This window comes from Aquimarina mytili, assembly GCF_016735115.1.
Taxonomy (GTDB): domain Bacteria; phylum Bacteroidota; class Bacteroidia; order Flavobacteriales; family Flavobacteriaceae; genus Aquimarina; species Aquimarina mytili.
In genome coordinates this window covers 403,701-461,371 of record NZ_JAERQJ010000002.1, presented here as the reverse complement: position 1 = coordinate 461,371, position 57,671 = coordinate 403,701, and the positions used below count along the sequence as shown (strand labels likewise).

55 protein-coding genes (2 of these 55 cut by a window edge) are annotated in these 57,671 nt (G+C 33.7%); 32 read left to right on the top strand and 23 right to left on the bottom strand.

Annotation, left to right across the window (positions count from 1 at the left end; genetic code table 11):
- The 4 genes from JJQ60_RS06915 to murA all read left to right on the top strand — a co-directional run.
- Nucleotides 1–240, top strand: the 3' end of a protein-coding gene (locus JJQ60_RS06915; RefSeq protein WP_201918045.1) for a nucleotidyltransferase family protein. The gene continues 405 nt to the left of window position 1, outside the view; the window shows 240 of its 645 coding nt (coding positions 406–645); its start codon lies off the left edge, out of view; it ends in the stop codon at nucleotides 238–240.
- An 87-nt stretch (nucleotides 241–327) separates the two neighbouring features.
- Entirely contained in the window at nucleotides 328–612 is a 285-nt protein-coding gene (locus JJQ60_RS06910; protein WP_201918043.1) for a DUF493 family protein, read from the top strand.
- Between the two features lie 144 nt (nucleotides 613–756).
- The gene (locus JJQ60_RS06905) at nucleotides 757–1,398 is read left to right on the top strand and encodes a DUF4290 domain-containing protein (protein WP_201918041.1); all 642 of its coding nucleotides are present in this window, start codon (nucleotides 757–759) and stop codon (nucleotides 1,396–1,398) included.
- A 45-nt stretch (nucleotides 1,399–1,443) separates the two neighbouring features.
- On the top strand, nucleotides 1,444–2,760 hold the full coding sequence (gene murA, locus JJQ60_RS06900; RefSeq protein WP_201918039.1) for a UDP-N-acetylglucosamine 1-carboxyvinyltransferase: 1,317 nt from the start codon (nucleotides 1,444–1,446) through the stop codon (nucleotides 2,758–2,760).
- Nucleotides 2,761–2,825: 65 nt separating this feature from the next.
- Here the strand turns inward: murA and JJQ60_RS06895 are convergent, their stop codons facing one another.
- Nucleotides 2,826–4,733 (bottom strand): sensor histidine kinase, encoded by a 1,908-nt coding sequence (locus tag JJQ60_RS06895; RefSeq protein ID WP_201918037.1) that lies wholly within the window; start codon nucleotides 4,731–4,733, stop codon nucleotides 2,826–2,828.
- A 261-nt stretch (nucleotides 4,734–4,994) separates the two neighbouring features.
- Here JJQ60_RS06895 and JJQ60_RS06890 point away from each other — a divergent pair, with 261 nt between their 5' ends.
- The 14 genes from JJQ60_RS06890 (at nucleotide 4,995) to JJQ60_RS06825 (ending at nucleotide 16,953) form a co-directional block, all read left to right on the top strand.
- Entirely contained in the window at nucleotides 4,995–5,570 is a 576-nt protein-coding gene (locus tag JJQ60_RS06890) for a Crp/Fnr family transcriptional regulator (protein WP_201918035.1), read from the top strand.
- A gap of 195 nt (nucleotides 5,571–5,765) precedes the next feature.
- Entirely contained in the window at nucleotides 5,766–7,580 is a 1,815-nt protein-coding gene (locus tag JJQ60_RS06885; protein ID WP_201918033.1) for an acyl-CoA dehydrogenase, read from the top strand.
- A 28-nt stretch (nucleotides 7,581–7,608) separates the two neighbouring features.
- On the top strand, nucleotides 7,609–8,385 hold the full coding sequence (locus tag JJQ60_RS06880; protein WP_201918031.1) for an SDR family NAD(P)-dependent oxidoreductase: 777 nt from the start codon (nucleotides 7,609–7,611) through the stop codon (nucleotides 8,383–8,385).
- A gap of 56 nt (nucleotides 8,386–8,441) precedes the next feature.
- Entirely contained in the window at nucleotides 8,442–9,665 is a 1,224-nt protein-coding gene (locus JJQ60_RS06875; protein ID WP_201918029.1) for an acyl-CoA dehydrogenase family protein, read from the top strand.
- A gap of 56 nt (nucleotides 9,666–9,721) precedes the next feature.
- On the top strand, nucleotides 9,722–10,774 hold the full coding sequence (locus JJQ60_RS06870) for a phosphotransferase family protein (protein WP_201918028.1): 1,053 nt from the start codon (nucleotides 9,722–9,724) through the stop codon (nucleotides 10,772–10,774).
- A 66-nt stretch (nucleotides 10,775–10,840) separates the two neighbouring features.
- On the top strand, nucleotides 10,841–11,476 hold the full coding sequence (locus tag JJQ60_RS06865) for a transglutaminase-like domain-containing protein (RefSeq protein WP_201918026.1): 636 nt from the start codon (nucleotides 10,841–10,843) through the stop codon (nucleotides 11,474–11,476).
- Between the two features lie 27 nt (nucleotides 11,477–11,503).
- Nucleotides 11,504–11,890, top strand: a complete 387-nt coding sequence (locus JJQ60_RS06860) for a hypothetical protein (protein WP_201918024.1) — start codon at nucleotides 11,504–11,506, stop codon at nucleotides 11,888–11,890.
- A gap of 11 nt (nucleotides 11,891–11,901) precedes the next feature.
- Nucleotides 11,902–12,657, top strand: coding sequence for an SDR family NAD(P)-dependent oxidoreductase (locus JJQ60_RS06855; protein ID WP_201918022.1), 756 nt, complete (start codon nucleotides 11,902–11,904; stop codon nucleotides 12,655–12,657).
- Nucleotides 12,658–12,698: 41 nt separating this feature from the next.
- Nucleotides 12,699–13,703: an NADP-dependent oxidoreductase gene (locus JJQ60_RS06850; RefSeq protein ID WP_201918020.1), complete on the top strand. Its 1,005-nt coding sequence runs from the start codon at nucleotides 12,699–12,701 to the stop codon at nucleotides 13,701–13,703.
- Between the two features lie 25 nt (nucleotides 13,704–13,728).
- On the top strand, nucleotides 13,729–14,706 hold the full coding sequence (locus JJQ60_RS06845; protein ID WP_201918019.1) for an NADPH:quinone oxidoreductase family protein: 978 nt from the start codon (nucleotides 13,729–13,731) through the stop codon (nucleotides 14,704–14,706).
- Between the two features lie 20 nt (nucleotides 14,707–14,726).
- The gene (fabG, locus tag JJQ60_RS06840; RefSeq protein WP_201918017.1) at nucleotides 14,727–15,464 is read left to right on the top strand and encodes a 3-oxoacyl-ACP reductase FabG; all 738 of its coding nucleotides are present in this window, start codon (nucleotides 14,727–14,729) and stop codon (nucleotides 15,462–15,464) included.
- Between the two features lie 8 nt (nucleotides 15,465–15,472).
- Nucleotides 15,473–15,940 carry a MaoC family dehydratase gene (locus JJQ60_RS06835; protein WP_201918015.1) on the top strand — a complete coding sequence of 156 codons (468 nt, stop codon included), beginning with the start codon at nucleotides 15,473–15,475 and terminating at the stop codon, nucleotides 15,938–15,940.
- 99 nt (nucleotides 15,941–16,039) lie between these two features.
- Complete coding sequence (locus JJQ60_RS06830) at nucleotides 16,040–16,351, top strand: hypothetical protein (protein WP_201918013.1); 312 nt, start codon at nucleotides 16,040–16,042, stop codon at nucleotides 16,349–16,351.
- A 125-nt stretch (nucleotides 16,352–16,476) separates the two neighbouring features.
- Nucleotides 16,477–16,953: a ferritin gene (locus tag JJQ60_RS06825; RefSeq protein ID WP_236669057.1), complete on the top strand. Its 477-nt coding sequence runs from the start codon at nucleotides 16,477–16,479 to the stop codon at nucleotides 16,951–16,953.
- 25 nt (nucleotides 16,954–16,978) lie between these two features.
- Here the strand turns inward: JJQ60_RS06825 and JJQ60_RS06820 are convergent, their stop codons facing one another.
- From JJQ60_RS06820 to hutH, 5 genes are all read right to left on the bottom strand, one after another.
- Nucleotides 16,979–17,461, bottom strand: coding sequence for a hypothetical protein (locus JJQ60_RS06820; protein WP_201918009.1), 483 nt, complete (start codon nucleotides 17,459–17,461; stop codon nucleotides 16,979–16,981).
- A 689-nt stretch (nucleotides 17,462–18,150) separates the two neighbouring features.
- The gene (gene hutG, locus JJQ60_RS06815) at nucleotides 18,151–19,104 is read right to left on the bottom strand and encodes a formimidoylglutamase (protein ID WP_201918007.1); all 954 of its coding nucleotides are present in this window, start codon (nucleotides 19,102–19,104) and stop codon (nucleotides 18,151–18,153) included.
- A gap of 18 nt (nucleotides 19,105–19,122) precedes the next feature.
- A complete protein-coding gene (locus JJQ60_RS06810) occupies nucleotides 19,123–21,129 on the bottom strand; it encodes a urocanate hydratase (protein ID WP_201918005.1) in 2,007 nt (668 codons plus the stop codon).
- Nucleotides 21,130–21,135: 6 nt separating this feature from the next.
- Entirely contained in the window at nucleotides 21,136–22,389 is a 1,254-nt protein-coding gene (gene hutI, locus JJQ60_RS06805; protein WP_201918003.1) for an imidazolonepropionase, read from the bottom strand.
- Nucleotides 22,390–22,427: 38 nt separating this feature from the next.
- The gene (gene hutH, locus JJQ60_RS06800; protein WP_201918001.1) at nucleotides 22,428–23,999 is read right to left on the bottom strand and encodes a histidine ammonia-lyase; all 1,572 of its coding nucleotides are present in this window, start codon (nucleotides 23,997–23,999) and stop codon (nucleotides 22,428–22,430) included.
- 92 nt (nucleotides 24,000–24,091) lie between these two features.
- Between hutH and JJQ60_RS06795 the strand changes: the two genes are divergently transcribed.
- Nucleotides 24,092–24,976, top strand: coding sequence for a LysR family transcriptional regulator (locus JJQ60_RS06795; protein ID WP_201917999.1), 885 nt, complete (start codon nucleotides 24,092–24,094; stop codon nucleotides 24,974–24,976).
- 220 nt (nucleotides 24,977–25,196) lie between these two features.
- Nucleotides 25,197–25,826: a porin family protein gene (locus JJQ60_RS06790; protein WP_201917997.1), complete on the top strand. Its 630-nt coding sequence runs from the start codon at nucleotides 25,197–25,199 to the stop codon at nucleotides 25,824–25,826.
- A 27-nt stretch (nucleotides 25,827–25,853) separates the two neighbouring features.
- On the opposite strand, the gene JJQ60_RS06785 is transcribed toward JJQ60_RS06790, so the two are convergent.
- From JJQ60_RS06785 to JJQ60_RS06760, 6 genes are all read right to left on the bottom strand, one after another.
- Nucleotides 25,854–26,219: a SnoaL-like domain-containing protein gene (locus JJQ60_RS06785; protein ID WP_201917995.1), complete on the bottom strand. Its 366-nt coding sequence runs from the start codon at nucleotides 26,217–26,219 to the stop codon at nucleotides 25,854–25,856.
- A gap of 95 nt (nucleotides 26,220–26,314) precedes the next feature.
- Nucleotides 26,315–27,622 (bottom strand): cryptochrome/photolyase family protein, encoded by a 1,308-nt coding sequence (locus tag JJQ60_RS06780; protein ID WP_201917994.1) that lies wholly within the window; start codon nucleotides 27,620–27,622, stop codon nucleotides 26,315–26,317.
- 2 nt (nucleotides 27,623–27,624) lie between these two features.
- Entirely contained in the window at nucleotides 27,625–28,323 is a 699-nt protein-coding gene (locus JJQ60_RS06775; protein ID WP_201917992.1) for an SDR family NAD(P)-dependent oxidoreductase, read from the bottom strand.
- Nucleotides 28,324–28,333: 10 nt separating this feature from the next.
- On the bottom strand, nucleotides 28,334–28,828 hold the full coding sequence (locus JJQ60_RS06770) for an SRPBCC family protein (protein ID WP_201917990.1): 495 nt from the start codon (nucleotides 28,826–28,828) through the stop codon (nucleotides 28,334–28,336).
- A gap of 87 nt (nucleotides 28,829–28,915) precedes the next feature.
- Complete coding sequence (locus JJQ60_RS06765; RefSeq protein ID WP_201917989.1) at nucleotides 28,916–29,272, bottom strand: hypothetical protein; 357 nt, start codon at nucleotides 29,270–29,272, stop codon at nucleotides 28,916–28,918.
- Nucleotides 29,273–29,357: 85 nt separating this feature from the next.
- Nucleotides 29,358–30,017, bottom strand: a complete 660-nt coding sequence (locus JJQ60_RS06760) for an MIP/aquaporin family protein (RefSeq protein WP_201917987.1) — start codon at nucleotides 30,015–30,017, stop codon at nucleotides 29,358–29,360.
- A gap of 117 nt (nucleotides 30,018–30,134) precedes the next feature.
- Between JJQ60_RS06760 and JJQ60_RS06755 the strand changes: the two genes are divergently transcribed.
- On the top strand, nucleotides 30,135–30,977 hold the full coding sequence (locus tag JJQ60_RS06755; RefSeq protein ID WP_201917986.1) for a DUF2911 domain-containing protein: 843 nt from the start codon (nucleotides 30,135–30,137) through the stop codon (nucleotides 30,975–30,977).
- Between the two features lie 74 nt (nucleotides 30,978–31,051).
- Here the strand turns inward: JJQ60_RS06755 and JJQ60_RS06750 are convergent, their stop codons facing one another.
- The 5 genes from JJQ60_RS06750 to JJQ60_RS06730 all read right to left on the bottom strand — a co-directional run bounded on the left by JJQ60_RS06750 (nucleotide 31,052) and on the right by JJQ60_RS06730 (nucleotide 39,599).
- Complete coding sequence (locus tag JJQ60_RS06750; RefSeq protein WP_201917984.1) at nucleotides 31,052–31,840, bottom strand: tetratricopeptide repeat protein; 789 nt, start codon at nucleotides 31,838–31,840, stop codon at nucleotides 31,052–31,054.
- A gap of 132 nt (nucleotides 31,841–31,972) precedes the next feature.
- Entirely contained in the window at nucleotides 31,973–32,956 is a 984-nt protein-coding gene (locus JJQ60_RS06745) for a Gfo/Idh/MocA family protein (RefSeq protein ID WP_201917983.1), read from the bottom strand.
- Nucleotides 32,956–34,635: a sodium:solute symporter gene (locus tag JJQ60_RS06740; RefSeq protein WP_201917982.1), complete on the bottom strand. Its 1,680-nt coding sequence runs from the start codon at nucleotides 34,633–34,635 to the stop codon at nucleotides 32,956–32,958. Before JJQ60_RS06740 ends, JJQ60_RS06745 begins: the two co-directional genes overlap by 1 nt.
- A 177-nt stretch (nucleotides 34,636–34,812) precedes the next feature.
- Nucleotides 34,813–37,311, bottom strand: coding sequence for a PIG-L family deacetylase (locus JJQ60_RS06735; protein ID WP_201917981.1), 2,499 nt, complete (start codon nucleotides 37,309–37,311; stop codon nucleotides 34,813–34,815).
- A 113-nt stretch (nucleotides 37,312–37,424) separates the two neighbouring features.
- Complete coding sequence (locus tag JJQ60_RS06730) at nucleotides 37,425–39,599, bottom strand: endonuclease MutS2 (RefSeq protein WP_201917980.1); 2,175 nt, start codon at nucleotides 39,597–39,599, stop codon at nucleotides 37,425–37,427.
- An 88-nt stretch (nucleotides 39,600–39,687) separates the two neighbouring features.
- Here JJQ60_RS06730 and JJQ60_RS06725 point away from each other — a divergent pair, with 88 nt between their 5' ends.
- Nucleotides 39,688–40,353, top strand: a complete 666-nt coding sequence (locus tag JJQ60_RS06725) for a uracil-DNA glycosylase (RefSeq protein ID WP_201917979.1) — start codon at nucleotides 39,688–39,690, stop codon at nucleotides 40,351–40,353.
- A 5-nt stretch (nucleotides 40,354–40,358) separates the two neighbouring features.
- On the opposite strand, the gene JJQ60_RS06720 is transcribed toward JJQ60_RS06725, so the two are convergent.
- The 6 genes from JJQ60_RS06720 to JJQ60_RS06695 form a co-directional block, all read right to left on the bottom strand.
- Nucleotides 40,359–40,532 (bottom strand): hypothetical protein, encoded by a 174-nt coding sequence (locus tag JJQ60_RS06720; protein ID WP_201917978.1) that lies wholly within the window; start codon nucleotides 40,530–40,532, stop codon nucleotides 40,359–40,361.
- A gap of 307 nt (nucleotides 40,533–40,839) precedes the next feature.
- A complete protein-coding gene (locus JJQ60_RS06715) occupies nucleotides 40,840–41,691 on the bottom strand; it encodes a substrate-binding domain-containing protein (RefSeq protein ID WP_201917977.1) in 852 nt (283 codons plus the stop codon).
- Between the two features lie 384 nt (nucleotides 41,692–42,075).
- Complete coding sequence (locus tag JJQ60_RS06710; RefSeq protein WP_201917975.1) at nucleotides 42,076–42,954, bottom strand: nucleoside phosphorylase; 879 nt, start codon at nucleotides 42,952–42,954, stop codon at nucleotides 42,076–42,078.
- A 1-nt stretch (nucleotide 42,955) separates the two neighbouring features.
- Nucleotides 42,956–43,894 (bottom strand): DUF1835 domain-containing protein, encoded by a 939-nt coding sequence (locus JJQ60_RS06705; RefSeq protein ID WP_201917973.1) that lies wholly within the window; start codon nucleotides 43,892–43,894, stop codon nucleotides 42,956–42,958.
- 14 nt (nucleotides 43,895–43,908) lie between these two features.
- Nucleotides 43,909–44,238, bottom strand: a complete 330-nt coding sequence (locus JJQ60_RS06700; protein WP_201917971.1) for a translation initiation factor — start codon at nucleotides 44,236–44,238, stop codon at nucleotides 43,909–43,911.
- 9 nt (nucleotides 44,239–44,247) lie between these two features.
- Entirely contained in the window at nucleotides 44,248–45,198 is a 951-nt protein-coding gene (locus JJQ60_RS06695) for an isopenicillin N synthase family dioxygenase (RefSeq protein WP_201917969.1), read from the bottom strand.
- A gap of 254 nt (nucleotides 45,199–45,452) precedes the next feature.
- Between JJQ60_RS06695 and JJQ60_RS06690 the strand changes: the two genes are divergently transcribed.
- The 10 genes from JJQ60_RS06690 to JJQ60_RS06645 form a co-directional block, all read left to right on the top strand.
- Entirely contained in the window at nucleotides 45,453–47,459 is a 2,007-nt protein-coding gene (locus JJQ60_RS06690; protein WP_201917967.1) for an alpha-ketoacid dehydrogenase subunit alpha/beta, read from the top strand.
- A 254-nt stretch (nucleotides 47,460–47,713) separates the two neighbouring features.
- The gene (locus JJQ60_RS06685; protein WP_201917966.1) at nucleotides 47,714–48,712 is read left to right on the top strand and encodes an SDR family oxidoreductase; all 999 of its coding nucleotides are present in this window, start codon (nucleotides 47,714–47,716) and stop codon (nucleotides 48,710–48,712) included.
- A 34-nt stretch (nucleotides 48,713–48,746) separates the two neighbouring features.
- Complete coding sequence (locus JJQ60_RS06680; protein WP_201917949.1) at nucleotides 48,747–50,027, top strand: nucleotide sugar dehydrogenase; 1,281 nt, start codon at nucleotides 48,747–48,749, stop codon at nucleotides 50,025–50,027.
- Nucleotides 50,028–50,069: 42 nt separating this feature from the next.
- Nucleotides 50,070–51,590: a lipopolysaccharide biosynthesis protein gene (locus tag JJQ60_RS06675; protein WP_201917945.1), complete on the top strand. Its 1,521-nt coding sequence runs from the start codon at nucleotides 50,070–50,072 to the stop codon at nucleotides 51,588–51,590.
- Between the two features lie 11 nt (nucleotides 51,591–51,601).
- Nucleotides 51,602–52,873 carry a hypothetical protein gene (locus tag JJQ60_RS06670; RefSeq protein ID WP_201917943.1) on the top strand — a complete coding sequence of 424 codons (1,272 nt, stop codon included), beginning with the start codon at nucleotides 51,602–51,604 and terminating at the stop codon, nucleotides 52,871–52,873.
- Nucleotides 52,874–52,884: 11 nt separating this feature from the next.
- Nucleotides 52,885–53,850 carry a polysaccharide pyruvyl transferase family protein gene (locus JJQ60_RS06665; RefSeq protein ID WP_201917941.1) on the top strand — a complete coding sequence of 322 codons (966 nt, stop codon included), beginning with the start codon at nucleotides 52,885–52,887 and terminating at the stop codon, nucleotides 53,848–53,850.
- Between the two features lie 40 nt (nucleotides 53,851–53,890).
- Nucleotides 53,891–54,853, top strand: coding sequence for a class I SAM-dependent methyltransferase (locus tag JJQ60_RS06660; RefSeq protein ID WP_201917939.1), 963 nt, complete (start codon nucleotides 53,891–53,893; stop codon nucleotides 54,851–54,853).
- An 11-nt stretch (nucleotides 54,854–54,864) separates the two neighbouring features.
- On the top strand, nucleotides 54,865–55,974 hold the full coding sequence (locus JJQ60_RS06655; RefSeq protein ID WP_201917938.1) for a glycosyltransferase family 4 protein: 1,110 nt from the start codon (nucleotides 54,865–54,867) through the stop codon (nucleotides 55,972–55,974).
- Nucleotides 55,975–55,976: 2 nt separating this feature from the next.
- Nucleotides 55,977–56,954 carry a glycosyltransferase family 2 protein gene (locus JJQ60_RS06650; RefSeq protein WP_201917937.1) on the top strand — a complete coding sequence of 326 codons (978 nt, stop codon included), beginning with the start codon at nucleotides 55,977–55,979 and terminating at the stop codon, nucleotides 56,952–56,954.
- A 53-nt stretch (nucleotides 56,955–57,007) separates the two neighbouring features.
- Nucleotides 57,008–57,671 carry the 5' portion of a glycosyltransferase family 4 protein gene (locus JJQ60_RS06645; protein WP_201917935.1) on the top strand. Its footprint extends 449 nt past the window's final position, so the window shows 664 of its 1,113 coding nt (coding positions 1–664); it begins with the start codon at nucleotides 57,008–57,010; its stop codon lies off the right edge, out of view.

The window sequence follows — 57,671 nt, the reverse complement described above, 5'->3', positions numbered from 1 at the left end:
TTTGAAACTAATTCTAAGTATATTGTAGCTACAGATTTAAAGGATAAACTAGGAGCGCCAGCAATTTTTCCGAAATATTATTTTGATGAATTATCTTATCTAAAATCTGATTATGGTGCGCGATATATTATTAAAAAGTATAAAAAAGAAACCAAGTCTGTTTCTGCTTTTCATAAAGGCATAGACATTGATACCAAAAAAGAATATAATACTTTAGTTCAAGGTAAGCTTTCTTCTTAAAAAAGATTCATGAACAGTTTATGATTTAGCAATGGTTTTATAAATCAGAACACGTATATTTGGCTTGAAATTTGCTTATTAAAGAATATGAATGATCCTGAAGAGTTTTATAAAAAATTAAAAGCGCAATTGTCTGATACTGCACTTTGGCCAACTGCATATTTGTATAAATTTATAGTGCCTACAGATGCTTCTAAAATTAAACAGATTGAAGCTATATTTGATAATCTTGGAGCGGTGATCAGTACCAAAAAATCGAAAAACGGGAAGTACACCAGCGTTTCTATAAATGTACGTATGAAAAATCCTGACGAAGTAATTCTTAAATATAAAGAGGTTGCTGCAAAAGTAGAGGGAGTAATATCGCTATAGAAATACCTGTTTTAATACCATAGTTACTAATAAAATTTACGAAGCACAATAGCTTACTTATTTTATTTTAGTATTTTGCAAAACGAATTATTTTTATGGTTTTTATCATAAGAGATACTTCACTTTTTTATTTATAAATAATTTATGGAAATTAATAATTTAGAATATAACACTGAGCGTGAAAAGCTCATCATACCTGAGTATGGCCGTCATTTGCAAAAAATGATAAACCATGCTGTAGCTATTGAAGATCGTAATGAGCGTAATAAGGTTGCAAAATCTATTATAGCAGTAATGGGAAATCTACAACCACATTTACGTGATGTACCAGAGTTTCAGCATAAATTATGGGATCAATTGTTTATTATAAGTGATTTTAAACTTGATGTAGATACACCTTTTCAGGTTTTAACCAAAGAAAAACTTCAGGAGCGTCCAGATCCATTAGATTACCCTCAAAATTTTCCTAAGTATCGTTTTTATGGGAATAATATTAAGAGAATGATCGATGTTGCCAATAGTTGGGAAGATGGAGAATTAAAAACCGCCTTGACTTTTACTATTGCAAATCATATGAAAAAATGTTATCTAAACTGGAATAAAGATACCGTTGAAGATAGCGTAATTTTTGATCATCTTTTTGAATTAAGTGATGGTAAAATCAATCTAAAAGGAAGCAGTGAAGACCTTACAGATTCGTCTAATTTAATGCGAGGGAAGAAGAAGAAACATTCTGGTAGTACGAGCAAAAAGAATTATCGCAACCGTGGTAAAAAACGCTACTAAATCTATACCAAACTACTATTATTAACCACTAATGATTAAAACTAAATGGGTACTTTTCAAATAGAAGGAGGGCACCAGCTCAAAGGGGAAATTATTCCGCAGGGCGCCAAAAATGAAGCATTACAAATTCTTTGCGCAGTATTATTAACTCCAGAAAAAGTAACAATTTCAAATATTCCTGATATTCGAGATGTCAATAAATTAATTGAGATTCTTAGAAACTTGGGCGTAAAAATTCAGAAGCTCGAAAAAGGAAAATATTCTTTTAAGAGTGATGAATTAAACTTAAAATATCTCGAGAGCGAACAGTTTAAGAAGGAGGGAAGTGGATTAAGAGGATCCATTATGATTGTGGGACCTTTACTTGCAAGATTTGGAAAAGGATATATACCGCGACCAGGAGGTGATAAAATTGGTAGAAGGCGTTTGGATACACATTTTGAAGGTTTTATTAATCTTGGCGCAAAATTTCGATATAACAAAGAAGAACGATTTTATGGTGTAGAAGCGCCAGAAGGACTCACAGGGACCTACATGTTACTTGATGAAGCTTCTGTTACAGGTACAGCTAATATTGTTATGGCTGCAGTACTAGCTAAAGGAGCCACTACTATATATAATGCGGCTTGCGAACCTTATTTGCAGCAGCTTTGTAAGATGCTTAATTCGATGGGAGCAAAAATCTCTGGAGTAGGCTCTAACTTATTGACAATAGAAGGAGTAAAAGCGTTGGGTGGTTGTGAACATAGAGTTTTGCCAGATATGATTGAGATTGGATCATGGATCGGATTGGCGGCAATGACCAAAAGTGAAATTACTATCAAAAATGTTAGTTGGGAAAACCTAGGGATTATACCTAATACTTTTCGAAAACTAGGAATTACATTAGAGCGCGTAGGAGATGATATTTATATCCCGGCTCATAAAGATGGATATGAGATAGAAAGTTATATCGATGGATCATTTATGACAATTGCAGATGCTCCTTGGCCAGGATTTACACCTGATCTTTTAAGTATAGTACTAGTTATAGCTACACAAGCCAGAGGTGAGGTAATGGTGCATCAAAAAATGTTTGAGAGTCGTTTGTTTTTTGTGGATAAACTAATTGATATGGGCGCAAAAATTATTTTATGCGATCCCCATAGAGCGACTATTATTGGTCATGATTTTCAATCTACATTAAAAGCAACTACGATGGTATCTCCTGATATTAGGGCTGGAATTTCTTTATTAATAGCCGCTTTAAGTGCTAAAGGAACATCTACGATACATAATATTGAGCAAATAGATCGTGGTTACGAAAATATTGATGAGCGTTTGCGTGCTATTGGAGCTAAAATTATAAGAATTGAGGCATAATTTTTAATTGAATTATATATGGAAAGGAAATCAATTTGATTTCCTTTTTTTTGTTTAAATATGTGTCATGTATTCGAAATTTTATATTTCAATTTTTTTGAGGTTACATAAGGGATAGTAAAATAAAATGTGGATCCTTTATTTTTTTTACTTTCTACCCAAATATCACCTTGTAACATTTCTACATAAGCTTTTGCTATTGATAGTCCTATACCAGCACCTTCTAAAGCATATCGATCACCAATATCGGCTTGGACAAAACGTTCAAAAATAGCTTTTTGACGTTTTTTTTCAATTCCCATTCCGGTATCTTTGATATAAAATTCTAAGAGATTATTCTTGAGATAGTACCCAAATTCAATAGATCCTTCTTCAGTATATTTAATGGCATTTTTAACCAAATTAGTGAGTATTGCATTAAATTTTTCTTTATCGGTATTAATTATAGCTTTTTCTTTCTTTAGATCATTATGTAATTCCAGAGTTATTCCTTTTTTATCAGTTTCTGGTTTAAAGAAATTGTACAAATATTCGGTTTGTTCATTAACGTCAACTTCACTTATAAAAACTTTTACTTGATCGGCCTCAATTTTAGAGATGTCAATTATATCTTTAATAATATTAAGCATACGGGCCCCGCTTTCTTTAATAAGGTCTAAATATAGTTGTTGTTCATCGCCACTGAGTTTAGGTTCTTTTAATAGCTCAGCTAAGCCTAATATTCCATTCATTGGGGTGCGAATTTCATGGCTCATGTTTGCAAGAAAAGCAGATTTAAGCCGATCGCTTTCTTCAGCTTTTTCTTTTAACTTATTAAGCTCCTGTTCATAAAGTTTAATATCTGTAATATCCGTTATAGTACCAACATAACCAATAACTTGCTTTTTGTCATTATACTCAGGGATAGCTTGCCCCAAAACCCAGGTAATAGAACCATCTGGTTTTAAGAACCTGTATTCGGCATCAGAATCGTTTCTTTTTTCTGCATCTTCGTACCATCCTTGCTTTAATTTTTTTCTGTCATCAGGATGAACAGCATTTAACCAACCATCATTTAAAGCTTCTTCTTGCGATAATCCCGATATTGAACACCATTTAGGATTTACAAAGGTAGTTTTGCCATCTGCACGAGTCATAAAAATACCAACCGGCACCAGATTTGTAAGTGTGTGATATCTACTTTCTGTAAGTTGTATAGCTTTTTCGGCTACTTCAAATTTTTGTTTATACGTAAGTGAATGATATATATCCTTGAAACTTAGATAATTGGTTTGGTATGTTTCTTTTTCAAGAAATTTAAGATAAATAGTAAAGATAAGACTATAAAATATGGCAATACAAACTTTAGAAACTAACCCTGAGTAGAGCACTCGTTGTATATCTTCAAAATACCAAAAAGCACCAAGAGAAAAACTAATGGCATCAAAACTTAAAACCAATATCATGGTAATTAAAATTCTTAAAAATAAATTGGTAATGTGTTTTGAAATAAACTCAAAGATGAATATGATTAATATCGAATCAATAAAAAGAATAGCGGTCCCGACAAAAAGAACAGTTACATTGGTATAAAAGAACTCGGTCGATATATCAAAAGGATTGTAACTATAAGCACCTTCAATATTTAAACGAAAAGAAAGTAATAAAAAGCATAAAATAATATTTGCGGCAACTACAGCATAGATTAATTTTCGGGCCGTAATAGCATCTTCCTTAATGTAAATTAAGAGTACAGCAAAAAGTGTTGCTGAAAACAGAATTGATGAACCAGGAGAAACAACAAGATATTCTGATATTTCAAAATAAAGTGTACTCGCAAGAAAAACTTGTATAAATTGGAATAGCCCTAATGAGGTAAATAGCAAACCAAGCCCCATAATTGTTCGTAAACGAAATAACAGCAGTATTAATGAAGCGACTATTAATCCTTGAAATAGGAAAACTGATATTTGGTAAAAGTTAATTGTGTCCATAAAAATCCAATCTTATATTGGATAGGTTGATTTTTATACTTTGGTTATGACATAAACCTATAGTTTTGCCAATGCGGTAGCTTAAAGCTACGAACAAAAGTTAAATATATACGATTGTAATGCCATAATTTTTACTAGTTTGTAGAAATACGAACCTATTCTTTGAGGAATACGTTGTTAGCAACAATGATTTAAGACTAAGGATTTACCTTTGTTAATAGTAAAATATTTTGTTCTTTCGTTTAAAATACGATTCATATTTTGGAAGATTTAAAGAAAACGATACGATCCTTTACCCATGTTTCTGATTCGGATATGGAATATGGTCTTAAGTTTTATAAAAAGAAAACTTTAAAAAAAGGAACATACCTTCTAAAGCCTGGAGAATATATACGTGATTTTTATTTTATGAAACAAGGTTGTGTTTCATATTATACAATAGAGAATGGAACGACTCAGGTTATGGAGTTTTTTACAGAAGGCTATTTTTTTACCGACCTATATCCATATATACAAGAGATTCAATCCGAATCTTATTTAGAAGCATTAGAGGATTCTACTGTTTATAGTATTTCTAAAAAAGATGTTGAAAAAGTATTTGATCATTCACATCAACTAGAGCGTTTTGGGCGATTATCCATGCAAAGAACATTTGTTATAAATTTTCAACGGATTAATCAGCTTAGAAATTTGTCCAATCAAGAGCGTTATCTGCAATTACTTGAAAAACGCCCGTCATTGTTTCAAAGAGTACCACAATATTTAATAGCTTCTTATCTTGGATTAACTCCTGTTGGTCTTTCAAAAATAAGAAAGAGGTTAAGCGAGGGTGGCTAATGAAGTCGTCTTTTATTACGTGCAATAATAAAGGCCAAGAATCAGATTTTTAATGTATTATATAAAGTGTATTCTCTAATAAAAGTTAAGAGAAATTTAAAATATGATATTTATTAAACTAGTTTAATAAGAATCTGTCAAATATTCACGAAATTTATTGTATGATTAATACCCAACTTTTTAAAACGTTATACAATGGCTAAGGAATATATAGATTTTGAGACTTTAAAGTATCTTTTATATGATGTACACCAATTAGAAGAAATATTACAGCAAGATCGTTTTACCGATCATGATGCAGCATCTTTAGACATGTTTTTAGATTCTGTTAAAGAATTCTCAGACAGAGAACTTTTTCCATATGTTAAAGAAATGGATGAGAAACCGGCATATTACAAAGATGGTGCTGTAGTTGTACATGAACAAGTAGGAGTAATAATGAAGAAAGGTGGAGAGATGGGATTGATCTCTGGTACTTTTGATTATGATGCAGGTGGTTTACAAATGCCCATGATGGCATATACAGCTTCTGCGTTTATTCAAGATGCTGCAAATAATCATTTGCCTGGTTATGTAGGGCTTACTCTTGGTGCAGCCGAATTGATCGTACATTTTGGGAGTAAAGAACTTAACGATACCTATGTGCCTAACATGATTTCTGGCGATTGGGGAGGAACAATGTGTCTTACCGAACCGCAGGCAGGTAGTTCCTTATCAGATGTTGTTACAAAAGCAGTACCCACAAATAATGGGCATTATAAAATTTCAGGTCAGAAAATATTCATTTCTGGTGGGGATCATCAGTATGCTGATAACTTTGTGCATCTGGTATTAGCTAGAATTGAAGGTGCTCCTGCAGGTACGAAAGGGATTTCATTATTTGTTGTACCTAAAAAACGACCCGATGGTAACGGAGGATTAGTCCCAAATGATGTAACTACAGTTGCTGATTTTCAAAAATTAGGTCAAAGAGGATATTGTACCACTCACCTTGGGTTTGGTGATGCTGGAGATTGCCAGGGATGGTTAGTTGGTGAAGCACATCAAGGATTAAAATATATGTTCTTAATGATGAATGGAGCTCGTATCGCTGTTGGGCGAGGTGCTGCAGCAATTGCTACGGCTGCATATCATGCTTCATTGCAATATGCAAAAGAGCGTCCACAAGGACGTAAACTAACAAGTTCTGGAAAGAAAGACCTTGAAACGGGTCAAACTTTGATCATTAATCATCCAGATGTACGTAGAATGTTGTTACAACAAAAAGTAGTATCAGAAGGATCATTAAGTTTAGTGCTTTTAGCATCAAAGTATTATGATCTTAAAGAAACGCTTCAAGACCCGTCCGAAAAAGAAAAATATGCTTTGCTACTAGAACTCATAATTCCAATGGTAAAAACATATCCATCAGAAATGGGTGCACAAGCAGTTTCTAATGGGTTACAAGTCTTAGGTGGATATGGGTTCTGTACAGACTTTATTTTACAACAATACCATAGAGATATTCGTATTTTTCCAATTTATGAAGGGACAACTGGGATACAATCTCAAGATCTACTGGGGAGGAAATTGCTAATGGAAAATGGTAAAGCTTTAGAGCTCTTAACTGCAGAAGTGATGCAAACTATTCAAGAAGCTTCAAAGTATGATGATCTTAGAGTATATGCAGGAAAACTTGGAGAAAAACTGAAATTAACTCAAAAAGTGATAAGCTTCTTAGTTGGTTTTGCTCAAAAAGGAGATTATGAGCGATTTTTATCGGATGCAACACCGTTTATGGAATTCTTCGGTAATATTACCATGGCTTGGGTATGGTTGGATATTGCTATTCATGCTAAAGGAGCCTTGATTACAGGAGAGAAAACACATTCAGAAGATTTCTATGAAAGTAAAATTCATGCCATGAAGTTCTTTTTTAAGTATGAATTACCAAAAACTATTGGTCTTGCAGAAATTCTAATGGATGAAGAAGTGCTTACAATAGCCGGAGAAAAAGAGCTTTTTATTTAATTACAATTATAAAATCACTAACCAATACATGAATAGTATTAAACAATCCTTTAATCTAGAAGGAAAAGTAGCCATTGTAACGGGCTCAAGTAAAGGAATCGGAAAAGCCATTGCACAAGGTTTGGCAGAACATGGGGCCAAAGTTGTAATCAGCAGTCGAAGTCAGGAAGCAGTTGATGAGGTTGTTACAGAATTTAAAAAAGAGGGGTTGGAAGCTGCCGGTATTGCTTGCCACATTGGAAAAGCAGAACAACGAGAAAATCTTATTCAAAAAACAATTGAACATTATGGAGGTGTCGATATATTAGTAAATAATGCGGCAATCAATCCAATTTATGGACCTATAGAAGATGCAGAAGAAGGTGTTTTTGATAAGATTATGGATGTCAATGTTAAGGCACCATGGATGTTGTCAAATTTAGCATTGCCTTCAATGAAGCAAAGAGGCGGAGGCAGTATTATCAATATCGCTTCAGTAGAAGCACTGCATCCGGGAGCTGGGTTAGGACTATATAGTACTAGTAAAGCTGCATTACTAATGCTTACTAAAAATCAAGCAAAAGAATGGGGCAAATATGGCATTCGTGCAAATGTATTGTGTCCTGGGTTGATTAAAACCAAATTTAGTGCTGCGCTTTGGCAAAACGAACAATTACTTAATAAAATCGAAAAAACATTGCCTAGTGCCAGAATGGGAATGCCTGAAGAAATGGGAGGAATAGTATGTCTTTTAGCTTCTGATGCAGGGGCTTATATGACCGGGGGTGTGTATAATGCCGATGGAGGATATATGATTGCCGGTTAAATTTACTTTTTATGTATTTCGCTATTGCGGAAATTCTTTGATTAATACTTGCTAACATGAATTTCAATTACTCAGAAAAAACGATTTCACTTCGTAAAAAACTTACTGCTTTTTTTGAAGAAAATATTCTTCCTATTGAAGAAGAGGTGAGCGCTTTTAATTATAATCCTGATAATCGTTGGAAACGATGGCCAGGAATGGAAGATTTAAAAATAAAGGCAAAAGATGCCGGATTATGGAATCTTTTTCTACCTCAAAATTATGGAGAATTAAGTCCCGGATTAACCAATTTAGAATATGCGCCGTTAGCAGAAATAATGGGGCGTGTATTGTGGTCTTCAGAGGTGTTTAATTGTAATGCTCCAGATACTGGTAATATGGAAGTATTGGCCAAATATGGCTCTCCAGATCAGCAAAAGATGTGGCTAACCCCGCTCATGAACGGTGATATTCGTTCGGCTTTTTTAATGACTGAACCTCAGGTAGCTTCTTCAGATGCTACAAATATAGAAACCTCTATCACCAGGGATGGTGATGATTATATCATTAATGGGCGCAAATGGTGGTCTTCTGGTGGTATGGATCCACATTGTAAGATCGCTATTGTGATGGGGAAAACGGATCCTAATGCTCCAAGGCATCAACAGCAAAGTATGATTTTGGTACCTATGGATACACCTGGAGTAAAGATTATAAGACCATTATCTGTCTTTGGTTTTTATGACTCTCCAGAAGGTCATGCTGAAATTGTATTAGAAAATGTTCGTGTTCCAAAAGAAAACCTAATTTTAGGTGAAGGTCGAGGCTTTGAAATTGCGCAAGGGCGTTTAGGTCCTGGGCGTATTCATCATTGTATGCGATTAATTGGTATGGCTCAACGATCACTAGAATTGATGTCGCAAAGAGCTTCAGAACGTATCGCTTTTGGCAAAACATTTAAAGATTTTAGTAGTATACGTCAAGAAATAGCCCAATCCCGATGTGAAATCGAACAAGCTAGATTGTTAACACTTTCTGCAGCTGATAAAATGGACAAAGAAGGGAATAAAACTTCAAAAGATTTAATAGCAATGATCAAAATTGTTGCCCCTAATATGGCTTTGAATGTGATTGATAGAGCCATGCAGATTCATGGAGGAAAAGGAGTAGGGCCAGATACACCACTGGCACACTTTTTTGTTGCTGCACGGATGCTTCGTTTGGCCGATGGACCTGATGAGGTGCATATGTATCAACTAGGAAAAAGTGTAATTAATACATACGCTAAAAATAAAATATAGATACGACTTAATTGTTGATTTAAACGTATCATAGATTTTCTAATCAATATAATACAATGCAAAACGTACGTAAAGGCGAAGAACTAAACGAAAAAACGCTAAAAGCCTTTCTTCAAAAAGAGGGACTTATTAATACTAATGAAAGTGATTGGCAAGTTACCCAGTATACCCATGGATACTCTAACCTAACATATTTATTACAAATAGAAGATAAGGAATATGTATTACGTCGACCACCTTTTGGAGCCATAAAAAGAGGTCATGATATGGGACGTGAGTTTAAGGTTCAGTCGGGAATATATAAGACTTTTCCTAAGGTGCCTAAAATGCATGCGTTTACTGAGGATGAAAGTGTTTTAGGTTGCCAGTTTTATATCATGGAAAAGGTGGATGGGATCATTCTTAATGTACATGAAGCTAAAAAAAGAAACATTCCTGCAAATGATTTTAAAACTATTGCCAACTCATGGTTGGATACTTTTGTAGAACTTCATAATATAGATTATAAAGTAGCCGGATTAGCAGATTTAGGAAAACCCGAAGGATATGTCCAAAGGCAAGTGCTTAATTGGGGAAAACAATATTTAAAAGCTGCTACAGAAGATGTTCCGGCAGCTGAAAAAGTAATGCGATGGATGGAGGAGAATCAACCCAAAGAATATAGGTATAGCTTGGTTCATAATGATTTTAAATATGATAATGTTGTATTTAAAGATGATAGTTGGAAAGAGGTTATTGCTGTGTTGGATTGGGAAATGGCAACACTTGGTGACCCCTTGATGGATTTAGGTACTTCTCTTGGGTACTGGACTATGGCGAGCGATCACCCCTTTGTGCAACAAGGGATTCCTTCACCTACAATAATGGATGGTAATCCAAGTAGAAGTGAGATCGTTGAATTATACACTCAAAAAAGTGGAAAAGAAGTAAAGCATCTGGTATTCTATTATGCCTTTGGTTTATTTAAAATAGCTGTAATTGCGCAACAAATTTATTATAGGTATAGTAAAGGACTTACAACAGACCCTCGATTTGCACAACTAAATAAAGCAGCAGAGCTACTTTGCAATTTAGCGTTGCAAGCGATTCAAAAAAATAAAATAGATTGATATAGATTGAGAAGCTTATGAGATATACTTGTAGAGCTTTTTTAGAATTACATTAAAATTAATAAGATGGATTATTTAGCCGCTACAGAGTATTTTGATTATGATACGGATGAGATTCAGAAAATTGTAAAAGAATATAAGACCGACAAGCTTACCAATAAAGAAAAAGCGAAGCAATTATATCTTAAAATCAGAGATGAATGGAAATATGACCCCTATACCATAAGTCTTTTAAAAGAAGCTTACAAAGCAAGTTATGTTGCAAAAAAATCGACAGGTCACTGTGTTGATAAATCAATTCTTTTAATTGCTTGTTTACGAGCTGTGGGTATACCTGCTAGAATTCATTTAGCTAAGGTCAAAAACCATATTGCCGTAGAAAGATTAATAGAAAAATTTGGAACTAATGAGCTCACTCCACATGGGATGATTAATGTGTATTTAGAAGGAAAATGGCTTAAAGCATCACCTGCTTTTAACGAGTCTTTATGTAAAATGTGTAATGTAGCGCCTTTAGAATTTGATGGAGAAAATGATTCTATTCTACATGAATTTAATAATGAAGGAAACGCTTTTATGGAATATTTGGAAGATTACGGGCATTTTGAAGATGTTCCTGTTGATTTTATGCTGAATAATATGAAAGAACATTACCCTGAAATAATTAGTATGTCAAAAGGCTCAAATGTTGTGAAATTATAAGAACGAATTAATATAATAAAATTACACATGAATCATAAGTATATAGGAGTTACCCCAGAGCAATTTCATGAGTTCACGAATTTGCCCGAAAAAGGCCCTTTTCAAATGCTGAACCTTCTTAAATTTAAGAAGAAGGTTGAAAAAACAGGGACTAGTGGGGCAGAAGCCTATGCGTTGTACATGCAAGCGGTAGCTCCATTTTTTCAAGAATCGAAAGCTAAAATTATTTATCAAGGAAAACCTGTGTTTGGTCTTATAGGTCCAAGCGATGGTTTAGAATGGGATAAAATACTCATCGTTGAATATGCCACTAAAGAAGATTTCCTAAAAATGATTACAGCAAAAGGATATCCATCAGATATGAGAAGTCAGGCATTAGAAGATTCAAGATTAATACTATGTAAAGCCAAGTAAAACTTAAATATATGCAAGTAAAAGATAAAATAGTGATAGTAACCGGTGCTGGCTCAGGGATTGGAGCCGCTACCGCTAAGCATTTTGCAAAACATCAGGCAAAAGTTGTGGTATCTGATATCAAAAAAGAGAAAGCACAAAAAATTGTAGATGATATTAAAGCGAATGGCGGCGAAAGTGTTGTAATTACAGCTAACGTTGCTAAGTTTGATGAGGTTGAGCAGCTAATTATTAAAACAGTTGAACAATTTGGGCGATTAGATGTTATTGTTAATAATGCTGGAATCGGGCCAAAAAACATGGCTAAAACAGGAGAGTATACTTTAGAAGATTGGGATAGTGTTATCGCAGTAAATCAAACTGGAGTTTTCTATTGTATGAAACTGGCACTGCAGCAAATGATGAAACAAGGAGGAGGAAACATAGTGAATATTGCATCATTAGCAGGTTTAAAAGCATCATTAAACAACCTGTCTTATAGTGCAAGCAAGTTTGCTGTGGTTGGTATGACGAAGTCTGCTGCTTTAGAATACGCCACTAAAAATATTCGAATTAATGCAGTTTGTCCGGGGTATACAGAATCTGCTTTGCTAGATAAACTCTTATCTGTAAGGCCAGATATGGATCAAATGTTGAAAAGCGTGATTCCAATGAAACGCTATGGTCTAGCTGAAGAAATTGCTGAGGCAGTGGTATGGCTTGCTTCTGAAAATACCAAGTTTATAACTGGGCAAACCATAACACTAGATGGTGGAACATCATTATAAGAAACATAAAAAATAGACTAATACATTAAAACAGTATACCAATGAACAAGCAACTAATATTTAAGAAACGACCTCTTGGTCTTCCTGAGCAAGATACATGGGAGCTACAATCTAATCCAATTCCAGAACCTGGTGAAGGAGAAGTTCTTATTCAGCAACATTATATATCATTAGATCCCGCAATGAGAGGTTGGATGAATGAAGGTAAATCATATATAGAACCTGTGCAGATTGATGATGTTATGCGAGCTGGATCGGTAGGAAAAGTAATTAAATCAAATAATCATCCAAAATTTAAAGAAGGAGACTATTTAACAGGCTGGGGAGGCGTTCAACAGTATAGTGTAACCAATGGTGATAACTGGTATAAGGTAGATCCAAACTTAGCTCCTTTACCTATGTATATAGGAACATTAGGAATGCCTGGAATGACTGCGTATTTTGGTATCCTGGAGGTAGGAAAAATAAAAGAAGGAGATACAGTTCTCGTATCAGGTGCAGCCGGAGCAGTAGGAAGTGTTGTTGGGCAAATCGCTAAAATCAAAGGGTGTCGTGTCGTGGGCATTGCAGGTGGCGAAAAAAAATGCAAATACTTGATAGATGAACTGGGTTATGATGGGGCAATAGATTATAAGGCAGAAAATATTCATGCAGGACTTAAAAGAGAATGCCCTAAAGGCATTGATGTGTATTTTGACAACGTAGGAGGAGAGATTCTTGATGCTGCCTTGGCTAGATTAAGAATGCATGCCCGTATTGTGGTGTGTGGTGCGATTTCTCAGTATAATAATAAAGTTGCCATAAAGGGCCCTAGTAATTATTTGTCGTTATTAGTGAACAGGGCTACAATGCAAGGAATGGTAGTAATGGATTATGCTAAGGATTACGGAAAAGCCGCCATGGAAATGGGAGGCTGGATGGCCCAAGGAAAATTAAAAAGTAAAGAAGATATTTATGATGGTATAGAAAACTTTCATGAAACATTTTTACGATTGTTTTCAGGAGAAAAAATGGGGAAGTTAGTATTAAAAGTTATTGAAGAATAAAAAACATAAAACTTACTAGCACAAGATGAAAGCAATAGTTTGTAAAAAATTTGGTCCACCTTCCGATTTAATACTTGAAGAGTTAGATAGTCTCAGGCCTAAGGCTAAAGAAGTTGTGGTGTCAGTAAAAGCCTGTGGGGTAAATTTTCCAGATACATTGATTATTCAAGGATTGTATCAGTTTAAACCAGATTTACCCTTTACACCAGGAAGTGATATTGCTGGAGTAGTTAAAGAAGTTGGAACAGAAATTTCTCATCTTAAACCAGGGGATGAGGTTTTTGGATTTGTCATGCATGGGGGATATGCCGAAGAGGTCATTGTGCCTGGTAATGCATGTTTTAAAAAACCACCCATGATGAATTTTCCTGTTGCTGCTTCCTTTATGATGGCATACGGGACATCTTACCACGCATTAAAAGACAGAGGTAAACTAAAAGAAGGAGAAACCCTGCTGGTCCTGGGAGCTTCAGGAGGGGTTGGTTTAGCAGCTGTTGAGTTAGGAAAACTTATGGGAGCAAAAGTTATTGCTGCAGCTTCAACAAATGAAAAACTAGAATTATGTAAAGCTTTTGGTGCTGATGAAATTATTAATTATACCGAAGAAGATTTAAAATCAAGAATCAAAGAACTAACCAATGGTAAAGGAGTAGATATGGTCTATGATCCTGTTGGTGGTGCTTACTCTGAAGCCGCTATTCGAGGTATGGCCTGGGAAGGTCGCTATTTGGTTGTTGGTTTTGCAACCGGTGAGATCCCTAAAATTCCTCTTAACCTGGCTTTACTTAAGGGTTGTGCTATTGTAGGCGTATTTTGGGGGAGTTTTGCCATGAAAACCCCTAAAAAGAACATGGAAAATACAATGGAGCTGATGCAGTGGTATGGTGCAGGTAAACTAAAACCCCATATTCATAAAATTTACCCTTTAAAAGATGCATCACTTGCTCTTCAGGAAATGATACAACGTAAGGTTAGAGGGAAAGTTGTTATAGAATGTTCTTAATACTAATTCATACATAAAAAATGAGATTAAAAGATAAAGTTGCTATTGTTACTGGTGGAGCCAGAGGAATAGGAAAAGCAGTTTCAGAGTTATTTGCCGAAGAAGGGGCGACCGTGATCATTTGGGATCTCTTGGATGATGGTGATAATACGGCTAAAAATATTGTAAAAACTGGAAATAGTGCAGAGTTTACCAAAATTTCTGTCACTAATAAAGAAGCTATTGAGGTTGAAGCAGAAAGAATTCATAAGAAATATGGTAAGATTGATATTTTGATTAATAATGCAGGTATTACAAAAGATCGAACGTTACATAAAATGAGTGAATCAGAATGGGATGCCGTAATTGATGTAAATCTTAAAGGCGTGTTTTTGTGCACTCAAATAGTTTCAAAATATATGAAAGAAGCTGGTTACGGACGTATTGTTTCTGCGGCATCTAATGTTGGATTACGCGGGAATTTTGGTCAAACCAATTATGCGGCAACAAAAGCAGGTGTGATTGCAATGTCAAAAACCTGGACTATGGAGCTAGGTAAATACGGCATTACTGCTAACGCATTGGCTCCTGGCTTTACTCTTACCGAAATGACTGATCAAATTCCGAAGGAACATCTAGCTGGGATTGAAAAACAAATACCGTTGCAAAAAGCTGCTTTACCAAAAGATATTGCTTATGGATATTTGTATTTAGCTTCAGACGAGGCTTCATATGTATCAGGGATTTGTTTAACTATAGATGGAGGTATCTCAAGATAAATAACATTATGAATCAACTTGTTTATAAAGATTTTGAAGCATTTAGAAAATTGGAAGGTGAGCAATTGCCTGTTGGAGACTGGATAATGATAACTCAAGACATGATCAATACTTTTGCAGACGTAACACAGGATTTTCAGTGGGTTCATGTAGATGTAGAACGTGCGAGGAAGGAATCTCCTTTTAAAAAAACTATTGCACACGGCTTTTTGTCAATTTCGTTGCTTTCAAAAATGCTAATGGATCTCATAACTGTTGAAAGTGCGGTTATGGGATTTAATTATGGACTTAATAAAGTGCGTTTTCCACACCCGGTTATGGTGGATAGTCGTTTACGGCTGCACAGTAGCGTTACCAAGATAGAAGAGTATGCAGACAATGGTTTGAAAATCACGTGGGATTGTACTCTTGAAATTGAAGGTATTGAAAAACCGGCTTGTGTGGCAGAGTTTGTATCCTTGATGTTTGAAGGGTAGTTTTTTTAATGAATGCTTCTCTTAGTGTAAGTGTTAATCAAAAAAATCGACTTAATATTTGGATTAAATCTAAATAAGAATTAGTTTCGTGCCCGGAATATGAATTTACTTTTTGCTTCAAAATATTACGCTTCTTATCAATCTACTGAAGATAGGTGTTTTTACCTTGATTTTGGCCATAAAATGGTAAAGCTTTCTTTTTGCCAACTCCTTAGTTTACGCTATAAGGCAAAACAATTATCATCGCATGACAACCTAGAATATATGCTAAATCATGCTGATGTAACGTTATTGACTTTCTGTGATAAAGAGCATGTGGTTTTGTTAGATACACTTCAGGTTTTAGATTTTGCAGAATTGATTCAGGGTACTTTTGCTATGATGGAATTAAATAGCGTCCTAGCTATTTAATTTGCTTAGATTTAGACTTACTATAAATTAAAATACTACCTTTTTTAACGCTTTCTTTTCCTTAATTTTATAGTTAGAATTAAAAAACTCACGCTATGGAAAATATTGCAAGACAAAAAATTAGTATGAATTTGGAGGTTATGGATATGCTTAACCAACAAATAGCTAAAGAACAGCACTCTTCATCAGTATATTTGGCAATGGCTTCATGGTGTGATCAAAAGGGACTACCGAGAAGCGCTTCTTTTTTTTACAAGCAATCTTTAGAAGAAAGAGAGCATATGATGAAGATTTTCAAATTTATCAATGATTGTGGTGGTGCAGCTTATTCTCCGGATGTTACTAAAATACCTCATGAGTACGCATCACTTACAGAAGTCTTTGAATTGGCACTACAACAAGAAATTTCAGTAACACAGTCAATTTATAAAATTGTTGCAAAGTGTAGAAAAGTTAATGATTTTGGAGTCGAGAATTTCCTTCAATGGTTTGTCGAAGAGCAAATGGAAGAAGAACAGAGTATACGAGATATCTTGGATATGATTGAGCTTATGGGTGACGCTCCTCTTAAATTAATAGATGAACGTATACCAAATGAATAAATTATTCTTTGGTTTTCTTTTTGATTTATATTTTGGATAATAGAGCTTCTAACTCTATGTTATAATCGTATTGTAAATCTTCATGAAACAGAGGTAGCTTCTTTTTGATAACTGCAAGTTCCCTTCGGGCTATAGTTTGCAATACAGCATTTCTTTTTATATACGGCTGAAAATCGATCAACTTTTGGCAAAAATAGAGAAGTAGCTCAATTTCGGTTTCCTTGTTTTTTGAGTATCGTATATATTTCTTGATTGTACGAAGTATTTTACGCACACTTTTTTTAATATAATGATAGGATTTGGTATTGATGATATCAAATTCTTCATCAACTTCACTTTTAACGCTCGTTATATAGCCATCTTCATCAGAGGATTCAAATAACAAGTATGAGAGTAACTCTTTATTTTCTTTTTTAAATCGGGATAGCCTTAGGCATAACTCTACAAGTTCTTGATGAGAATGGTCCGATAGTTCTGTTTTAATTTCTATTACTGAGGCAGATTTCATAGGTGCAATTTAGGTAAAAGATTGAATTGATCATTATTGCTAATTTTTGGTATTAGCCATATACATTTTAATTGAATTAGATTCAGTGGTTGATGATCGACAATATTTTGATAATAACCGTTTTAGTTTCTTTTTGTTTGATTGTTAGTGTTTTATGTTGCTGTGAATGTAGTTCTACTTTACTGCTTCATGACTCTTTTTTGAGTTATCAACATAGTTATTAACAATTAAAGTAGGTTTTGGATTACTTAAAATATTAATAATACCACTATTGGTGTATTTGATCGTTATTTTTATTTATTTCAACAAATTATTAACAAATAATAAACATTTTATTTGGTTTTATGTTGATAACTAGCTACTTTAGTATCAAATAACCTTAAATCACACAATCATGAATTATTTAAACTTTAATAGTATAGTTAAATTTTTAAGTGAACTCCCAGAAGCTTCAAGTTATGCGATTCGTAAGTAGTAATAGAGATATAACAAATATTGGCTATTTGTTTTTTAAATCAATACGAGGGATTATTTTTTGGTAATCCCTTCTTTATTTTTAAAAAGTGAATCGGAGATTTTTCTTTAACTTCTTGGCAAGAGCTTGATAGCATTAAATAGAGAAATAAAACTCCCTCTTTGTATGTAGTGGTTATACAAACGTTTAGAAAAGTGTTCTTTAAAAGGTTTTGTTATATGCTTTGTAGTTCTTGTAGGATACTATAAATTAATCTGGAAGCTAACCTTGCGGTACAGTGATCAATATCATATTTAGGATTGAATTCTACTAAGTCAACACTTAATAACTTTTTAGAATGACAAATCTTTTGAATGGTTTCTAGTGCTATGTTCAAAGAAAAACCTACTGGAGAAGGAGCACTTACCCCCGGAGCATATGCAGAAGAGAATCCATCAATATCGATGGTAAGATAAACAAGATCTACAGAATCTATTAAAGTATCAACAGCTTTAGTGATTTCATCCTTATTTAGAAGAGTAAACTCGGTATTAAAAAGATAGTTAACATTTAATTTGTTTGCAGTTTCAAATAACTCTCTATTATTTGCTTCTTTTTGAATACCAAGACATAGGTATTCGAATATATTATTTTCTTTAGCAATTTGATAAAAAGGAGTGCCAGAGTTTCCTTGATCTTTTACTACTCTAAGATCAAAATGCGCATCAAAATTAATAATCCCAATTCTTTTTTCTGGAAATTGCTTTTTAATTCCATTATAATGGGCATAGGCAAGGTCATGACCTCCACCTACAACAATGGGAAATATTTGATTCTTTAAAATCGTAGCAATGCAGTTTGAAGTTTCGAGTTGTGTTTCTTCAAGATTTCCTGTTGGGCATGTAATATTTCCAATATCTAAAATGGTTAAATCATCAGAAAAATGATTTGATAATGGAGCTAACATTTTTCGAATGACATCGGGGCCTTCTTTTGCACCAATACGACCATGATTCCTACGCACACCTTCGTCGCAGGCATACCCTAACAAAGCAAAAGACTTCTTATTGGTGTCAGGAAAGGCATCCCTTTTTAGATCATGACAAATAATCTTTTCATGCAGATACAATTGATCATTCGATGAACGACCAGTCCAGAGGTCCTTATTCGGCTGCATGTAATATTTCATGATTTTATATACTATATATTAACTCTTAAAATTTTTATTGATTATGTTCTCTTCGACCAAGTTTGGCAAAGTAACTTTTAGATCCGGAGTGCGCTCCATTTCTCTTTGAATGGCAAATAACGCTTCTTTATTTCTGGCCCAGCTTCTTCTGGATATACCATTATTTACATCATAAAAGAGCATACGTTGTAATCTTTGTGCGGCTTCATTAGATCCATCTAGAACAAGTCCGAAACCTCCATTTATTACTTCTCCCCAACCAACACCGCCACCATTGTGTATTGATACCCAGGTTGCTCCTCTAAAACTATCTCCAATAACATTGTGAATGGCCATATCGGCAGTAAACTTGCTGCCATCATAGATATTGCTAGTTTCTCTATAAGGCGAATCTGTACCACTTACATCATGATGATCTCTTCCTAAAACTATTGGCGAAGTAATTTTTCCATTTTTGATGGCCTCGTTAAAGGCTTGAGCAATTTTTATTCTCCCTTCGGCATCGGCATATAAAATTCTTGCCTGCGAGCCTACTACGAGTTTATTTTGTTTAGCTTCCTGTATCCAAGTAATGTTATCCTGCATCTGTTGTTGAATTTCTTTTGGAGAAGCTTTTTTAATTACTTTCATTACTTCTAAAGCAATTTGATCGGTTTTGTCTAAGTCTTCGGGGTTCCCTGAAGTACAAACCCATCTAAATGGTCCAAATCCGTAATCGAAACACATAGGTCCAAGAATATCCTGCACGTATGATGGGTATTTAAAATCAATGCCATTTTTAGCCATTATATCTGCACCCGCTCGTGAAGCCTCAAGTAAAAATGCATTTCCATAGTCAAAAAAGTAAGTACCTCTTTCTGTATGTTTATTAATTGCGGCTGCATGCCTTCGTAATGATTCCTGAACTTTAGTTTTAAACTGTTTCGGGTTGTTTGCAATCATTGCATTGGATTCTTCATAACTAAGCCCAACGGGATAATATCCGCCAGACCATGGATTATGTAATGATGTTTGATCAGACCCTAGTTCTATATGTATGTTTTCGTCATAGAATCGTTCCCAAACGTCTACAATGTTACCTTGATAGGCAATAGATACAACCTCATTGTTTTTAACTGCTTTTTGGGTTCTGTCTACTAAATCTGTAAGATTATCAAGAATTTCATCTACCCAACCTTGATCATAACGTTTAATGGCGGCTTGCGAATTGATTTCGGCACAAATTGTTATGCATCCGGCTATAGTGCCTGCTTTTGGTTGTGCTCCGCTCATTCCACCTAATCCTGCCGTTAAAAAAATCTTACCAGCCGGAATTTCATTTGATTTCAACGTTTTTCTAAAAGCGTTCATTACCGTAATGGTTGTACCATGAACAATACCTTGTGGACCAATATACATATAACTTCCTGCTGTCATTTGACCATACTGAGTAACGCCCAATGCATTATATTTTTCCCAATCATCAGGTTTAGAGTAATTAGGTATCATCATTCCATTAGTAACCACTACTCTAGGCGCATCTTTTGAAGATGGGAATAATCCCATAGGGTGTCCAGAGTACATATGCAAGGTTTGCTCATCGGTTATTGTTGCTAAATACTGCATTGTAATAAGATATTGTGCCCAATTTTGAAAAACGGCACCATTCCCTCCATACGTAATTAACTCATAAGGATGTTGAGCTACTTCGGGGTCCAGGTTATTTTGAATCATTAACATAAGACCGGCTGCTTGTTTGGTTTTGGCAGGATATTCATCAATAGGGCGGGCATATATATCATATTCTGGTATAAAGCGATACATATAAATACGGCCATATTCATTAAGTTCTTCTAAGAACTCTAAAGCAAGCTCATCGTGCCATGGTTTTGGGAAATATCTCAACGCATTACGAAGAGCCAATTTTTTTTCCTCTATCGATAAGATTTGTTTTCGCTTTGGAGCACGACTAATGGTAGCATCCAACTCTTTTTTTGATGGTAATGTTTGAGGTATGCCCTGAAGTATTTTTTCTTTGAAGTTCATTGTTGTTTAATTATGATCAGAATACACAATATCTCCTCGTTTCCATACTTGAGAAGGAGTCATTTTTCCTTGATGATAGAATATTTCGTTAAAATGATTTGTACGAAACAGATTAAAATCGGCTAACATACCGGTTACTAATCGTCCACGGTCATTAAGATTCAGGGCAGCTGATGCTCTACATGTGATTCCTGCCAAGACTTCTGCATTGGATAATTTTTGGAATGTACCTAAAATGCATGCTTGAGTTAATAGGTCTCCCATAGGTGCTGACCCTGGGTTCCAGTCGCTAGCAATGGCAAGGGCACCTCCTGCATCCAATAGTTTTCGAGCAGGAGTAAAATCGCATCCTAATCCAATAGAAGCACCTGGTAAAGCTACTGAAACTACATTGCTATTACTCAATAAAGCTATTTCGTCTTCGGTGCTTGCTTCAAGATGATCTGCACTAATTGCATTCATTTGTACAGCAACTTCACTACCTCCTGTGCTAAACTGGTCTGCATGAACTGTAATATCAAACCCCATTGCTTTAGCTTTCCTAAAATACAGGTAAATGTCTGATGGAAGAAAAGCGCTTTTTTCAATAAAAGCATCGATTCTGTTGGTAAGATTCTCTTCTTTTAGGATAGGGAAAAGCGTATTGCTTATGGTGTCAAGATATGTTTCATGATTTCCATCAAAATCTTTGGGTAGCATATGTGCGGCCAGACAGGTAGGAATAAGATCAGCTTCCAGGTTTTGATTAGCACTTTTTATAGCACGTAGCATTTTTAATTCTTCAGAAACAGATAGTCCATATCCACTTTTTACTTCTATAGTGGTAATTCCACTTTTCAAGAGTGTATTTGCTCGTTTCAGAATACCGTAAGTAAGTTCTTGTTGTGTTGCTTTCCTGGTTTGTGTTACTGTATCCCAAATTCCGCCTCCGGCTTCGGCAATCTCTAAATACGATTTACCACCATTTCGCATAGCATAATCTCTTGCTCTTGATCCCGAAAAGCAAATATGCGTATGCGCGTCTACAAATCCAGGAGTACATACATAATTGGCTTGTAATTCGATAATTTCGGCATCTAATGAAGCCGCCTCTTTTTTAATTTCAGTATAATCACCTATGCTATAGATTTTCTCATTTTCAATAAGTATTCCTACATTGTTCTGGATAGATAATTCTTCATCCTTGATAGGACCTTTTGTGGCTATCTCTTCCAGACTTATAAGTTGAGAAAACGGACCAATTAATTTGTATTTCTTCATAATGCTACTTTACAGTTTTCCTAAACATATTTATCTAATTAATATACCTCAAATTCATTAGAATACTGGGTTTCCAATGATAATTTTTCCCTTTTAGAGATTTTATCAGTAATATGTATTATGGTATTGTCTTTAATCATCTCAATTCCTTTTTCAATATCATCTGCAAACACACGGTCCTTATCTGCAAAAGGTACTACTGTTCTTACATATTTATGAATTTCGTCAAGGATTTTTCCCGATTTTAGAGGTTTTCTAAATTCAAAAGCTTGGGTAGCGGTTAGTAGCTCAATGGCTAGGATTTTTTCTACATTTTCAAGTACTCTTAATGCTTTTCTTCCACCGATAGATCCCATGCTTACATGATCTTCTTGCCCTAGAGATGTTGGGATACTATCTGCGCTTGATGGAAAACATAGCCCTTTATTTTCACTTGCTAATGCCGCCGTTGTGTATTGAAGAATCATATAGCCAGAATTGATTCCTGTATCCTCCATAAGTAGTTTTGGTACTCCCGGTGAGTTTCCTTCTAGTGCAAGATATATTCTACGATCTGAAATATTACCGATTTCTGAAGCGGCTAAGCATGCATAATCTAATGCCATTGCTAGTGGTTGTCCATGAAAACTACCCCCACTAATGGTAAGGTTTTCATCTATAATGATTGGGTTATCTGTAACAGAGTTGAGTTCTATTTCAAGTAACTCTTTGAGATGTAGCCACGCATTTCTTGAAGCACCATGAACTTGAGGGATACAACGCAGGGAGTATGGATCCTGAACTCTATCGCAATCAATATGATCTTCCATGATTTCTGAACCTTTTAATAAAGATTTTACCCTGGTTGCTGTATGAATATTTCCTTTAAAAGGGCGTAATTGATGTAGCTCTTTGTAAAAAGGTTTAACCGATCCTTGTAGTCCTTCAATCATCATTGCACCAATAATATCTGCATGCGAAAGACAATTGTGAAGTTTTGATAGAACTTGTACGGCATGTGCAGCAATAAATTGTGTTCCGTTAATTAAGGCAAGACCTTCTTTTGGACCTAAATCAACGGGAGTTAACCCGGTATGTTTAAATAATTCTTTTGTGGTTATTGTTTTTTGTTGATATATGACTTTTCCTAATCCGATTAGAGGTAAAAATAAATGGGACAGCGGGGCTAAATCTCCAGAAGCACCTACAGATCCCTGACAAGGTACTATCGGTATAGCATCATTTTCTATGTGCCATAATATTCTTTCAATAGTTTTTACTGCTATACCAGAATGCCCTTTGGCCAATGACTGTATTTTTAAAATCATCATCAACTTTGCAATTTGACGGTCGATAGGTTCTCCTACACCAACACTATGGCTTTGTAAAATGTTACTTTGTAAAATTTTTGTTTCTTCTTTCGTGATTTTTGTTGTGCATAATGGTCCAAAACCTGTATTGATCCCATACACTGGTTGTCCTTTTTCGACAATATTATCAACTACTTGGCGGTTTTTTTGAATTTTATTTCTAGTGGCTTCAGAGATGATGCCTTTAATTTCTCCTTGAGCTATTTTTATGGCCATTCCAGCGGTAAGATAATCTTCTCCGTAAGAAAAATGTTGTGACATATTTGACAGTATTATGTTGCTGATTTGTAATTACTAAATTAATAGTTACTTTTAATAATTAAAAATACTTATTTTGTTAATTACTAATAACTATGAGTTATCAATTAGAGCTTCGACATTTTGCATATTTTTTGGCTGTTGCAGAAGAACTTCATTTTAGAAAAGCAGCAGAGAAATTATTTATTTCCCAGCCAGGGTTGAGTAGGCAGATTAAACAACTGGAAGAACGTATCGGGGTTTCGCTTTTTGATAGAAATAAACGTAATGTAAGTTTAACGCCAGCGGGTCTTTATCTTAAAAAAGAACTGGAGTATATTTTTAATCATATTGATTTTACCGTAAAACAAACTCGTTTGATTGATAAGGGTAATAAAGGAGAAATACGAATTGGTTTTTTGGGATCGGCAATGCAAACAGTGATTCCTGAGTTGTTGGTAAAATCTAATACAAAGTTTCCTGCAATACGATTTAATCTAGAAGAAATGTCTAATCACTTACAAGTTGAAGCTATAGAAAAAGATCAGTTAGATATAGGTTTTGTAAGATTGGCTCGTGTGCCAAAAGGTTTGAAAATGAGAACAGTTTTTGAAGATACTTTTTCTTTGGTTTTACCAGAAAATCACAAATTGACAAAAGAGACATTTAGAAGTATTAAGCAGGTATCGGAAGAAAATTTTGTGTTATTTTCTTCCGATTATAGCTCCTTATACTATGATAAGATAATGAGTATCTGCGAGGATAAAGGTTTTACACCTAAAGTTTCTCATAAATCTGTTCACGCTCAAACTATTTATAAGTTGGTCGAGAGTGGGTTAGGAGTTGCTATAGTTCCTACATCACTACAGTATGGATTTGATTTAGGGGTAAAGTTTCTTGAAATTCCGCGGATATCACAAAAAACATTATTATCGGTGATTTGGAAAGAAAATAATCGAAATCCAGCCCTAGAACAAATTAAAAGTTTACTTAACGTATAGTTTAATCGTTACAGGCGTAATTATATTTTTTTATTTCTGGAAAGTGTTGTTTACTTTTGGTTTTCATTTTTTCTTCATTTAGAAAATTAGTAGTGAAGAAAATTGATTAGAATATATTTTGATTGATACTTAATGTGAAGTGTATGTATTATATAAGTATCAAAAGAAATTTTACGGATTTTTTTTCGTTTATATACTAATTTGCTCCAAATTTATAATTATGATTAAAAGACTTTATTTCATTGTTTTAGTGCTTGGTTTAATGGCTCAGACAAGTAATGCCCAAGTAGAATCGTTTCAAATGGGCTTTAAATTCGGACTTAATGTTGCTGATCTTCTTGGAGACCAAACTAGCGGTTTTGATCCAAGAACTATTGTCCATGTTGGTTTAGCTGCCGAAATCCCCATTAATGAGTATTTAGCTGTGCAACCTGAGTTGTTATATTCTTTTCAAGGGGTGAAATATGATAGTGAAGAACCTAACTTTGATGATGAAATACTCAAACTAGATTATATTTATTTACCAGTAATGGTAAAATACTATCCATTTTATGTAGTTCCAGGTTTTAGTATAGAAGTAGGGCCACAAGTAGGATATCTGGCTGCTGCTGTGAGACAACTCAAAAATTCTATTGGTGGAGGTACAGAAAAATCTGATATTGATGTTAAAGATATTATTTCAGATGTTGATTATGGTGCTAATTTTGGATTGGGTTATCAATTCGAGATGGGAGCTTTTTTTCAAGCTCGTTACAGCTTAGGTCTAGCAAATATTGTAGACGATGAAGCGAATGACACTATCGAAAGACAACATTCGGTTGTTCAATTATCGGTTGGTGTTAAATTCTAATTTACCGAAGTTTTAATAGATAGTTTTCTATGCAGGCATTGTATAGAAAAACTGTTCCTCAGTAATTTTTCCATTGTTTACTTGATAAACGGCAAGTTCTTCTATTTGCATGCGACCTTGTCCTTTAAAAGTGCAGTCCATTTTCATTTTGCAACTAAAATGATCTTCTGCAACAATTGGATCCGAGATTTCTCCTCCATGAAACTCTTCTACACTTGCATACCAATCTTCACTCTTTTTGGTTACTGCATCTTTACCAGATATTACCGAATTTGGTACACCAGGCATTTCTTTACTTACTACGTTGTTGGCATATAACTCATTAATGGCCTGCATATTTTCGCCAATACGGCAAAGCTCTACCAAACGATCTGCTACTTGCTGTGTGTTCATCGGTTTGAAGTTTAAGGGTTAGTACTTATAAAAATATCCTTTAAAATACAAAAAACTTCATTCGAATTATTTTAAAAAAATGTTATAATTTGTTGTTAACCAATGGCTTCTTTGTAGACTTTTAAACATCGTTCTCGTGCCATTTTATGATCAATTATGGGTTGTGGGTAAGTAAGTTCGTTGAGATCGTTAACCCAAGTATTAATATATTGTAATGCTTTATCAAATTTGGTAATTTGAGTGGTAGGATTAAAAATTCTAAAATATGGAGCTGCATCTACGCCAGAACCAGCAGCCCATTGCCAGTTTCCAACATTGGCCGACATGTCATAATCGAGTAATTTTTCGGCAAAATATGCTTCTCCCCAACGCCAGTCTATTAATAAATGCTTGCATAAAAAACTTGCTACGACCATTCGTACACGATTATGCATATATCCAGTTTGATTAAGTTGACGCATTCCGGCATCGACTAGAGGATATCCAGTTGTTCCATTTTTCCAATTCTCAAATTCATCTTCATTATTGCGCCAGTTAATTCTATCATATTTTGGCTTAAATGCCTTGTCTTTGGTATGAGGATAGTGCCAAAGTATTTGCATAAAAAAATCTCGCCATATTAATTCTGACCAAAATACTTCATTGTCTTGCATGATAGCTTTTTGTACTATTGTTCTTATTCCTACAGTGCCAAAACGAAGATGAGGACCCAGTCTAGATGTACCTTTGTTTTTTGCAGGAAAATTTCTAGTGTCTTCATAATTTTGAATTAGATTTGGAGACGCATCAAAATCAGGTATTTTGATTGAGGATGTTGTAAATCCCATATCACTCAACGATACTTTTGGAAGTGTTGTAGTTGTAATTAAGTTATTAAGATATTGCGTAGTTGTGCATGGTTTTGCTTTTAAGGCATTAAATGTATCCTTCCATTTATTTTTATAAGGCGTATATACAACATAAGCGCTTCCGTCGGCTTTTAAGATTTCGTCTTTTTCAAAAATTACTTGATCTTTAAAGGAAAGAAATTCAATTTTATTTTTAGTTAAAAGTGTTTTAATTTTTGCATCACGATTTATGGCATTAGGTTCATAATCATGATTAGTGTATACTTTTTGGATATCGTATTGAGATGTCAAGTTTTCAAAAACTGATTCTGGAGTTCCATAATATTGACCCAATGAGCTTGAATATGTTTTCTGAAGCTCTTGATTCATTTTTTGTAGAGTTTCGAAAATAAAGGTAACCCTGGAATCATTTTTAGGAAGGTGATCTAATATGTTTTTGTCAAAAATGAAAATTGGAAGCACTGGATATTTTCCTTGAAGAGCGTTAAATAATCCTACATTATCTTGAAGCCTAAGGTCTCTTCTAAACCAAAAAACAGATACTTTTTGGCTCATGCTTAATTAATATTTAGGGTTGACATTCCGCCATCAACGCCAATAACTTGTCCAGTAATCCAACTGCTATTATCGCTCAATAAAAAACTTGCAATATTGGCAATATCTTCCGCTTGACCAACACGTTTCATAGGATGCCTGTTGTTCATTACTTCCTTTTTCTTATCATTTCCGAGTAATCTTTTTGCTAAAGGAGTATCGGTTAGTGAAGGTGCAATGACATTAACTCTAAATTGAGGAGCATATTCTGCCGCAAGGGCTTTTGCAAAACCTTCTATAGCGCCTTTGGCGGCCGCAATACTGGTATGAAAAGGCATTCCTATTTTAACAGCAACGGTACTAAAAAATACTAAACTTGCTTGATCCGAGTTTTTAAGTTTTGGAAGAAGGTTATGCACAATTTTTACCAAAAACATAAAATTGATCTGCATATCTTCTTCAAAAGCTAAAGGAGAAAGCGTTTTAAAAGGTTTAAGGTTAATACTGCCTGGGCAATATACAAACCCATCAATTCGTTCTGGTAGCACTGAAGCGTCAATTTCATCTTTAGATGCATCATACGGAATATGAGTCACTTCCAGATTTCCAAGATTTTCATTGGTTCTTGATGCAATAAAAATATTATGTTCGCTATATAATTTTAAAGCAATTTCAAAACCAATTCCATGGCTTCCTCCAATTAGTAATATATTTTTTCTCATTTTTTAAGTGTTAAGCAAATACAATTGAATTGGTTGTGTTGGTATCTAATGTTCCAAATATTTCTATTAACTTTTTCTCTCGATATTTGAAGATTTCCTTAAGCTTTGGTTTAATCAGTATTGGATGTATTAGTTGTCCTAAAATTCCAAAAGGTATTTTATAATCAATTATGTCTTCCATTTCTACACCACCAGGAATCTTTTTTATGAAATGCTTGTGATGCCATAGTGCATAGGGCCCAAAGCGCTGTTCATCTACAAAGTATTGCTTATCTCTTACATGAGTGATCTCTGTCACCCATTTGTTTTTAATTCCCGCAACAGGGGTTACTATGTATTGTATAATTTGTCCTGGGTACATTTTACGATCAGCACCCGATAGAATATTAAAACCCATATAGTCTGGAGTAATAGTTTTAAGATTTTTAGGATCTGATAAAAACTCCCAAGCTTCATCAATAGAAATGGGTAAATTTTGTTTTGCCTTTAGCGTATAGATCTTCATATCTTCATGTAATTATGAAGTAAAGGTACAATGATTTTGTTTAACTTTTACGTGCTATCTGTTAAACAAAAAATAATTTTTTACAACTTAAAAATATGCTTCAGCCCATGATTTGGCGTCTTCAAGTGTATTAAAGAAAGCGAAAGATCTACCATATAATTGTTGTTCTATAATTGCCTTATCTCTTTCTTCACTGTTATCTGATACAATTGCAAGCCCTCTCATGTTAGAGAGTTGACCTTGTTTGTATATGTCGGGCGTAACATTAATATTATGCTTACGATGACTAATCATTAAAAAGTCTTTTGACTTATAGTACTTTCGTAATTGGTCTCTTATAATTGATGCTTTATCCAGAGTAAAATTGACGTTTTCGTTTATGGTAAGTATAACGAATTGATCATATAACTGCATTTGGCAAAATTCGTTAGAAAAATGCTCCATATTGGGGGATGTTTATTATATGATAAATATATGTTAAAAAGCCCTAATTATGCAAATCCTGATCAAAGAGAATTGCATAGAGTAATTAACAATCCTCACAGCAGTTATCAGGTTTTACAATTTTACATGTAACTACAGCTAATAATGCCCCTATGATTGGTGCTGTAAAATAGAGCCATTGGTGTTCCCAATGTCCAGATAAAAGAGCAGGTCCCAATGATCTTGCTGGATTCATAGATGCTTTGGTAACGGGGCCAGCAAACATGGCTTCTAATAGCACCACGCCTCCAATCGCTATACCAGCCATTGTTCCGGTTTCTTTTGATCCGGTGGAAACATTTATGATCACAACCATAAGAAAATAGGTGAGTAGTAATTCTAGTATAAATGCTTTGAAAGCATCAATTGAGGGTAGAGTCCCTCCTAAAAAGTCACTATCAGGGAATAAAAAAAGCAAAAGACTACTAGCAAATATTGCTCCTATACATTGGGCGATTATATACTTAGGTACTTCTTTCCATTCAAATTTTTTGGCATAAGCAAAGGCAATAGTAACCGCAGGATTAAAATGTGCTCCGGATATTTCTCCAAATGCATATATCATGGCCATAACAATCAGTCCCCATGTAATTGCTATCCCTACATGGGTAACATCACCACCGGTAATTTCATTAATAGTCATTGCACCTGTACCACAAAAAACTAAACTAAACGTGCCAATACTTTCTGAAATATATGTTCGCATGATTATCTGAATATGCTGACAAATATACTATTCCTTATTTTAAGTTTTTGTTAACTCTTAATGCAGGTGTATTCCTTATTTTCGTTGTCAATAATTCAACAAACTAAATTAAATACAATGAAAAAAATCGTCTTATTTCTTTCTGCGGCTTTATTATCTTTTGGGATAGAAGCTCAGGTTAAAACCCCACAACCTAGCCCATCTTCTAAAATTGAGCAGGTTATTGGATTAACAGATGTTTCTGTAGAGTACTCACGTCCTAGTATGAGAGGAAGAACTATTTTTGGAGATTTAGTGCCATTTGATAAACTTTGGAGAACAGGTGCTAATAAGAACACGCAAATTACGTTTAGTGATGATGTAAAAGTAGGAGGTAAGGAGCTAAAAAAAGGTACATATGCTATCTTTACAAAGCCTGGTAAGGAAAATTGGGAAGTGATTTTTTATAGCGATGCTAATAACTGGGGTACGCCTAGAGAATGGGATGATGCCAAAGTTGCTGCAAAAGTTTCTGTAAAACCTACTGTTATGCCTGTTAATATAGAGACTTTTACAATTGTATTCAGTGATTTTAAAATGGATTCTGCAATATTGAATTTTTTATGGGCTAAAACAGAAGCAGCTGTAAAAATAGAAGTTCCTGCAAAAGAGGCTGCTTTAGCTAGTATCGAAAAAGTTATGGCCGGACCATCTGCTGGAGATCATTATCAGGCGGCAGTGTTTTATAAAAACATAGAAAACTTTGATAAAGCAAAAGAACATATTGATAAAGCAATTTCTTTACGTAAAGAGCCAGCTTTCTGGTACCACAGACAGCAATCTTTGATCTATGCAAAAAAAGGAGATAAAGATGGTGCAATAAAAGCTGCAAAAACATCGTTAGAATTAGCAGAAAAAGCAGGAAATGCTGACTACGTAAAATTAAACAAAGATTCCCTTGCAGAGTGGGGGGCTAAATAAACACTCTTTTTCACACACAAATCATAAAAAGCGTTCTGTGTATTGCAGAACGCTTTTTTTTATTGATGTTTTTACTACATATCACACCAGTAATCTATATAGTATTCTTGAATTTTTGATTTTGAGATACGTTTTTTACAATATAAATCATTGAGCATATGAATTGGGTTTTTGGATCCCATATATCCTTGCCCATAAGGCCCATAATTTTCTTTAATACTTGCGGCAACTTTTAAAATAATTTGAATTGCCTTTTCTTCGTTTTTGGGTATCTTTTTACCATCAAGAAGCCATTGTGCTACTTTAAGATACATTTGCTCGTTATCAGAGTTTAGAAAAGCTTCTACTGCTTTCAAGTACTCACCGTTTTCTTCATGCAAACCGCCCAGAAAATCCAATATTCGACCATCATTTGGTTTATAGTCAAGAGCCTTTTCGAGGTACATTATTGCTTTATGAATGTCTTTTTTTATTGAAGAATCTTCGGGTTGATAGTAAATACGAGCAAGTTCAGTACATCCATCTGCCTTTAGTCCAGTATCTCCAAATTCAATCATACGGTTTAAGTATTTTCGGCTTTTAGAGTAGTTAATTGATACGTTCAGGTCTTCGTACCGGTATGCTTTAGAGAGAACACCAGCAGCAGCGGCCAAATTTTGCTTATCGGCTTTTTTATAATAAGTAATAGCAATTTTGGTATTCTCCTTTGTATTCTTACCGAATGGAAAATCATGAATTTTGGCGTAAAGAAATTGAGCAAGAGGATCATTTTTTTTAGCGAATAATTTTAGGTATTCTCTAATTTCTGAAATGGAGTCTACCGATAATACTCCTTTTTCATACTTCTTTAAATAATGCGTCACTTTTATCGTATCTAAGTAAGAATAAAGTGGAAAATTCTCATCTTGACCGGGTATAAGTATTTTATTTTGAGCACAGACTATGTTTGCATAACATAAAATGAAAAATAGAAGAGGGCACAATTTTATCATCACTTAGTTATTATAGGTTAGGTTAATCTTTTCTCTAACTGTATCCAAAAGTTGTATGAGTTGCCGGCTTTTTTCAAAAGTCATTATCGTACTTTCAATACGATTTTGTAATATCATTTCCTGCGCATGAATTGCTTCAAAGCTATATCCATTTGTGGGTGCTTCAAATTCAATATGCTCTGATTTTCCTTCTTTTTTTATTGTTACAGAAGATGGTTCATGAAAACGACTATTAATAATTATCGTTCCGTTTTCTAATGTTATAATTGCTTCGGTATTGGTTTTTTGATTGATAGCACTAAACAATGAAGCGGTTACTCCATTTTTATAGTGCAGTTGCATAGTACAGGTTTCATCTACAGCAGTTTTTCCGAAGGTTGCATGTGCATTGATTTTTTCAGGATATCCTAGAATAGTTAATGCAGCAAAAAGTGGATATATACCAACGTCTAGTAAGCTACCTCCTCCAAGTTTTTTATTAAAAACTCGACTATCTGGATTAAAAGCAGATGCAAAACCAAAATCAGCTTTAAGGGCTTTGACTTTTCCTAGTTCTTTTGATTCAATTTTATCTAAAACATATCTGTAATGCGGCAAAAAATAGGTCCAAAGGGCTTCCATTAAAAAGACCTTATTTTGTTGTGCTGCTATAATCATTTGTTCGACCTGATTTGCATTCATGGCAAATGGTTTTTCACATAAAACAGCCTTTTTGTTAGTAAGACACATTATCGTGTTTTGATAATGCAAAGTGTGTGGGGTTGCGATATAGATAATATCAATTTCAGGATCTTTACTTAGTGCTTCATAATTATCATAAAAGATAGCGGCGTTGTAGATAGCTCCAAAATCACTAGCTTTTTTAGTACTTCGGCTTGCTACTGCGTGAAGTTTTGCTGATGGAATTGTAAGAAGATCTTCTGCAAATTTATGTGCAATTTTACCACAACCAATAATACCCCATTTTATAACTCTTTCCGAGGACATTATGATGTTGTTTTAGGTTTAGAACCTATTGCAGGTTGTATTAAAATAGCAATTATCATTACCAAACCACAACCTAAAGCATTGAGCCATAAAAAGGGTAACCAATCTTGTGTCCAAACAAAAATCACAATACATTGGGTTATTATGGCGGCAATAAAAGTAGCGTTACTATGCACAAATTTTATAAAAAATGCCAATAGAAATATACCTAATACATTTCCATAAAAGATAGAACCAATAATATTAACTAACTGGATTAAATTATCAAATAAATTTGCAAAACATGCAACCAAAATGGCCAGTACTCCCCATACCAGTGTAAAGAATTTAGAAGCATTTACGTAATGCTTATCTGTTTTTTCGTCTTTTATATTGCGCTTATATAAATCAATTGTAGTTGTAGAAGCTAATGCATTGAGCTCTGAAGCGGTAGAAGACATTGCTGCTGATAAAATTACTGCTAGTAATAATCCGATCAATCCCCGCGGTAAATTATTAAGAATAAAATGAATAAAAACATAATCTTTATCATTGGTTTCTACATCTGGATTTGCTTTTTTAATTAGCACTTTTGCGTCATCTCTAATTTGTTTATCAACAACATTAAGCTCTTGAATTGATGTCTTACTCTTTACTTGATTGTCTGTTAAATAGTTATTTATAAACAATTCTTTTTTAGCATTAACTTCTTCTAATTTGTTTTCAAGTTGCTTATACTCCTGGGCATATTCAGAATTTTGAACAGCTTCTTTTGCTGCAGGGTTAAAATTTATGGGGGTAGGGTTAAATTGATAAAAAACGAATACCATAACTCCAACTAAAAGAATAAAGAATTGCATTGGTACTTTTAGTAATCCATTAAAAAGTAGCCCTAATTGACTTTCTTTAACAGATTTACCTGATAAATACCGTTGTACTTGACTTTGGTCGGTTCCAAAATAGGATAGCATTAAAAAAGTACCTCCTAAAATACCCGTCCAAACTGTGTAGCGATTATTAAGATCAAAAGAAAAATCTAAAACTTTCATTTTTCCACTAGCACCGGCAATGTCTAATGCTTTGGAAAAAGTAACGCCATCTGGTAAATAGCTTATAATTAGAAAAAAGGCAATAAACATTCCTGTAAAAATAACTGCCATTTGTTGTTTTTGAGTAACGCTTACGGCTTTAGTTCCGCCAGATACGGTATATATAATAACGAGAATCCCAATAATTATATTTAATGAAGTAAGATTCCACCCCAATACTGCTGATAATATAATGGCAGGAGCAAAAATAGTGATCCCCGCGCCTAATCCTCGTTGTATTAAAAATAATATGGCCGTTAGCGTTCGTGTTTTTAAATCAAATCTGCTTTCTAGGTATTCATATGCGGTATAGACGTTTAGTTTATGGTATAGTGGTATAAAAATCAAACAAATGATCACCATTGCGATAGGAAGTCCAAAATAAAATTGAACAAACCCCATTCCGCTATGAAATGCTTGTCCGGGAGTTGAAAGAAAGGTTATTGCACTGGCCTGAGTTGCCATTACAGATAAACCAATTGTCCACCATTTAGCCTCATTGCCTCCACGAATGTATTCTTGAACGTTTTTACTGCCTTTCGTTTTCCAGACCCCATATAAAACAATAAATAATAGGGTTCCGATGAGTACAATCCAGTCTATAGTTTGCATATGCTTATGATCAAGAATTAATTTGTGAATTATGAAATAAGAGTGTGTGTATTTTTATGAGGAATACATACTAGTGATCAAATAGAAAAATATGATGTATAATACATTAGCAATCAATACTGCTGAGTACAGCTTTTTCCAGACAAATTTTTCTTTTGATTCTTCCATTGCGGTCATTTATTTCCCTAAAGATAACATATTTGCAAAAAGACGATATGCACCCGGAACACCGGCAGGAAATTCTCTGAAAAAGCTAAGACCAGTGTATACATAATACCCTTTTCCATATTTTGCAATTAATAAAGGTCCCTTTTTTTGAGTTTCTCCTTTATCATTGGAAGCCAAAATTGCTGTATACTCTTTTGACCATTCGTTTGGAAAGTATAATCCACGTTCTTGTACCCATCCTTTAAAATCTTCTTTGGTAATTTTATTAGGAGAGTTTAAAACTTGGTGATCTGGAGCTAAAAAGGTTATTTCAGCATTTTCGTCAGTAACTCTATCTCTTGATAATTTAAATGGATAAGGGCCAAGATTTTCTTCAACCTTTAATCTTCGATTTGTATTATATTGAATGATTAAATTTCCTCCTGCTTTTACATAATCAAGCAAGTATTGCTGTTTAAATTTTAGTTGTTCTACCGTATTATAAGCTCTAATTCCGACTACAATGGCGTCAAAAGGTTTTAAGGTTTCTGCCGAAATTGATTCGGGATCAATAGTTGTTACCTTGTAGCCAATTTGCTGTAAGCTTTCTGGAACAACATCTCCTGCACCTTCAATATATCCTATATTTTGGCCTCTTTTCTTAATATCCAATTTAACCACCTTTGTTTCTGAAGGAAGAACTATAGTTTGATAGGGGATATGATCATAGTCTATAGTGATTATATCTTTCGAGAATACGTCTCCATTACAATTTATTATGGGTGAAATATATCCTTCGCTTTGATTTTGTGGTGCAGTAAGTTTAAAAACTACGGTTCTTTCCTCTCCTTGTTGGCTTAAAGTAAAATCAATATGTTCTGGCGATACTTCCCATCCTTCCGGATGTGCTAAAGAAATACTTCCTTTTATATTCGCTTTACCTGCTTTTATAATAATAGGAATTTGTTTTGAAGGGCCATTGGCATAAATAATTACTTTATCTTTTATATGTGCAGAAACCGTAGGTATAACCTCAAAAGGTTTATAAACCTCACCTTTTACAGGGTCATTGGTTTTGTATACTATTTCTTTTGAAAACGGAATTGAAACACCTTCAATTTGCAAATTGAATACCGCTTTAATTTTATGATCCGTTTCTGGTTTACCGATTAGTTTTTGATCATTGACCAGATACATTCCTAAAGTGCCCTTTTTGTTAAGCCAATAAGGGTTTGTATATTCAAAATCATTAGGAATCATTCCTTTAAATTCGAAATTGTTCCTAATATTATTAGAGAGTGCTTTCTCTGAAGCGTCATTTATATTGATTACATCGATTTTAATAGATTTCAATATAATATTTGAAGTACTTCTGTTAATAGCTTCTAATTTTAGGTTTATTTCACCTCCTTTGGTAGTATAGGGTTGGGTTGCCACAGCTTCTAGATAGAGTCCCGAAGCTCCAGCAATAATGCCTTTTATTTCTTTAGTTTTTACAGTTTTCCAGTGTTTATCTTCTAATTGCTGAATAAGTTGATATGCCTTTATGAGTTGAGGGATTGAAGCGGCAGGATTTCTAAAATCGAAATCTTTTTCTACTTGATATAAAATATTACCTATCTCTTTTCCGCCTTTAATGCGATTCCATGAAGTATCAATTCCTTCAAATATATTGGTTTTATCTTTTGGGAGTTCTCCTTTTATTAATTCGATGTACTCATTAGATGTTCCACGAGTTCCAGTACTACCAAATCCTTGAGATTTATGTTGGCTTCGACTAAGTGACGCGATTTCTGTATTAGAAAGACCTATGGTAGGGTAGTACACTCCAGTATCGAAGCTTAGCATCTTTGATTTATCGGCTTTTTCAAAGTTTTCTCTACTACCATAGAACCACCATGATGTATTAAAAAATAACCTTTTGGGTTGCCATGCCTCTGTATATTGAAGCTGATTTGGATACATTTCTTTATTAGCTGTAAGATCAAAGGCTTCAGTACTTAGCATAGCCGAAGATGTATGATGTCCATGTGTGCTTCCTGGAGTTCTATGATCAAATCGATTAATAATAACATCAGGTCTAAATTTTCTAATGGCCCATATCACATCACTTAATACTTCTTTTTTATTCCAAATGGAAAGTGTTTCGTCGGGGTGCTTAGAATACCCAAAATCATTGGCCCTCGTAAATATTTGTTCGCCACCATCAGTTTTTCTTGCGGCTAATAACTCTTGAGTTCGTATGGCTCCTAATTGTTCTCTTATCTCCGGTCCGATTAGGTTTTGCCCTCCATCTCCTCGAGTCAACGATAGGTAGGCAGTTCTGGCTTTAACATGGTTAGCCATAAATGAAATTAACCTGGTGTTTTCATCATCCGGATGTGCAGCAACGTATAGAACCGAACCTAAGAAGTTAAGTTTTTTTATTGATTCATGAATTTCTGATGCATTCGGTTTATTGGGTTGTTGTGCTCCTGATGTAAAAGGAATTAGTAAGCTTAGGCCGACTAAAAGAAATATTTTTCGCATAATTGTGGCTACAATTTTAATAGTAATGCTTCAAATATATAAAGATAAAATTCTCAGAAATGTGGTTTAAGGATACTTTAACAAGCCTAAATGATCATAGCTAGGTATAGTATTTAACTCTTTTTTCGTTCAACAAATTCAAGTTGATCAAGTGCAACATTTGTTGTGAAAATTCCATAATTAACTACAGCTTTTCCTTTTTCGATAGTGTCAATAGTTCCTGTAGATTTGCCATCAATCATCCGCACTTTATCACCTATTTTTAATACAACTTTTGGTTTTTCCTGTATTGCTTTTTCTTCTTTCTTTTTTTCTTCTTTCTTCTTCTCTCGAATGATTTCTACCTTTTTTTCAACTTCCTTAACTATCTTCTGCTCTTTGACTTTTTCGACTTTTCTTTGTTTTGCAGATTGTTTTTTTCGCTTAGAATTTTCTATCTGTACAATCTTCATAAATTCATCGATCAATTCGCGTTTTCTTTTGTTATTAAAATACTTCTCGCTTAGATCATCAACTTTTTGTCCTAAATAGATCATTCTTTGATTACTATCGTATAACTCCTGATAGCTTTCTAATTTACGTTGAATGCGATTATTTGTTTTTTCGAGACGTTCTTTTTCTTCTTCGGCCTTTTGTTCTTTAGTCTTTAGAGAAGATGTTGTTTTTTGTAATTTTGATCGCTCTTTCTGAAGGTTGGCTATACTTTTATCAAAGCGAATTTTACCACGTTCGACTTTTTTCTTTGCTTTATTGATTAAGCTATACGGGATACCATTTTTTTGTGCCACTTCAAATGTAAAAGAGCTTCCTGCTTCACCTAGGTGTAATTTGAATAGAGGTTCTAAAGTTCTGGCATCAAAAAGCATGTTAGCATTGGTCATATTAGGTAACTCATTGGCTAACATTTTTAGGTTTGCATAATGGGTGGTGATAATTCCGTAAGACTCACGTTCATAAAATACTTCAAGGAATGCTTCGGCCAATGCTCCTCCGAGTTCTGGATCACTACCCGTACCAAACTCATCGATTAGAAACAAAGTTTTGTCATTACATTTGCGTAAGAAATAATTCATGTTTTTTAAACGATAGCTATAGGTACTTAAGTGATTTTCTATAGATTGATTATCTCCAATATCTGTTAAAATCGTATTGAATAAACACATTCGGCTATACTCATGAACAGGAATTAACATTCCACTTTGTAGCATGATTTGTAATAGACCAATGGTTTTTAGAGTGATACTTTTACCTCCTGCATTCGGACCTGAGATCACAATAATTCTATTGTTTTTATCAAGAGATATGGTTTGCGGATACGTTTTTTCTCCTTTGGATTTATTAGTTAAATATAACAAAGGATGATATGCGTCTTTAAGCGTTAATTCTCTATTTGCTGAAATTTTTGGTAAAACAGCGTTTAATTTATATGCATATTTTGATTTTGCAGAAACTACATCAACATTACTCAAATATTCTTGATATTGCTGCAAAAGCTCAATAAACGGACGTAGTTTATTTGTAAGTTCTTTTAGTATTTTTACGATCTCTTCTCGTTCTTCATACTTTAAATTAGCAAGCTCTCTACTGTATTGCAATGTTGCTTCAGGTTCTATATAAACGATGCTCCCTGTTTTTGAACTACCCATGATAGCACCCTTTACTTTACGACGATACATGGCAGCAACTGCTAAAACCCTACGATTGTCGACAACACTTTCTTTGATCTCGTCAAGATAACCGAGACTGTTATATCTCGATAGATCCTTTCCAAAACTTCCATTTAGTTTTCCTTGAACACTATTAATTTCTCGTCTTAACCCTTGTAGTGTTGCAGATGCATTGTCTTTTACGTCACCAAATTTATCTATTATAGCTTCAATTTGAGTGATAATCTCTTTAGTGAAATGTACTTTGGTTGAAGTTTGGTATAAAACGGGATAAAGTTCTTTGTTCGTTCTGAAAAAAGCTAATAAATCATTACATGTGCTACTTATTGCGACTATTTTTTTAAAGTTAGTCCCTTCCAAAAAAGTATTTTCAATTTGTAATAACTGTATTTCTTTATTTATGTTTTCAAAACCATGATTTGGGATCTTGGCATCGTTTAACCGAGAAGATTTATATTCAAAAACTTCTTGTAACGCTATATTGAGTCGTTCCTTGGTATCAAAAGGAGTAATCTGTAATGCTTTTGATTTACCATAATCGGTATTGCATAATTCTGCAATATGAGCGAGTATGGCATCAAATTCAAGGTCATCTAGTGTTTTTTTAGAAATGCGAATCATACTTTTTTTTACCCTATTTTTGGGTTATATTCCATCAAATTTTGAACGAAACAAAAGTACATAATTACTGTAATTTTTTATTACCTATATGAATGTAAATATTGAACCAAGTTGGAAAGAACAACTTAATGATGAATTTAGTAAGCCATATTTTTCTGATTTGGTTGATTTTGTAAAAGGAGAGTATACAAATACTACTTGTTACCCTAAAGGGGCGGAAATTTTTTCGGCATTCGATTTTTGCGGTTTTAATGATGTTAAGGTTGTAATTATTGGTCAGGACCCCTATCATGGTGTCGGTCAGGCAAATGGATTGTGTTTTTCTGTTAATGATGGTGTGCCTATGCCACCGTCTTTGATTAATATTTTTAAAGAAATTGAGGATGATTTAGCTATTAATTTTCCTTCTAATGGTAATTTAAAGCGGTGGGCTAAACAAGGTGTTTTATTATTAAATGCTACTTTGACTGTTAGAGCTCATCAAGCTGGATCTCATCAAAATAAAGGATGGGAAAAATTTACAGATGCGGTCATCAAAGCCGTGTCTGATAAAAAAGAAAATGTAGTGTTTTTATTATGGGGTGGTTTTGCAAAGAAAAAGGGTGCAAAAATAGATAGAACTAAGCACTGCGTATTAACTAGTGGTCATCCTTCGCCGTTAAGTGCTAATAGGGGGTATTGGTTTGGTAATAAGCATTTTAGTAAAGCAAATGCATACCTGTCTAAAAACGAAGAATCTATAATAAGCTGGTAATACGATTAGGCAGCGTTTGGGATTTCTTCTGTCTTAGATTTATTGTTTGATACAGGATTGATTCTAACTTTGTTGGCTTTAGACTTCTTTTTATCTGTATTTACAGATTGCATGCTAAACTTTAGTAGGATAAAATTGAAGGCAACAAGACCTGCCAATATAAGGATGAATGTTAACATAATAGATTTGTTATTCGTTAGTTAATTATTAGATGCACTTAAATTAAAATGGTTGCTTGTGTGATAATAATTAATTAATTTGTGGGGTAGGGTGGTGCAAATGTACAAAAATATTTTAATTATGTATCTAACTGTTTATTAGCTATTTAATAATTAAACATTTGTTATAAAATTATTAAAACAACAAACAATAATATTTAATTTATATTAATTTAATGCATATTCTTTAATACATAACGAATAAGTTTTAAGATACCCTACCCCTAAAACGGTAAAATCTCATTTTTAATTATGCCAATAAAGTTGTTTATATTTCGAAAATTAGATTTTCTGGCGGAAGTTTGTTATCAATAATACTTAATTGATGTAATTGATTTTGTACTCTGTTGAGTACATCATTTTCTATTAGAGATTGACTCCATTCCGTTTGTATCAGCCATTTCTGAATATCTTCAAGTTTTTGATCATATCTGTGAGCTAAAGTTTTGTCTATACTTGGTGTTTGTTTAAAATCTGAAGTGGTGGTATTAATGATATTCATAATTGTACGAACTTCTTCTCGTTTCGATTCTAGTGTTTCATTTCGTACAGCAATAACAAAGCAGGGCCAAGGAGTTGGGCAATCTGCAATATGCCTAAAAGTACCATTGTCAACTAATGGTTTTGTAGTAAAATGCTCCCACATAAAATAATCGCCTTTTCCATTTGTTAATGCTTCTACAGCACCATTAAGGTTTTTTACTACTTCAAATTTTAAGCTAGTTGTATCCCATCCTTGATTTTTTGCATTAACATATGCCATTAAATGTGATCCCGATCCATATCGACTTATGGCGGCAGATGTGTTTTCTAATTCTTCAAGCGAAGTAAAGTTTGAATTTGCGCCTACATGAATTCCCCAAATAAGTGGGGTTTGAATATAGGTTTGAATAATTTTACTTGGATTTCCTGCTATAATATCTTTTATAATTCCCTCTGTAAGTATCACGGCCATATCGATGGCGCCACTTCGTAAGGCTTCACACATTGCACCTGTTCCTCCGGGAAAATCAATCCAGTCAAGTTCTATACCATTTTTTGAATAGCTTTCATCTTCTATGGTAAGATGCCAGGGTAAATTGAAATGTTCAGGGACTCCTCCTATTTTAATCGTGCTCATATGTGTTAAATGTTAATAATTTGTGTATTTCGTCGATTATTATTGTTTTTTAACGATAAATTTGATTTGTTTTACATATATTTGAAATATAATTCTTCTAAAGAAGATATATTTGTTTCAGTAATAACCCAAAATAAAACAATATTGCTATGAAAAAGAATTTTTTGAACACTAAAAGTACTTATGTTAAAGTTGCAAAATTAAAAAATGATCGTTTAGAAAATGGAATAGTTGTTTTTATTGGCGTGTTATTGTGCACAAACCTATTGATAAGCTTAAAAATATTATTTGGATAGTATTTTTATTGAAAATTTTAAAAGATATTTTCTTAATATATTAGTGTGATTGGATGGATGAATTTCCATCCTTTTTTATTTCAATATTTTAGGTATTGTAAGTATTTATTTTATCTAGAGAATATTGTATTAAACGATTAACTACTGCTTTAGGGTTTTGACTAAATTCCCCGGTACTTCTATTGGCTAAAATTGCATTCATTGATATAGCGCTATGTCCTAAAAGTTTTGCCATTCCATAAATACCTGCCGTTTCCATTTCGAGGTTCGTAATTCTGTTATTTTCAAACTCAAAAGAACCCATTTTGGTATTTAAATCTTTATCCTGTAATGGTAATCTTAGTACTCTTCCTTGGGGACCATAAAAACCAACATTAGTTACGGTAACACCTTTGTGAGTTATTTCACTTTGCATATGTTTGGCTAATTTTTGATCACTTTCTACAACGTATGGAGTGGATTTATTTGTGTCCCAATCCAGATGTTTTATCAATGCATTTGATATTTTTTGAAATTGTATATGCTTACTGTTATAAAAATGAAGTAAGCTGTCAAAACCTATAGCCATTTCTGAAACTACAAAACTATCAATAGGAATGTTTGGTTGTATTGCTCCAGAGGTTCCTATTCTAATAATTTGTAATGCTGTATGTTCTTTTTTAGTTTCTCGAGTCTTTAAATTAATATTTACTAACGCATCTAATTCGTTAAACACAATGTCAATATTATCAGTACCAATACCTGTAGAAATTACGGTTATTCTCTGACCTTTGTAAGATCCTGTTTGTGTATGAAACTCGCGCTTTTTGATCTTATATTCAATATGATCAAAATGTTGTGTTACTTGTTCAACCCGATCTGGATCCCCAACTGTAATGATTGTTCGGGCAAGGTGTTCGGGTTTAAGATTAAGATGGTAGATACTACCATCTGGATTAAGAATGAGTTCTGATTTGGCTATAGCCATATTATAGTTTTAATAAAGTGTGAGTTTCGTCATTATATAAATAGTCGTACTTTTTAACTCCTCCATAATGCCAATCTAATTTTTGAGTGTTATAAAAGTTCTTTTTATGTGCTAAAGCAAGTTTTCCTCGTTCTGATAACTGAAGACGGTCTTTGGTTTGATCCAGAAATTGAAATAGCCTAGCCAGAACACGCTTCATTTGCATGTCTCCATACCCATAATATCCTTGATACTCTAAGGCATATCCCATGAGTTGCCTTATGTTTTTTATTTGGTATTTATCGACCATTTCCAGGATGTTGTGTTCTAAAACATTAAGCCCGGTAAGCATATTTGGGAAACGTTGTAGGTGTGCTCTAAGGCTAATTGCCAAGTACTCAAAAGAAGAATTTTTCTTAATCTGTCCGGCTATTTTTTTGGGATTAGATTCGCAATATAAGGTCCAGATATATTCTGCAAGTTCTAGATCATCAATTGTTAGTAGGACTTTGTTTTCGTAATGTTTTTTTAATTGAATATCGGATAACTCACATAGGCCCATTAGTTTTTTTTCATGCGCAATCCTTCCACTACAAACCAGATATATTGGGACGTCTTCTATTCCTTTGCGAAGCAGTAAACTGATGACAGCAATCATATTGATTTGACAAAAAAGATCATACTCAAACCATAAAATAACTTCACTAAAATCGTTTAAATTATCTAGCTTTTTGAGTTGCGAAATGAACTTTTCTTCATAATCATCGGTAGTGATCCTGTAATATTTTTCTAAAAATATTTTACGTTTTTGTATCGAACTTTTAGTTTCTATTTTGATTTCGGTTGGTCCTTCACACAACATTTCGCGCCATGTTAAGAACTCTCCTTCAACTAGTTTTAGATCTTTTAACCTAAGAGTAAGACTGTCACCATTGGTAATATGTAATGTGTTTTTCCCCAAAATATAATTTGTTACTATCCTCCGACACGTTTTACTTTAAATCCTTTTTCTTTTAGAATATCCATAATTTGATTGCGATAATCTCCTTGAATTATAATGCTGTCATTTTTAAAGCTTCCGCCAACGCTTAAACGAGTTTTTAACTCTTTCGCAAGTTTTTTGAAATCTTCATCCGCACCGGTATATCCTTCTAATATTGTGATCGGTTTTCCTTTTCTTTTTTCATATTTACATATGATCGGATCTTCCTGCATCCAAATTCCTTCTTCAACATTATTTTCTACTGGATCCTCTTCTGGCACATGATCAGGAAAGAGGTTCTTTAACTGGTCTTGTAAATCCATAATACAATTTTATTTCTTGATCAATCCGATTTCGACTAATCTCTGATGCAAGAACTCTCCAGCCGTAATATCATCATATTGTTTTGGATTATCATCGGTGATACATTCTTTAAGGCAGTTTAACTTCATATCACTTCTAGGGTGCATAAAGAAAGGGATAGAGTATCGTGGTTTGCCCCATTGTTCTTTAGGAGGGTTTATAACTCGGTGTATCGTAGATCTTAATTTATTGTTGGTGTGGCGCTCTAACATGTCCCCTACATTAATCACTAATTCGTCTTCTTGTGGTATTGCGTCGATCCATTCTCCATCTTTTCGTTGTACTTGAAGTCCACCAGTAGAAGCTCCCATTAATAAGGTGATTAAGTTGATATCACCATGAGCTCCGGCACGAACTGCACCTTTAGGTTCTTCGGTAATTGGTGGGTAATGGATTGGACGTAAAATACTATTTCCATTACTTGCCCAATGATCAAAATAATGTTCATCCAGTCCTATGTATATAGCAAGCGCTCTAAGCACATAGATTCCTGTTTTTTCGAGCATTCTGTAGGTTTCCATACCGACTTCATTGAAATCTGAAAGTTCATCAACAATCACATTTTCAGGATATTCTTCAATTAAATTAGCATTAGGATCGGGTTCTTGTCCAAAATGCCAGAACTCTTTAAGATCCCCTTCTTTTTTGCCTTTGGCATGTTCTTTACCAAACGAAGTATACCCGCGTTGTCCACCTAATCCTTCAATTTCATATTTTTCTTTTGTATCTACAGGAAGCGCAAAAAATGATTTTACTTCTTTATATAGATTTTTAACAAGCTCATCACTTAAAAAATGATTCTTTAAGGCTACAAATCCTATCTCCTCATAGGCTTTGCCTATTTCATCAACAAATTTTTGTTTACGAGATGGCTCATCAGATAAAAAATCAGCCAAATCTACACTTGGAATATTATTCATTGGTTTTAATCTTAATATTGAAGAACTAAAATAGGTGTATTTGATGTAAAACACAGTATAGTCATTCAAAAATTTTAACAATTACTGAATATTGATCAAATTCGTTATTTCTGAATTCCTGATCATAAAAACATGGTAAATTTAATTAATTCGTAGGATTGTTTAGGAGAAATTAACAACTACTTAATAATAATGTGAACGAGGTAAGGCTTCTGAAATAAAAATAATTAAATTTACGTAGCTAATTTTCTTTTATGGAGAACATTTCAAAGGAAAAATCACAATTTGATTTTGATAGAAAAACATATAGCAATGATCTACTTATTTCGCTATACCAAAAAATGCTTACCCCTAGGTTGATTGAAGAAAAAATGTTGGTATTGCTCAGGCAAGGAAAGATATCGAAGTGGTTTAGTGGTATTGGTCAAGAAGCTATATCGGTGGGAGTAACCTCTGCTTTAAATGATGATGAATATATATTGCCTATGCATCGTAATCTCGGAGTTTTTACTACTCGTAAAGTACCATTGTATAGGTTGTTTAGTCAGTGGCAAGGTAAAGCAAATGGATTTACTAATGGTAGAGATCGATCTTTTCATTTTGGAACACAAGAATATAAAATCATAGGAATGATCTCGCACTTAGGACCTCAAATGGGTGTGGCTTGTGGTATTGCTTTAGGTAATCTTTTACATAAAAATAATAAGATAACTGCGGTTTTTACAGGAGAAGGTGGTACTAGTGAAGGAGACTTTCATGAAGCTTTAAATGTTGCTTCTGTTTGGAGTCTACCGGTGCTGTTTTGTATAGAAAATAATGGGTATGGTTTGTCTACACCTACTAAAGAGCAGTATAACTGTAAAAACTTGGCCGATCGCGGTATAGGTTATGGAATAGAATCACATATTATTGATGGTAACAATATATTGGAAGTATATCATGCTGTAAACCAACTCGCTGATAGTGTAAGAAGAAATCCTCGCCCTGTTCTTATTGAATTTAAGACGTTTAGAATGAGAGGTCATGAAGAGGCTAGTGGTACCAAATACGTTCCCGAAGAATTAATAACACATTGGGCAACAAAAGATCCGATTGAGAATTTTAAAACCTATCTAATTAATCAAGAGGTGATTTCTGAAGATATAGATGAAGAAAAAAAATCGGTTCTAAAGTCTGAAATTGATACACATTGGAATAAAGCCAATGAAGAATCATTGGTAGATGTTGATTTGCAAAAAGAGTTAGATGATGTATACAAAGACTTTGACTATAAAAAAATAAAGTCAAGTGCTGCAATTAAAGAATTAAGGCTGGTTGATGCTATCTCTGATGGATTGAATGAAGCCATGAAAAAATATGATAATCTTGTTATTATGGGGCAAGATATTGCAGAATATGGAGGGGTGTTCAAAATAACTGAAGGTTTTGTAGAAGCTTTCGGGAAAGATCGTGTTCGAAACACTCCAATTTGCGAATCAGCAATAGTATCTACGGGATATGGTTTGTCGATTAATGGTTTTAAGGCCGTGATTGAAATGCAATTTTCAGATTTCGTTTCATCAGGATTTAATCCAATTGTGAATCTATTAGCAAAATCAAACTATCGCTGGGGACAATCCTCTGATGTTGTAATACGCATGCCATGTGGTGCCGGTGTAGGAGCAGGTCCCTTTCATAGTCAAACTAATGAGGCTTGGTTTACCAAAACTCCAGGTCTTAAGGTTGTTTATCCAGCTTTTCCATATGATGCAAAAGGATTATTGGCTACAGCAATAGAAGACCCAAATCCGGTGTTGTTTTTTGAACATAAAGCTTTGTACAGAAGTATTAGACAAGAAGTGCCTGAAGGATATTATAATCTTCCTTTTGGTAAAGCTTCTTTGTTAAAAGAAGGAAATGATGTTACTATTATTAGCTATGGAGCAGGAGTGCATTGGGTATTAGAAGTATTAGATAGAAACCCTGGAGTCTCTGCAGATTTTATTGATTTAAGAACATTGCAACCTTTAGATACAGATACATTATATACATCAGTAAAAAAGACAGGAAAAGCTATTGTTTTACAGGAGGATACGTTATTTGGCGGAATAGCATCAGATATTTCTGCTTTGTTGATGGAAAACTGTTTTACCTTTCTTGATGCTCCTGTTAAACGCGTTGCAAGCCAGGACACTCCAATTCCTTTTGAACCTAATCTTGAGAACCAATTTTTAGCTAAAAATAGATTTGAAGAAGAATTGTTCGATTTGTTAAAATTTTAACGTTATTCAGTACTGAAAACGTTATAGTTAATAAAATTAGATTTTTATGTAAGTGTCTGTTTTTTAAGGGTTTGTGTTTTTATTATAGATAAAGTGAAGCTTTTATGGGTTAACAGAACATTATGAATTGTAAATAGGGGTAAAATCCCCTTTATTTAATGTTGTATGTTCTATTAGTAAATCTTAATTTCGCGCAGTCTTAGATAATATCTTAGGCTTTGGGGATTAAAAAACAGGGAGTTAAATTACTATTCATGAATGTTAAACAACAAGAACACCTTCGTTCTTCTAAAATATTAGTTACCGGTGCAGCCGGATTTATAGGATCTAATCTTTGCGAAGCACTTTTAGAAATTGGGAGTACCGTAGTAGCATTAGATAATTTTGCAACTGGACATAAAAAAAATCTTTCTAACCTATTAGAAAATCCAAACTTCACTTTCATTGAAGGCGATATTAGAAACCTTGATGATTGTAACAAAGCGTGCAATGATGCAGATTATGTATTACATCAAGCGGCTTTGGGTTCAGTGCCGAGGTCCATTAATGATCCAATAACAAGTAATGACGTTAATGTTTCAGGGTTTCTTAATATGCTTGTCGCAGCAAGAGATGCTGGCGTAAAGCGTTTTATTTATGCCGCAAGTTCTTCAACTTATGGTGATTCTAAATCACTGCCTAAAGTAGAAGAAAAAATAGGGAAACCTCTATCTCCTTATGCAATCACTAAGTATGTAAATGAATTATATGCCGATAATTTCAAAAAATCTTATGACCTGGATACTATAGGTTTGCGTTATTTTAATGTTTTTGGAAGAAAACAAGATCCTAATGGCGCCTACGCAGCGGTGATTCCTAAATTTGTAATGCAATTTATGAAGCATGAATCTCCGGTTATTAATGGAGATGGTACATTTTCAAGAGATTTTACATATATAGATAATGTGATCCAGATGAATCTTTTATCTATAGTTTCTGAAAACCAAGAAGCTCTTAATACTGTATATAATACAGCATTTGGAGAGAGAACAACATTGGTTGAATTGACAACACTGCTTAAAGAATATTTGTCAGAATTTGATCAACAAATAGGGAATTTAGAAGTTAAATATGGCCCTGAGCGAAAAGGAGATGTTCCGCATTCGCTGGCTTCGATTGATAAAGCTAAAAATTTACTTGGGTATGATCCTAAGTTTGATATGAAATCAGGTTTAAAAGAAGCTGTAAAATGGTATTGGGAAAACCTAAAATAACTCTAAACCTTTTAAAAATAAATAAACAACCACCATGCACGATATTAAAATTGCAGTTATTGGATTAGGATATGTAGGACTGCCTTTGGCCAGGTTATTTGCCACAAAATACCCTGTAATTGGTTTTGATATTAATCAAAAGAGAATTGAAGAATTACGCTCAGGTATAGATGCTACACTAGAACTAGAAAATGAACTGTTGCAATCTGTGTTACGCGATACTACCGATATAGATAAAGGGCTTTTTTGTTCTAATGAAATAGAGGATATTAGAGATTGTAATTATTATATAATTACTGTGCCAACGCCAGTAGATAAAAATAATAAGCCAGACCTAACACCATTATATAAATCAAGTGAAACTGTTGGTAAAGTTCTAAAAATGGGGGATATAGTGGTCTATGAATCTACAGTTTATCCAGGAGTTACAGAAGAAGAGTGCGTACCGGTATTAGAAAAGATAAGTGGTTTACGATTTAATGAAGATTTCTTTGCTGGATATTCGCCAGAGCGTATTAATCCAGGTGATAAAAAACATACTGTAGAAAAAATTCTTAAAGTTACGGCAGGATCTACACCCGAGATCGGAAAGAAAGTCGACGCGCTGTATAAATCTGTAATATCTGCAGGAACGCATTTAGCGCCAACGATAAAAGTAGCCGAAGCAGCAAAAGTTATTGAAAACTCCCAGAGAGATATAAATATTGCTTTTGTAAATGAATTGGCTAAGATTTTTAATTTAATGGAAATTGATACCAATGATGTTTTAGAAGCAGCAGGAACAAAATGGAATTTTCTTCCTTTTAAACCAGGTCTTGTTGGTGGGCATTGTATAGGTGTAGACCCTTACTATCTGGCACAACGTGCACAAGAGTTTGGGTATCATCCAGAGATTATTCTTGCAGGGAGAAGGCTTAATGATAGTATGGGGCAATATGTAGCATCTGAAGTTATTAAGCTTATGGTGGGAAATGATATACGTATTAAAGGAGCTAATGTTTTAGTACTTGGGATTACGTTTAAAGAAAACTGCCCTGATGTACGTAACACAAGAGCAGTAGATGTTATTAATCATTTATCTGATTTTGGAACAGAGATTACCATTTATGATCCATGGGCAAATCCAAAAGAAGTTATACATGAGTATAATCTAACTACCATACAAGAATTACCAAATCGAAAATATGATGCCATAGTATTAACAGTAGCGCATAATGAATATATTAATCTTGATCTTCATTCCTTTTTAGTACCTAACGGTATTTTATATGATGTAAAAGGGATATTGAAAGAAAAGGTTGATGGGAGATTGTAATTTTTAGTATTAGACTTAAAACCAATAAAAAAACCAACCACTTTGAGCCAATTAAAAAAAGGAGCTGTTTTAAATTACACTACGATCATTCTTATCAATATTGTAGGACTGGTCTTAACTCCTTTTATTCTTAAGAGTTTAGGAAAAGATGAATATGGTATTTATATCACTATAGGAGCATTAATTGGTACGATATCTTTACTGGATTTTGGACTTAATAATACTATTGTTCGCTTTGTAGCCAAATACAGGGCCGAAAAAGATAGAAAAGGAGAAGAAAATTTTTTAGCAACAACGATGCTAATTTACTTAGTAATATCGGTATTAGTACTTATCGTTGGAATTACATTTTACTTTTATATTGATTCGTATTTCACAAAATTAAATGCTCAAGAGATTCAATTAGCAAAAATCTTGTTCATTATTTTGATTGCTAATCTTGCATTTAGATTACCAGGGGGTGCTTTTACCGCAATTTGTTCTGGATATGAACAGTTTGTTTTTCCTAAAACCTTAAATATTGTACGATATGTATTGCGATCGCTAACTGTAGTATGTATTTTACTTTTAGGAGGTAGAGCAATGGCGTTGGTGATTATCGATACTGTTTTTAATGTATTTGTAGTAGCCATTACGGGATATTATGTATTCAAAAAATTAAAGGTAAGATTCAAACTTCATAGTTTTAATAAAGGCTTTATCAAGGAGATACTAGAATACTCCGTTTGGATTTTTGTATTTGCTTTAGTTGGAGTTTTTCAATGGAAAGTAGGACATTGGGTTTTAGGAAGGATTAGTGCTCCCGCTGTATTGTCTATTTATGGAATTGGAATTACACTCGGAACATACTACGGAGCTTTCTCTACTGCGATATCTAGTGTTTTTCTACCCAAAGCTACACAAATGTCTGTTGGAAATGCTACTGGAGAACAGCTAACAGATATGATGATAAAAATCGGAAGATTATCTTTTATTGTATTAATGTATATATTAACTGCATTCACGCTATTTGGAAGACAATTTGTATTTCTATGGGTAGGAGGTGAGCTTGGTGATCAAGGAAGCTATGAATCATGGCTTATTGCCTTAGCAATTATGGTTGCATATACTTTACCATTAGTACAGGGCTTCGGAAATTCAATATTAGAAGCAAAAAATAAGCTAGCTTTTAAAGCAACACTGTATTTAGCATTTTTGATTTTAGGAACCATATTAGGTGCGTTCTTAGCAAAATCATACGGAGCTGTAGGTATGATGTTAGGATCAGTAGCAGGTTGGATAATAGTTCAAAATGTTATGAATTTTTATTATCACAAAGTAATTCATCTAAACATTTTGAGATTTTTTAAAGAATTAGGAAATAAAACTATTATTACGGTAATTATCTTACTGGCAATAGGATATGTAATTGATCATATACCAGGAGATGGATGGTTTAATTTCGTTCTAAAGGGGAGTACGTATACCGTTATTTTTGCTGTTCTGATGTATTTTATCGGGATGTTAGATTATGAGAAAGAATTGTTTACTAAACCTATTGCTGCGGTATTAAAGCGAAAATAATTGATAACGGAATGATTAAACTTCAGAAAATAACATACGCAGAAGATGGTAACAGGATCAACTATGAGTATTCTGTAGAACAACACATCCAGAAGTTTTTTGATAACGGTCAACTGTATTATGTAAAATATGGTGTTGATGTTAGTGAAGTGCCCGATAGTATAGCCGTTATTCCATTTTTATCTAATATCATGCCGATAGCATGGTTTGTTGGGTTTGATGTACATGTGCAGGAAGTAGATGAAACCTTTTATAATTCATTATCCAGCTTAAAAGAAGAATTTAATAAATACCATCCGGATAAAAAATTCAAAGGAAACTTACAAGCAGAAAAACTAGTTCAAAATACCATTGAGGGAGAAGAAAATTGTCTTTTATTTAGTGGTGGATTAGATTCTTTTGAGTCGTATACCAGAAATTATGATCTAGACCCGTATCTGGTTTCTATTCATGGAGCCGATGTCGAAATTACTGATACCAAACGTTGGGAAGATTTTGTGCGTTATAATTCCGAAGAAAAAATAGTAAACAATGATAAGTTGTTTTATATAGAATCTAACTTAAGAGATTTCTATACCTATCAGGTTGAGTTGTTAGTTGATATAGGATGGTGGGGTAAAATTCAACATGGTATGGCACTTTTAGGAGTGATTGCACCTCTTGGATACCACTTAGGGATACATAAAATTTTTATAGGCTCCTCAAATACCGAAGAAATTGATTTTGGTTGGGGTTCTAGCCCAAATATTGATGAAAAAATGAAATGGGCAAATAGTATGGTTGTTCATGATGGATACCATCTAAGACGAACAGATAAAATTGATAATATCGTTTCATACTCACAACAAAACGATATTCATATTAATTTAAGAGTTTGTTATTCTGAGCATAGAGATGGGTACAATTGTAATGTTTGTGCAAAATGTCAGCGCACTATGTTCGGTTTTATTTTATCAGGCGCAAATCCTAATAATTTTGGCTTTCGTGTTCCTGATAATTTGTATGAATTAATATTTAGAAACTTTGGACCTAATAGTTCAATGACCGAAGGTTTAAAATATGAATGGAAATGTCTGCAAAAAAAGGCTATAGAGAGTACTGATTTTTTTGTGTTGCAGGATAAAAACATAGAACAAAAAGAAATTGAAAAGTTTATGACACTTGATCTGGATCAAATCATTAATCAAAAATCCGGAAGTAGAAAAACAAAGCAAAAATTAAGATTTATAATACGAAATAAATTCCCTTGGTTAAGAGAATTATATAGAAAAATACGATACTAAAAAACGAAACTATGAAACACGGCCTATTGACTTATGAAGAAGGTAAAAAAAGTTATAACGTAGGAGACTATGTGCAAAGTTTGGCTGCCAAACAATTTTTACCAAAAGTTGATGAATTCTTAAATCGTGAAGAATTAGGTGATTATACAGGTGATTTGGCAAAATTGATTATGAATGGGTGGTTTACACATAATATTCATAATTGGGTTCCTTCAGAGAAGATAGATCCATTATTTGTGTCTTTTCACATGAATTCTACTGCAGCACCTTTTATGTTAACAGAAAAAGGTATAGCCTATCTTAAGAAATATCAGCCCATAGGTTGTAGAGATAAGTATACTGCTCAAATATTACAAGAAAAAGGGATTGATGCTTATTTTACCGGATGTCTTACCCTAACACTTGATAATTATAAAGTTGATGATAGCCAGCGTAATGATGAAATTTACATTGTAGATCCTTTTTATAATTATCCGAATACCGAAAAATTGTTTTTCTCATATAAAAGCTTAATTCGAGGAGTTTTAAAGGGAGATGCATTTCAACTTAATAAATTACAGAAACACCTTAAAAAAATAGTTTCAAAAGAAGTATTAGAAAAAGCAAACTACGTTACTCAGGTGTTACCATCTGGAATACATTCTGAAGAAGAAAAGTTTGCTTATGCCGAAGATTGCTTAAAAAAATATGCCAAAGCAAAATTAGTCATAACTTCTAGAATTCATTGTGCATTACCCTGTTTGGCAATGGGTACGCCAGTTATTTTTCTCAATGCCTTCAACACTTTTGTAGATACATGCCGTTTTGATGGGATTTTAGAATTATTTAATAGAGTCGATGTTGCTGATGATGGTAGTTTTAAAGCGAATTTTGACCTGCCGGATAAAATAACTCTAGATACTATGGTGACCAATCTTGGGCTACATCACAAATTGGCAGAGCCATTAAAAGAAAAATGTAAAGATTTTATTGGCTAAAACGAAATTTTACACAATAACATGATAAAAACCATCTTTTATGAAACGACTCATACTAAACTCGCTTAAAAAATATTTTTTAAAGATTCCTAAAAGATATACCAAGAATCATACTCAGTTTGATCAGGGGCAAACTCAAGAGTTAATAAGTTCTATAGAAAAGAACTATCTGGATAGAGGAGATACTAAAAAACAATTAACCAAAGCCGCTTATCAAGATGCTATTCAAGGGCAGTTAATGGGAAGGCTTAATTATAACAGAAATCGTATTATTCCGTGGTTGGATAAGGTGAAACCATTAAGTGAATGCAGTATTTTAGAAATAGGATGTGGTACAGGGATATCTACCTTAGCCTTGACAGAACAAGGAGCTAAAGTAACCGGAATAGATATTGATGGAGGAGCTTTAAAAGTTGCAGAAGATAGATTGAAATTAGCTAATATGGAAGCTAATTTTTTAGAGCTTAATGCCAATCAGATTGAAGAAAAGTTTAAAGACGAACATTTTGACTTTGTCATTTTTTATGCTTCTCTAGAGCATATGACAATAAGTGAAAGAATAGAATCTCTCAAACAAGCGTGGGGAATTTTAAAGAAAGGGTCCTTTTTAACGGTTATAGAAACTCCAAATAGATTGTGGTATTTTGATTCACATACTGCAGCATTACCATTTTATGACTGGTTACCAGATGATTTAGCTTTTTATTACTCTAAATTTTCTATACGAGATAACTTTAAAGACCTATATAGAGAATTAGATGATGATCAAATGAACAAGTTTTTAAGATGGGGAAGAGGTATGAGCTACCACGAGTTTGAAGTTGCAATACAGCCTTTAAAACAAATTAATGTAATAAGCAGTCTGGCGCAGTTTGAAAAATCTCATTTCCTAAAATACGGATTTAAAGGAGTTCGATATACAAAATTCTTAAGGAGTTGTAAAAAGGGGTTAGCCAAAGGATTTTGTTATCCATATCTAGATATAATAATTAAAAAGGATTAATCAGATCAATTTTGGATTCTAAAAAAATACTCTATATAACCAATAATATATCCGGATCAGGAGGATTGGAACGAGTGCTATCTATAAAGGCTAGTTATTTAGCCGATATTTTAGATTATGAAGTGCACATCATGACTCTTAATCAGGGAGATGACCCCTTCTTTTACAACTTCAGCCCCAAAATTAAACACCATGATATTGCCGTAGTACGTAATCCTATACAATATATAAAAGCGTATAGAAAAGGAATTAGAAGAGTGGCAAAGCAAGTTAATCCTGATATAATTTGTGTATGTGATGATGGCATTAAAGGTTTTTTTGTTCCAAAAATCTTAAAAACATCTTGTCCTGTGATTTATGAAAGACATGTGTCTAAATTAATTGCCGATGAGGTTTGGAAACCTAGCCTAAAGAAAAAGATAATTACGGCTACCAAATATATGTTAATGAACTATGGAGCTAAAAGTTTTGATGCATTTGTAGTATTAACTAACGGCAATTTACAAGAGTGGGATCTGAAAAACATAAAAGTAATTTCTAACCCTTTATCTTTCTTTCCTAAAGAGATTGCGGCATTAGAGAATAAAAAAATTATTGCAGTAGGAAAACAATGCGGGCAAAAAGGATATGATCGCCTGTTATTGAGTTGGAAGGAAGTAGTAAAAAAGCACCCAGATTGGAGTATAGAAATTTATGGAGCTTCTAATCCAGATCATGATTTTGAAAAATTATCCAGAGAATTAGATGTTGATGATAGTGTTCGATTTTGTGCTCCTGTAAAGAATATTAAAGACAAGTTTTTGGAGTCTTCAATACATGTATTGGCTTCAAGATTTGAAGGTTTTGGTATGGTGATTATAGAAGCGATGTCTTGTGGGGTGCCTTCGGTATCTTATGATTGTCCTCATGGGCCATCAGATATCATTTCCCATCAAGAGGATGGAGTTTTGGTCAATAATGGGGATATAGAAGCTTTTAGTGAAGCTTTGATCAATTTGATAGAAGATAAAGAAAAAAGAATTGCTATGGGGGTAGCAGCAAAAGAAAATGTAAAAAGATACTTACCGGAAAATATTGTACCACAGTGGGATGAGCTATTTAAATCATTAATAGAAGATTAAGTATGTTATTAAGTATAATTATACCGGTTTATAATACAGAAAGTTTTATCGAAAGATGCATACGATCTGTAGTTAACCAAATAAAGCAGTATAATGATATTGAGTTAGTGGTAATAGATGATGGTTCGACAGATAGTAGCTATACAATATTAGAAAACCTTAAAGCCGAATATAAAAATATAAAGCTTTTTAGGCATAAAAACCATGGAGTTGGATACACGCGCAATGTAGGGCTAGAAAAGTCGGAAGGCGAATATATATGGTTTATTGATTCAGATGATTACATTGATCAGGGATTTATTCAAAAAATTCATGAAACTCTAAAAAATCAAGCACCCGATATGGTTTTGTTTGGTTATAAAAGAGTTACTCCAGAGGGCGATCAAGTTTCTATACTAAAATACGAGGATAACGAATTGACTCTGAGTGATATCATCAATAAATCCATTTATAGTAATTCGGTGTGCTGTAAAGCCATTAAAACAGACATTATTAAATCTAATAAAATACGCTTCGACCTGGGTGTAATTACAGCAGAAGATTTTGATTTTAGCTTTAGATCACTTTATTTTTCTGAAAAAATAATTACAATCAGTGATGTTGGGTATAACTATGTAGTCAATGATAATTCGGTTAGTAATAAAAGATCCAAGGATCATCTGGAGAAATTGGCTATAGATACAGTAAAAGTAACTGAAAATATTGATTTTTTTCTAAACCTTAATGAAACAGATTTTCCAGGTAAAAAAGAAGCTTTTAAACCCTGGATAGATAATTTCTTATATGGACTTATGTTTAGTCTTTTTAGGTTTAAGTATAATATTCGATTTATAGGCGAAATTGTTGGATTGTTAAAACGAAATAAACACTATCCGATTTCAACCGACAAAATGAATAAAAAAAAGAGATTGTTTATGAAAGTAGCCAATCGTAAGCATCTTTTTTTATTAGCATGTAGGGTAAAAAGAATAGTAGGATAATATCACATGTTTTTAGTAACTAAAATTTTGAGTCTAAAAACAATATAATACACATGAAGAAGATTGTTATTTTAACAGATCAGATTTGCAAAATAGGAGGGATCACGAGCCTAATATACCTTAAAGGTAATTATTGGGTAACGCATGATCATCATGAGGTTCATGTCATTACCACAGAACAGCAAGGTAAAGAACCATATTATCCTATGAACAGTGAAATAAAGCTTCACGATCTTGACGTTAATTACAATCGATTTGCAAGTTATTTTAGTCCTAAAAATTTAATAAAAATTTTTAAAAACCTTATTCGATTACAATCTCAATTGAATAAAACAAAACCTGATATAGTAATTGTTGCTAACCATATACCGGTTACATTCTTTTTTCCTTTATTATTCACAAAAGCGAAATTTTTAAAAGAATTTCATTTTTCAAAATTTTATCTCTCCAGGCGTAAAAAAACTCTATTCCGTAGATTTGAAAGTTACTTAGAATCAAAATTTGATTTTTTAGTTGTGTTGAACCCAGAAGAAAGGGCATTTTATGAATATGATAATGTAGTTACTATTTCTAATCCTATTCAGGTAAACATGGAGACAGAACCAGTCTATACCCATAGAAAAAATATCGCAATGGCCGCGGGCCGTATATCTGGCGTAAAACGATTTGATGTTCTTATAGATATATGGAGTAAGTTTATTGAAGAAAAGAAGGATT

Coding starts and splice junctions, on each gene's coding strand:
- JJQ60_RS06910 (WP_201918043.1), top strand. CDS start 328: ATGAATGATCCTGAAGAGTTTTATAAAAAATTAAAAGCGCAATTGTCT.
- JJQ60_RS06905 (WP_201918041.1), top strand. CDS start 757: ATGGAAATTAATAATTTAGAATATAACACTGAGCGTGAAAAGCTCATC.
- murA (WP_201918039.1), top strand. CDS start 1,444: ATGGGTACTTTTCAAATAGAAGGAGGGCACCAGCTCAAAGGGGAAATT.
- JJQ60_RS06895 (WP_201918037.1), bottom strand. CDS start 4,733: ATGGACACAATTAACTTTTACCAAATATCAGTTTTCCTATTTCAAGGA.
- JJQ60_RS06885 (WP_201918033.1), top strand. CDS start 5,766: ATGGCTAAGGAATATATAGATTTTGAGACTTTAAAGTATCTTTTATAT.
- JJQ60_RS06880 (WP_201918031.1), top strand. CDS start 7,609: ATGAATAGTATTAAACAATCCTTTAATCTAGAAGGAAAAGTAGCCATT.
- JJQ60_RS06875 (WP_201918029.1), top strand. CDS start 8,442: ATGAATTTCAATTACTCAGAAAAAACGATTTCACTTCGTAAAAAACTT.
- JJQ60_RS06870 (WP_201918028.1), top strand. CDS start 9,722: ATGCAAAACGTACGTAAAGGCGAAGAACTAAACGAAAAAACGCTAAAA.
- JJQ60_RS06865 (WP_201918026.1), top strand. CDS start 10,841: ATGGATTATTTAGCCGCTACAGAGTATTTTGATTATGATACGGATGAG.
- JJQ60_RS06860 (WP_201918024.1), top strand. CDS start 11,504: ATGAATCATAAGTATATAGGAGTTACCCCAGAGCAATTTCATGAGTTC.
- JJQ60_RS06855 (WP_201918022.1), top strand. CDS start 11,902: ATGCAAGTAAAAGATAAAATAGTGATAGTAACCGGTGCTGGCTCAGGG.
- JJQ60_RS06850 (WP_201918020.1), top strand. CDS start 12,699: ATGAACAAGCAACTAATATTTAAGAAACGACCTCTTGGTCTTCCTGAG.
- JJQ60_RS06845 (WP_201918019.1), top strand. CDS start 13,729: ATGAAAGCAATAGTTTGTAAAAAATTTGGTCCACCTTCCGATTTAATA.
- fabG (WP_201918017.1), top strand. CDS start 14,727: ATGAGATTAAAAGATAAAGTTGCTATTGTTACTGGTGGAGCCAGAGGA.
- JJQ60_RS06835 (WP_201918015.1), top strand. CDS start 15,473: ATGAATCAACTTGTTTATAAAGATTTTGAAGCATTTAGAAAATTGGAA.
- JJQ60_RS06830 (WP_201918013.1), top strand. CDS start 16,040: ATGAATTTACTTTTTGCTTCAAAATATTACGCTTCTTATCAATCTACT.
- JJQ60_RS06825 (WP_236669057.1), top strand. CDS start 16,477: ATGAATTTGGAGGTTATGGATATGCTTAACCAACAAATAGCTAAAGAA.
- JJQ60_RS06820 (WP_201918009.1), bottom strand. CDS start 17,461: ATGAAATCTGCCTCAGTAATAGAAATTAAAACAGAACTATCGGACCAT.
- hutG (WP_201918007.1), bottom strand. CDS start 19,104: ATGAAATATTACATGCAGCCGAATAAGGACCTCTGGACTGGTCGTTCA.
- JJQ60_RS06810 (WP_201918005.1), bottom strand. CDS start 21,129: ATGAACTTCAAAGAAAAAATACTTCAGGGCATACCTCAAACATTACCA.
- hutI (WP_201918003.1), bottom strand. CDS start 22,389: ATGAAGAAATACAAATTAATTGGTCCGTTTTCTCAACTTATAAGTCTG.
- hutH (WP_201918001.1), bottom strand. CDS start 23,999: ATGTCACAACATTTTTCTTACGGAGAAGATTATCTTACCGCTGGAATG.
- JJQ60_RS06795 (WP_201917999.1), top strand. CDS start 24,092: ATGAGTTATCAATTAGAGCTTCGACATTTTGCATATTTTTTGGCTGTT.
- JJQ60_RS06790 (WP_201917997.1), top strand. CDS start 25,197: ATGATTAAAAGACTTTATTTCATTGTTTTAGTGCTTGGTTTAATGGCT.
- JJQ60_RS06785 (WP_201917995.1), bottom strand. CDS start 26,219: ATGAACACACAGCAAGTAGCAGATCGTTTGGTAGAGCTTTGCCGTATT.
- JJQ60_RS06780 (WP_201917994.1), bottom strand. CDS start 27,622: ATGAGCCAAAAAGTATCTGTTTTTTGGTTTAGAAGAGACCTTAGGCTT.
- JJQ60_RS06775 (WP_201917992.1), bottom strand. CDS start 28,323: ATGAGAAAAAATATATTACTAATTGGAGGAAGCCATGGAATTGGTTTT.
- JJQ60_RS06770 (WP_201917990.1), bottom strand. CDS start 28,828: ATGAAGATCTATACGCTAAAGGCAAAACAAAATTTACCCATTTCTATT.
- JJQ60_RS06765 (WP_201917989.1), bottom strand. CDS start 29,272: ATGGAGCATTTTTCTAACGAATTTTGCCAAATGCAGTTATATGATCAA.
- JJQ60_RS06760 (WP_201917987.1), bottom strand. CDS start 30,017: ATGCGAACATATATTTCAGAAAGTATTGGCACGTTTAGTTTAGTTTTT.
- JJQ60_RS06755 (WP_201917986.1), top strand. CDS start 30,135: ATGAAAAAAATCGTCTTATTTCTTTCTGCGGCTTTATTATCTTTTGGG.
- JJQ60_RS06745 (WP_201917983.1), bottom strand. CDS start 32,956: ATGTCCTCGGAAAGAGTTATAAAATGGGGTATTATTGGTTGTGGTAAA.
- JJQ60_RS06740 (WP_201917982.1), bottom strand. CDS start 34,635: ATGCAAACTATAGACTGGATTGTACTCATCGGAACCCTATTATTTATT.
- JJQ60_RS06735 (WP_201917981.1), bottom strand. CDS start 37,311: ATGCGAAAAATATTTCTTTTAGTCGGCCTAAGCTTACTAATTCCTTTT.
- JJQ60_RS06730 (WP_201917980.1), bottom strand. CDS start 39,599: ATGATTCGCATTTCTAAAAAAACACTAGATGACCTTGAATTTGATGCC.
- JJQ60_RS06725 (WP_201917979.1), top strand. CDS start 39,688: ATGAATGTAAATATTGAACCAAGTTGGAAAGAACAACTTAATGATGAA.
- JJQ60_RS06720 (WP_201917978.1), bottom strand. CDS start 40,532: ATGTTAACATTCATCCTTATATTGGCAGGTCTTGTTGCCTTCAATTTT.
- JJQ60_RS06715 (WP_201917977.1), bottom strand. CDS start 41,691: ATGAGCACGATTAAAATAGGAGGAGTCCCTGAACATTTCAATTTACCC.
- JJQ60_RS06710 (WP_201917975.1), bottom strand. CDS start 42,954: ATGGCTATAGCCAAATCAGAACTCATTCTTAATCCAGATGGTAGTATC.
- JJQ60_RS06700 (WP_201917971.1), bottom strand. CDS start 44,238: ATGGATTTACAAGACCAGTTAAAGAACCTCTTTCCTGATCATGTGCCA.
- JJQ60_RS06695 (WP_201917969.1), bottom strand. CDS start 45,198: ATGAATAATATTCCAAGTGTAGATTTGGCTGATTTTTTATCTGATGAG.
- JJQ60_RS06690 (WP_201917967.1), top strand. CDS start 45,453: ATGGAGAACATTTCAAAGGAAAAATCACAATTTGATTTTGATAGAAAA.
- JJQ60_RS06685 (WP_201917966.1), top strand. CDS start 47,714: ATGAATGTTAAACAACAAGAACACCTTCGTTCTTCTAAAATATTAGTT.
- JJQ60_RS06680 (WP_201917949.1), top strand. CDS start 48,747: ATGCACGATATTAAAATTGCAGTTATTGGATTAGGATATGTAGGACTG.
- JJQ60_RS06670 (WP_201917943.1), top strand. CDS start 51,602: ATGATTAAACTTCAGAAAATAACATACGCAGAAGATGGTAACAGGATC.
- JJQ60_RS06665 (WP_201917941.1), top strand. CDS start 52,885: ATGAAACACGGCCTATTGACTTATGAAGAAGGTAAAAAAAGTTATAAC.
- JJQ60_RS06660 (WP_201917939.1), top strand. CDS start 53,891: ATGAAACGACTCATACTAAACTCGCTTAAAAAATATTTTTTAAAGATT.
- JJQ60_RS06650 (WP_201917937.1), top strand. CDS start 55,977: ATGTTATTAAGTATAATTATACCGGTTTATAATACAGAAAGTTTTATC.